Below are 56770 nucleotides of genomic sequence, written 5' to 3'. Positions count from 1 at the left end.
GGAGCGCCGCGCGACGCTCAATCGGTTGCTGTTCCCCGCGCCCACCGCCGAATTCACTGCGCACCGCGAGAAATACGGCGACACCATGGGTCTGTCGGCGAACCAGTTCTTCTACGGCTTGCGCCACGGTGAGGAACACCGGGTGCAACTGGAGAAGGGCGTCACCCTGCTCATCGGGCTGGAGGCCATCTCCGAGCCCGACGAGCGCGGCATGCGCACGGTCATGTGCATTCTCAACGGTCAACTGCGTCCCGTCGCCGTCCGCGACCGCTCCATCGCCAGCGACATCCCGGCGGCGGAAAAGGCGGACAAGGGCAACGCGGGTCACATCGCGGCGCCGTTCGCCGGTGTCGTGACATTGGCTGTGTCGGAAGGCGATTCGATCGCGGCGGGCGACACCATCGGCACCATCGAGGCGATGAAGATGGAGGCCGCGATCACCGCGCCGCGGGCGGGCATCGTCGGCCGGGTCGCGATCGGCTCGGTGCAGCAGGTGGAAGGCGGGGATCTGCTGATCGAGCTGGCTGTGCGCGAGTCCGCGGCCGGATGACCCGGATCGTCGCCGGAACGGCGGGCGGGCGGCGGCTGCGGGTGCCGCCCGCCGGCACCCGACCGACCTCCGACCGGGTCCGGGAGGCGCTGTTCAGCGCGCTCGACGCGCGGATCGACTTCGACGGTATCCGGGTGCTCGACCTGTACGCCGGGTCGGGCGCGCTCGGGCTGGAGGCGTTGTCCCGCGGCGCGGCGCACGCGCTGCTGGTCGAATCCGATCGCAAAGCCGCCGCGATCGTGCGCGGCAATATCGCTGATCTGGGGTTGCCCGGTGCGGAACTGCGCCTCGCAACGGTGGCGAGCGTGCTGGAACTGGGCGGCGCAGGCGAATTCGACGTGGTCCTGTCCGATCCGCCCTACGCGGTCGACACCGACGCGGTGCTCGCCGATCTGCGCGCGCTGGCCGACGGGTGGTTGCGGCCCGGCGCCCTCATCGTGGTGGAGCGGTCAAGCCGGTCACCGGAAATCGAATGGCCTACGGGCTATTCGGCGATGAAGCCGCGCAAGTACGGCGAAACGCGCCTCGAAATGGCGACTTTCGAATAGTCGGTGAGTTCGCGCACCCTCCGTGGTGCGCGACCGGTCCCGCACGATAGCGTCTGATCATGGCAGGAGCACTGTGCCCCGGGTCCTTCGACCCCGTGACCAACGGTCACATCGACGTCTTCACCCGGGCGGCGGCCCAGTTCGACGAGGTCGTCGTCACCGTCATGATCAACAAGAACAAGCAGGGCATGTTCAGCGTCGACGAACGCATGGAGATGCTGCGCGAGGCCACGGCCCACCTGCCCAACGTCCGGGTGGAGTCGTGGTACGGCCTGCTCGTCGACTTCGCCAAGCAGCAGGGTGTCACCGCGATCGTGAAGGGCCTACGCGACGCAACCGACTTCGGCTACGAGCTGCAGATGGCTCAGATGAACAAGAAGCTCTCCGGCGTGGACACCTTCTTCATGCCCACCAACCCCTCCTTCAGCTTCCTGTCCAGCTCACTGGTCAAGGAGGTGGCAGCCTTCGGTGGCGAAGTCACCGACATGCTTCCGCCCTCCGTGCACAAGCGCCTCCTGGACCGTCTCGCCGAGCGTCGCGGATAGCTCTGGACATGAATCAGCCCCGGTCCACATGCGGTGGAACCGGGGCTGATTCGGGTGGGCTGCGGTAGGAAGTTTCAGAAAACCAGGCCGCGCAAGGCGAGGAAGCGCATTCCGCCGACCGCCGCGGTGATGCCGAGGATGGCTGTTGCCTCCGCCGCGCCGCCGATGCTCGGCGCCCACACGTCCAGCGCCGCCAGTCCTGCGGTGGTGATGGCGAGGCCGACCAGTGCCAGGCCGCCGCCTTCCCACTGTGCGGTGAACCAGCCGACTCGGCCGCTGGCGTGGAAGGTGAGCTGGCGGTGCAGTTCGTTGGCGATCACCGTGCTGACGATCGAACCGACCACATTGGCGATCAGCGGGCCGATGCCGTACATCGCGAAGAACAACAGCACGTAGGCGACGTTGCTGGAGCCGCCGACCAGGGCGAAGCGGATCAGTTGGGCGAATGCCCGGTCGCCACGCAGGTAGGCCATCATCTGCTGGCAGCGGGCCGCCGCGGGGGCCATCTTCAGCGCCGGGTATGGCCCGGCCCACGGGACGAAGAAGCTGGGTGCGCTCATCCCCGTGGGTTGCTGTAGATCCAGAACAGTCATGGTCTTTCCGATCGAACATGAGCCTTCGATGGGGACAACAGCGACGGTGATCGCTTCCTTCCCCGCCGACTCTGGATAGATTCCGCTTGTACGATGTGTTCAGTATGTACTGAACAGTCGGAACCTGTCAACAGTCGGCGGACTCGGTAGCCCTTCCCTCTGGCTTCCTCAATCCCGCAGTCCCGGTGGGGCTGCGCTCGGTCTGAAGACCTTGTCGATCTTCCTGATAAAGATAACACCAAGCGGAGACAGATCCTCCACTTGATTTGTGTGGCGTTCGAGACACTGCGACGACACACCGGACGATGACTCGGCACATGCCGTGACGAGGGGCACACTTGGTCTCGGCGGAGAGTTCGCCAAGAGTCGTAGGAGAGTGGGGTTAGTCAGCATGTATCGCGTATTCGAAGCCCTCGACGAGCTGGTCGCCATCGTCGAGGAGGCGCGTGGCATCCCGCCGACCCGCAGCTGCATCGTGCCGCGCGGCGACGTCCTCGAACTGCTCGACGACGTGCGCGACGCACTGCCGGGCGAGCTCGACGACGCCCAGGATGTGCTCGACATCCGGGACAAGATCGTCTCGGACGCCCGCGCGGCCGCCGACGTCACGGTGACCAGTGCCAACGAGCAGGCCAGCCACACCATCGGCGCGGCGCGCGAGGAGGCCGACCGCATCCTCGCCGACGCCAAGGCGCACGCCGACCGGATGGTCGCCGAGGCCAGCGCGCACGCCGATCATCTCGTCAACACCGCCCAGGCCGAGGCGGACCGCGTCGTCGCCGACGGCAATGCCGAATTCGAGGCCGTCACCAGCCGGGCCCGGCTGGAATCCGAGCGGATGATCGAGGCGGGCAAGGCTTCCTACGACCGCTCCGTCGCCGAGGGCGAGGCCGAGCGGGACCGGTTGGTCGCGCAGACCGAGGTGGTGCGGGCCGCGCACGCCGAATCCGCGCGGGTGATCGACGCGGCGCACGCCGAGGCCGACCGGATGCGCGAAGAATGCGACGTCTACGTCGACGCCAAGCTCGCCGATTTCGAGGAAACTCTGACCAGCACCCTGCGCACCGTCGGCCGTGGCCGCCACCAGCTCCGCTCCGGCGCGGGGGCACCCGACTACGCCGCCGACTACCGGCGCTAGGCCGCGGCAAAGGGTGCGGCTGCGGGCCGCATCGAGCAAGGCGGCTGCCGCATTTGGGCCGACGCGAAACCTCGCGTATCGTGGTGTGGTTGCCCATTCCCCCGATTTGTGAAGTGAGTTCGTGATGCCCGCCGGTTCCGGTTCCGCCCCGCGTCAGAGCTCGGCCGCGCGCCGAGAACCCGACGCGGCCTTCGTGCTGGACGTCCGCAGTCTCGGCCGCAGGCCGGGGACGATGCGCGAGGTGCATCGCACGGTCAGCACGGTCACCCGGATCGGGCTCGACCTGGTCGGCGTCCCGGTGGGTGCCGACGTCGTGCTCGACCTGCAGCAGCAGGCGGTGTCCGAAGGTGTGCTGGTCACCGGAACGGTGACCGCGCCGATCGAGGGGGAGTGCTCGCGCTGCCTCGAGCCGTTCACCGACGAAGTGAACGTTCGGATCACCGAGCTGTTCGCCTACCCGGACAGCACCACCGAGCAGACCACCGATGACGACGATTCCTACCGCATGGTCGACGACACCATCGACCTGGAACCGGTGATCATCGACGTCATCGGCATCGAGCTGCCGTTGCAGCCGCTGTGCACTCCCGACTGCGCGGGACTGTGCGCGGAATGTGGCGTGCGGATGGCGATTGCGGGTTCTGATCACTCGCATGAGATACTTGACCCTCGCTGGGCCGGGCTGGCGAAATTTGCCACCGCATCGCCCGGCAGCGGCAGCCCCGACGAGGGTGCGGCCACAGCAGCAGACCAATCAGCCGAACTGGCAAGCAATAGGACAGAGGAGAAGTAGTCGTGGCCGTTCCCAAGCGCCGGATGTCTCGTTCCAACACCAGGTCGCGGCGCAGCCAGTGGAAGGCCACCGCGCCGACCCTGATCACCTGCCCCAACCGCTCCTGCGGTGAGAAGACCCTGCCGCACATCGCGTGCCCGTCCTGCGGCACGTACAAGGGCCGCCAGGTAACAGCAGCTGTCTAACAGTTCAACCTGTCGTATCGACGTGACCGACGAACCCAACTCGTCCGGAGACCACGCGAGCCTGCTCGCGGCGCTCGGCGTCGAGGTGCAGCCGGATCTGCTGCGCCTGGCGCTGACGCACCGGTCATACGCATATGAGAACGGCGGGCTGCCGACCAACGAGCGCCTGGAATTTCTCGGCGATTCCGTCCTCGGACTGAGCATCACCGAACGGCTTTACCACGAGCACCCGGACAAGTCCGAGGGTGAGCTGGCGAAGCTGCGTGCGAGCGTGGTGAACATGCACGCGCTCGCCGAGGTGGCGCGGCAACTCGGCGAGGGCGGTCTCGGCGTGCACCTGCTGCTCGGCAAGGGCGAAGAGCTCACCGGCGGCCGGGACAAGCCGAGCATCCTCGCCGACGGCATGGAGTCGCTGCTCGGTGCGGTGCACCTGGAGCACGGCATCGATGTCGCACGCAGCGTGGTGCTGCGGCTGTTCGCCGACCTGCTCGAGCGCGGACCCCGCATGGGGGCCGGCCTCGACTGGAAGACCAGCCTGCAGGAACTCACCGCCGAACGCGGCCTCGGCGTGCCGAGCTACGAGATCACCTCGACCGGCCCTGACCACGACAAGGAATTCACCGCGACCACGGTGATCGGTGGCCGGGCCTACGGGCAGGGCGTCGGCCGCTCCAAGAAGGAAGCCGAGCAGAAGGCCGCGGGCACCGCCTATCAGGCACTGACCGCCGAATCCTGATCGTGCCCGAACTCCCCGAGGTAGAGGTCGTCCGGCGCGGCGTCGCCGAACACGTGGTCGGTCGCGTCATCGCATCGGTGGCGATCACCCATCCCCGTTCGGTGCGCCGCCACCTCGAAGGCGCCGCCGACCTCGCCGCCCGGCTGACCGGGCTGAAGGTCCAGTCCGCCGAGCGGCGCGGCAAGTACCTCTGGCTCACCTTCGACGAGCCGGACATCGCCCTCGTCGTGCATCTCGGCATGAGCGGCCAGATGCTGGTGCAACCAGCCGACGCTCCGCTGGAAAAGCACGCGCACATCCGCGCCACCCTCGGTGACGGCACCCAGCTGCGCTTCGTCGACCAGCGCACCTTCGGCGGCTGGGCACTCGCGCCGCTCGTCGAAGTCGACGGCACCCGAGTGCCGGAACCGGTCGCGCACATCGCCCGCGACCCGCTGGATCCGCTCTTCGACGCCGAATCCGTCGTGACGGTGGTGCGCGCCAAACAGACCGAGATCAAACGCCTGCTGCTCGATCAGAGCGTCATCTCCGGCATCGGCAACATCTACGCCGACGAATCCCTGTGGCGGGCCAAGATCCACGGCGGCCGCCTCGCCTCAGGACTGTCCCGGCCCGCCGTGCGCGCGTTGCTGGCCGATGTCGGCGCGGTGATGGGGGAGGCGCTGGCCGCGGGCGGTACCTCGTTCGACGCACTGTATGTGAACGTCAACGGCCAATCCGGCTACTTCGAACGGTCCCTCGCCGTCTACGGCCGCGAGAACGAGCCGTGCCCGCGCTGCGGCGCCGCCATCCAGCGGGAAAAGTTCATGAATCGTTCCTCGTTTTCTTGCCCGCGGTGCCAACCGAAGCCTCGCCGTCGTTAGGCGGTGCGAGCTACCTTTCTTATAGGCGGTTCGGGAAGTCGGTCCGGCCGTAGAGGAAGGACACATGCGCAAACTCACGTACTACGTAGCGTCGACCATCGATGGGTACATCGCCACCGATGACGGATCGGTCGATTTCTTCCCGGTCGGCGGCGACCACGGGCCTGCGATCACCGCACAATATCCGGAGACGTTGCCGACGAAGGTGCGCGAGGCGATGGGTATCGACAAGCGCAACCGCTACTTCGACACCGTGCTGATGGGACGCAAGACGCACGACTTCGGGGTGCGGACCGGCACGTCGAGCCCGTACGCGCATCTGAAGCAGTACGTGGTCTCGACGACGTTGCCGGAAAACCCCGACCCCGACGTCGAGCTGATCGCCGCCGACCCGCTGACGAAGGTGCGAGAACTCAAGCGCGAGAACGGCCTCGGCATCTGGCTGTGCGGCGGCGGCGAGCTGGCTCAGGAGTTGCTGCCGGAGATCGACCAGATCTTCCTCAAGCTGTACCCGGTCCTGCTCGGCAGCGGGCGATCGCTGTTCGGAGCCGGTCCCCGGCTGCCGGAGGCGGCCAAGTTCCGAGTGATCACCAGTCGGGTGTTCGAGGACGGAGTGGCCTTCATGAAATACAGCAGGATTCGCTGACCGCTGTGGCGGAAGACGATTCGACCGCATCGGACTCGGCGCTGCCGGGTCCGGTGGAGGTGCTGCGCGAGATCGGCTTCTGGCTGGAACGCTCGCGGGCCGAGACCTATCGGGTCAAGGCGTACCGCCGCGCCGCCGACATCGTCGCCGAACTGTCCGACGAGGAACGCGCGGCGCATCGGGCCGCGAACAGCTGGCGCGATATCGCCGGAATCGGACCGAAGACCGCCGCCGTCATCGAGCAGGCGTACTCCGGTGTGGTGCCGCAGTACCTGCTCGACCTGCGCAATGCCGCGAAACCGATCGGGGCACCGGGCAAACCGTTGCGCACACAGCTGCGCGGCGACCTGCACACCCATTCGGACTGGTCCGACGGTGGGAGCCCGATCGCGGAGATGATGGGTGTCGCGGCCGCCCTCGGGCACGAATATTGCGCGTTGACCGATCATTCGCCACGGCTGACCATCGCCAATGGGCTGTCCGCCGCCCGGCTGCGCAAGCAGCTCGACGTGGTCGCCGAACTCAACGACCGCATGGCGCCGTTCCGCATTCTCACCGGTATCGAGGTCGACATCCTCGACGACGGCACCCTCGATCAACAGGCCGATCTGCTCGCCGAACTGGATATCGTGGTGGCGAGCGTGCATTCGCACCTGCGCGCCGACAGCGCGACGATGACCAAGCGGATGGTCTACGCGGTGGCCAACCCCAATGTCGACGTGCTCGGTCACTGCACCGGGCGGCTCGTCACCGGCGGGCGTGGCACCCGTCCCGAATCGAGTTTCGACGCCGAGATGGTGTTCGAGGCGTGCCGCACCTACGGCACCGCCGTCGAGATCAATTGCCGGCCGGAGCGCCGCGATCCACCGTCGCGCCTCATGCGATTGGCGGTCGAGATGGGCTGCCACTTCGCCATCGACACCGACGCGCACGCCCCGGGCCAACTGGACTGGCAGGGCTACGGTTGCGAGCGTGCCGTCGCGAATGGTGTTGCGGCCGAACGGGTGATCAATACCTGGCCGCTGGCCGACCTGCTGGCGTGGACCAAGTCGTCCGGCGCTTGATGGCCGCCGCGTTAACGGTTGGCGAATAGTTCTGCCGATTCGGGCATTATCGTCGATCGCGGCTGAAAATAGTTGCCGGACAGATCTTGTGGGGGTGGGTAGACCGTTGGGCGACTTTCCGGTCGAAATCGTGCTGGCGCTCATCGGTATCGCGGTGCCGATCGGCGCGTTCCTGTACGAGTTCGTGCTCGTCGGGCGCAAGCGGCTCGGCTACCGCGTGCAGATGGACACGCCGGTCACCGGCGAGGTCGAATCGGTGTTTCCCGGCGTGCTGCCGCAGCTGCGGCCCTCGCTGGACGGCGCGAGCCCGGATCTGAAGGATCTCTCGGTGGTCCTGGTGCGCATCGAGAACAGCGGCGCGACCACCATCGACACCCACGACTACAAGGCGCCCGACCGGATCGGCCTGCACCTGCGGTTCCCGCAACGCATGGTCATCGGCATGGCGGTGACCGAGCTCAGCGATACCGGCTTGGCGGACAGTCTGGATCACGATTCGGCCCTCGCGGTACGCGAGGACATCGGCGGGCATATCGGTGTCATCGATTTGCCCAAGGTGCCGTTGGATCGTGGTGAGCACTACAAGATTCTGGCCATCCTGCAGCGCTCCGAGGGCACGGGGGAGTACCCCGCACCCGTGCTGACCGGCGGCATCAAGGGCGGGCGGGTCCTGGAAACCCGAAGCCGCACCGGCATTCCCCGAATGATGTTGGGGCTGACAGTCTTTCTGGTGTTGGTGATCATCGTCCAGCTCATCGTCACCGCGGTGCAGCCGGAGCCGACCCCGCTGGAATGTGCCTCGGGGAAGCTGACCCTGGTCGGCTCGTCGGCCTTCGCGCCGGTCGTTCGAGAGGCCGCCGAGCAATACGAGAAACGCTGCACCGGAGCGAAATTCGTGTTCGGGTTCGAGGGGACCGAGCGCGGGCTGGACCGGCTGGCCGAGGAAGGCAAGGACAACTCCGGCCTGCTTGCCATCAGCGACGGGCCGAAGGGCAGCGGGTATCCCGCGCTGGTGCATCGTCCGCTGGCGCTGTCGCTGTTCACCATGATCGTGCACAAGGACGTCGGCGTGCGTTCCCTCACCGAAACTCAGATCCGAGACATCTACTACGGCCGGGTACGCAACTGGCGCGAGGTGGGCGGCCCCGATCTGCCGGTGGTGCTGGTGAATCGGATTCCTGGCTCCGGCACCCGGAATACGTTCGAGCGCAGGCTACTCGGCGGTGACCAGCCCGACCGCCCGCACGTGAGTTGCACCGCGATCAAGGGCACCGTGACCTCCGGCGCGGCGCATTGCAATGTCCAAGTGACCAAGGACATGCAGCGGGCCGTCGGCGAAATCCCCGGCGCCATAGGCTATTCCGAGTTTTCCGAGGCGGTACAAGCGGACCTGCCGACCGTCGCGATCAATGGTGTCGCGGCGGGGCGGGACGCGGCGATCGATCGCACCTACCCGTTCTGGGGTGTGGAATACGCCTACAGCCACGGCGAACTGCCCGGTGACTCACTGGCCGCGGCATTCCTGCACTTCCTGGTCGATCAGACAGGCAAGGACGTGCTGCGCGCCCACGGCAACGCGCCGTGCGCCGAGTTGCCCGATCCGGTGCGGTGCCTGCCCGATGCGTGAACGAGTCCACAGCCGCTGAGCGTCACACTCTCGGTCGCTGTTTCGTCCAATGGGTGTACGAGAAACCGAGGAAAGGACGGCAACGTGTCACGGATGAAGCTCGCGAAGGTTTTCCCGGAGGTCTACCAGGCATGGTTCGCGGCCGAGGCGGCGATCAGGCGCGGTCCGCTGAGCCCGGTCGTTCGAGAGCTGGTCAAGATCCGCGTCTCGCAGATCAACGGCTGCGTGTACTGCATCGACCTGCACACCACCGATGCTCGGCTGGCCGGGGAAACTGAAAAGCGCATCTTCCAGCTCGACGCCTGGCGTGAGTCCGCGCTCTACACTGACGCCGAACGCGCCGCCCTCGCCTACGCCGAAGCGGTGACGAAGCTCGGCGACCACGGCGTGAGCGACGAGGTGTGGGCCGATGTGGAAAAGCATTTCGACGAGGGCGCGACGGCCGGGTTGGTCGCGATCACCGCGATGATCAATCTGTGGAACCGGATCGGGGTGCCGCTGCGCATACAGCCGGACATCGACTGACCCCGGTCTGCGCGCCGGAAGGGGTGACGAGGCCGTGGCCGGATTTCGCCGGGCACCCGGTTCCGTCGACGCGTGCTCGCGTCACTCGGTCGGCGGCAGTATCGGACGCGTGAAATAGTCCTCGACCGGCAGCGGGCCCGTGTAGCGGCGGCACGGGCAGCGCACCCACGCCCACACCGACGGCGCGACGGAACGCCGCGTCTCGGCATGGCAATCGCCGGCTTCCGGATCGTGTACCGCGAGGTCGTGGCCGCATCCGCACTGTGCGAGGCTGCGCGACGCCTTGCTGCCGAACGCTCCGCGGTGGCCGTACCGTCCGACTGCCCAGCCGACGCCGAGGATTCCGGCTCCGACGGCCAGGGTGATGGGATCGAACATGGACCCATTGTACGTATACGTATGCGCTGGCGGATGCGGGAAGTCCCCCCGATTTGTCGGTGTCATCGGCGAAGATGGCAGGCATGACGGAACTATCGCTGCGTGAGCTGAACCGAACCCTGCTGGTGCGTCAGATGTTGGCGCAGCGGGTCGCGATGACACCGTTGGAGCTGGTGCGGCATCTGGTCGCGGTGCAAGGACAGGAACCCAATTGGCCCTATGTCGGGCTGTGGGCCCGGCTGACGGATTTCCGGCACGACGATCTGGCTGCTCTGCTGCGTGAGCGAAAGCTGGTGCGCTCCACCATGATCCGTCGTACCGTCCATCTCGCCGACGCGCACGACTTCCGCTGGCTGCGCCCGACGGTGCGCCCGATCGTGCACGCCGCTCTGCAGGCGCCGTACTACCGCGACGAGATCGACGGAATCGACCCGGACGAGCTCGCCGCCGCGGGCCGGGAACTGCTGTCCGGGCGCATCCTGTCGCGTACCGACCTCGGAAAGCTACTCGCCGAGCGCTTTCCGGACCGGCACATCCGCAGGCTCGCCGAGGCGGCCGAGCTCCTTGTCCCGATGGTGCACAGCCCGGTGACCGGGGCGTGGGGGAAGTGGCGCAACCGTTCAGTTACCGTCGCGCTCGCCGACGAATGGATCGGCGCGCCGATGGAGACGACGCCGCACGCGGAAACCTTGATCCTGCGTTACCTGGCCGCGTTCGGGCCCGCCACCGTCGCCGACATGCAGGCGTGGGCCGGTGTCACCCGGCTCGCCGAGGTGGTCGACGAGATGCGTACCCGCTTGCGCGTTTTCACCGACGATCAGCATCGGGTGTTGTTCGATCTGCCGGACGCCCCGCTGGCCGACCCCAATCTGCCGGTGCCGGTGCGCTTCCTGCCAGCCTTCGACAACGCCCTGCTCGGACACAAGGACCGCCGCAGGATCATCAGCGAGGAAGATCGCCAGCGGATTGCCAAAGAGGCGTCGGCGGGCGTCCCGATGTACCTGGTCGACGGTTTCGTGCACGGCCGGTGGACCTTGGACGACAGCACTATTCGGGTCACCCCGTGGCACCCGCTGTCCACCGCCGACGAGGCCGCCGTGCGTGCCGAGGCCGAGCGGCTGCTGAGCTTCGTCGTCTCCGGGCAGGACGGAAAGATCGTGATCGAAGGCTGATCGCCCGTTCAGCCCACTCGACACGATTCGTCGGGACGGCAAACGCCGCTGCTACCTGGTGATCTGAGGTAGCTAAGCAGTTGCGCATACAACTTCTTGGTTTGAGATATCCAGTGAGAGGTACATCACTGTCGGCCCCCCTGATCGAGCAACCAGCGATCAGGCCAACCAAGCCCCATGGACGGCGGTGTTGCCGAGCTTCACCTCCGCCGCGGTGGCCACCAGTTCGGCGCCCTGCGCTCCGAAGCGCTGGGTGATGCGAGAGCTAACGGTTGTGCCCCTGGAAGGAGGGTCATGAGCGAGTTGTCCATGCCGGTTCGGGTGCAGAACGCACCAACCGATCTCCGGTCCATCGACCACATCGGTACCCGATTCCGCATCGCGATGGTTGTGCCACCGTACTTCGATGTGCCGCCGAAGGCCTATGGCGGCGTCGAAGCTGTCGTCGCCGATCTAGTCGACTCGCTGGTGGCCAGAGGCCACGACGTGACCCTGCTCGGCGCGGGCGAGCCGGGTACCAAGGCGAAGTTCATCTCGCTCTGGGACCGCACCTGCCCCGAGCGCCTCGGCACCCCCTTCCCCGAAGTGCTGCACGCGCTGCGGGTGCGCAGGGCGATCGAGAAGCTCGCCGCCACCGACAGCATCGATCTCGTGCACGAGCACACCTTCGCGGGCCCGCTGAACGCACCGGCGTATCGGGGCCTTGACTTGCCGACGGTACTGACCGTGCACGGACCCGTGCAGGACGAATGCTATGAGTACTACCGGGAAATGGGCGACGACGTCTCGCTCGTGGCGATCAGCGACCGGCAGCGCGCGCTGGCCCCCGATTTGAATTGGGCTGGGCGGGTGCATAATGCTCTGCATCCCGAGGAGTGGCCGTTCCGTGCCGACAAGGACGACTACGCGCTGTTCCTCGGCCGCTTCAACGAGTGCAAGGCGCCGCATCTGGCGTTGGAGGCCGCGCACGCCGCAGGCATCCCACTCGTGCTCGCGGGCAAGTGCAGCGAGCCGCCCGAGCTGAAATACTTCGAAGAGCAGGTACGCCCGTTGTTGACGGACCAGGATCACGTGTTCGGACTCGCCGACGCCACCGCCAAGCGGAAGCTGTTGGCGGGTGCGAAGTGTCTGCTTTTCCCGATCCGGTGGGAGGAACCCTTCGGCATGGTGATGATCGAATCCATGGTGTGTGGCACACCGGTGGTCGCGTTGCGTGGCGGCGCGGTATCCGAGGTGATCGTCGACGGAGTGACCGGCCGCGTCTGCGACGATCCGGCCGAGCTCACCGCCGCGATCGCCGAAGTCCAGACGATGGATCCGGCGGCGTGCCGCGCGCACGTCGAGGCGAATTTCGGTGCCGATACGCTCGGGCGCGGCTACGAGCAGGTCTACCGCAAGCTCATGCGGCCGCGGAAACGGACCGGCTACCGATGGCACAAGGAAGAAAGCGTGCCGGTGCCCGTCGCGGCGAGCGGACTCGCGTGACGGCGGATATGACCGCAGCTCTCAGCCCCGCTCCACTGAACTCCGGTGAGCCGACGGGTTTCGGTGGAGCGGGCTCGGTAACGCTCGTAGAAGGCGGCACCTTCTGTTTGTCGAACCGGCTCGGCGATGTCGAACCGGGCCGCCCGCACGGGCTGTTCTTCCGGGACGCTCGCGTGGTTTCCCGCTGGGAGCTGCTGGTGGACGGCCATCTGCCCGAGCCGCTTTCGGTGTTGAGTCCGGAGGCCTTCGCGGCCCGGTTCGTGTTGCGAAGACCGCCGACGGCAGGCCTGGCCGACAGCACCTTGCTCGTGGTGCGGGAGCGGGTCATCGCCGACGGTATGCACGAGGTCCTCACACTGGAGAACATGGGCCGCGAGCCCACCGCCGTCACCCTCGAGTTGCATGTCGACGCCGATTTTGTCGACCTGTTCGCGGTGAAGGAGGGGCGTGCCGGACACAGTCGGGCCGAGGTGACCGTGGCCGAGGGAGAGCTGCTGTTCCACGACCGGGCCGACCGCATGCGCGGGCTCTCGGTCTCCGCGACCGTGGAGCCGTCGGTGTTGCCGGGCACGTTGCTGTGGCGGGTCGTCGTCCCCGTCGGCGCGAGCTGGCAGACCGAAATCACCGCCCAGCCCACTCTCGGCAACCAGCGGTTCCAGGCGCCACTGGCCCCCGGTGAGCACTACGGCGTCAGCGCACCCGGTCGCAAGATCGCCGCTTGGCGGCACACCGCGACCGACATCGCCGCGTCCCACCCGGAACTCACCCAGGTGTTGCGCCGCACCGAAAGCGACCTGGGCGCCTTGCAGATCCACGACGACTCCGAGGAGAGCAGACCGTTCGTGGCCGCGGGCGCGCCGTGGTTCATGACCCTGTTCGGCCGCGACAGCCTGCTGACCGCCTGGATGGCCCTGCCGCTGGAGGTCGACCTGGCCCTCGGCACGCTGCAGCAGCTGGCCGAACTGCAAGGGCAGTCGGTGAATCCGCTGACCGAAGAGGAACCGGGGCGGATCATGCACGAGATGCGCCGTGGTCCCGCGGGCGGCCTGGTGCTCGGCGGCAACATCTATTACGGAACCGTCGACGCCACACCGCTTTTCGTGATGCTGCTGGCTCAATGCCACCGCTGGGGCGCGGATCCGGAAGCGATCAGGGATCTGCTGCCTGCCGCCGACGCGGCACTGAATTGGATCGAAGACTATGGCGACCGCGACGGCGACGGGTTCGTCGAGTACCGGCGCGCCACCGACCGCGGCCTGGTCAACCAGGGCTGGAAGGACAGCTTCGACGGCGTCAACGACCGGCAGGGCCACATTGCCGAGGCGCCCATCGCACTGTGCGAGGTCCAGGGTTATGTGTATTCCGCCCTGCTCGCCCGCGCCGAGCTCGCCGAGGCGTTCGACGATCCCGGCATGGCCGTGGCGCTGCGCGATCAAGCCGCCGAGTTGCGCGGCAAGTTCGCCGAGCAGTTCTGGCTGCCGGAGCAGGGGTGGTACGCCATCGCCCTCGATCGCGGCAAGCGTCGTGTCGACGCGCTGACAAGCAATGCGGCGCACTGTCTTTGGTCCGGGATTGCCACTGACGAGCACGCCGCCGAGCTCGTGCAGCATCTGTCGAGCCCGGCGATGGACAGCGGCTTCGGGCTGCGCACCCTTTCCTCGAAGATGGGCGCCTACAACCCGATGAGCTACCACTGCGGTTCGGTATGGCCGCATGACACGGCCATCGCGGTGGCCGGTCTGCTGCGCTACCGTCACGTGCCGGGCGCGGTCGATCTCGCGAGTCGACTGGCGACCGGATTGCTCGACGCCGCATCGGCTTTCGACGGCAGACTACCGGAGTTGTTCTGCGGCTTCCCGCGTGCGCGGTTCGCGACGCCGGTGCCGTACCCCACATCCTGTTCACCACAGGCATGGGCGAGCGCCGCCCCGCTGCTGCTGGTGCGCTCGTTCCTCGGCCTCGACCCCGACGTGCCCAACCGGACCATCACCGTGTGTCCGGTGGTGCCGCCGCAATGGGGCCGAATCACGTTGTCCGCGTTGCGCCTTGGGCCGATTACCGTCGACCTGGAGGTGGAAGGTGCTCAGGTTACCGCCGCCCGGCTACCGGACGACTGGCAACTGGTCACCCGATGAATATGCGATCTTGGTATGAATAATCCAGAATCGGGTACTCCTCCAGCATAAGCACTTTGGGCATGCTCTTCGGATCGAAAGACAGCTGGAGGTGCACGATGCAGACGTCGCTGGACATGCGGGACCTGTGGAGCTCACAGCACCGCGACTGCACGATCGAGCCCATGGATCTGGACATGGACCTCGCCCAATTCATCCGCAGCACCCACGCGGGTCACGGCCCCGACTGCTGCCAATACCTGGCGGCCTCGGCCTACTGCTTCGGTCACGCCGAAGCCAGTTGACGACACCGGCTTTCCCGGCAGTAGTCTGACCACTACTGCCGAGGAGGTCACCATGATTCGCGCAGTCTGGAACGGTGCAATACTGGCCGAGACGCCGCGTACGGTCCGGGTCGAGGGCAACCACTACTTCCCCCCGGATTCGCTGAACCGCGAGTTCTTCACCGAAAGCCCCACCACGTCGGTATGCCCGTGGAAGGGCGTCGCGCACTACTACACCGTGGTCGTGAACGACGAGAAGAACTCGGACGCAGCCTGGTACTACCCGAGGCCGAGCCCGCTCGCGCGAAAAATCAAGAACCACGTAGCGTTCTGGAACGATGTCCAGATAGAAGGCGAATCCGACGCCCCGCGTTCAGGCCGACTGGCCAACCTGCCGACCTGGCTAGGCGGCAAGCGCTGAACGTCTTGACCATCGAACTTCCATGCCAGCCGCTGACGGTCGCCAAACTCACCAAGCATCTTTCGGAAGTTGAGTCGACGGATTCAGGGACGGCGCCCGGGCTCGGTGGGTGAGAGCCGGGCGGGGTCGATTTAGTGGGCCGTTGGGGTGGAGTTGGAGTGGCGCCTACGACTACCGGGCGCGCTGGACGGGACCTTGGTCAAGGCCGCTGACGAGCCTGTGCCCGCATCATCGATCGGCTGCGCACCGGCGGTGTGCTCATAGTGGGTTCCAGGGACACGCTTGTTTCGGCAGTAGTCTGTGCGGCTGCCAGGATGACGAGCTAGTTGCAGCACAATAATCGCCATTACACGACCGACGTTGCCGTGGCCCGGAGTCAGGGCACTTCGGTCAGTTTCAACCGGACAAAGAAGCCGAAGTTGGGCGCCTTGGTGCACTACGGCTCGCCAGATGACTCATAGCTGAAACGAAACACATTCGTCTGTACTAACGACTTCTTCGATAGGGAGTCAATTTTAGTTTTGAAACAGGGAGTGAAAATGTCTGCTTTGGAAATCCGGACGAATTTCGAGAGGTTGGCTGAACGTGTGGACGAGGCCGGTGGACTCTTATCGGTTCGGATGGGCGAGCTGCGCGACCTCGTACAGGCGGGTCGTCTCGCCCCCGGCCCTATTGGCCAGGTCAAGCACAATCTCGACCGCGTTGGGCTGGCTGCACCCGGTTTGTCGCACTCGCACAACGATTGGGCCCTGGTGTACCGCCGCAGCTCGTCGATAGGAAACGTCATCGCTGCGGCTAAGGGAGACACCGAGCACGCGGTGGACGATCTGCGTGCGGCGATCAAGGAGGTGGCGGCGTCAGACGCGGAACTTGCCACCGACAAGAATGAGGAGCTCGAGGAGCTCCGCGCAACGGTTGACCAAATCAAGGCCCTGGTTGCACCTGTCTGAGGCGCAGAATCTCGGATATCTGTCAGCAGCGCTGATCGAACGGGACATCATTGGGGCGCTACTCGCGCTTTCTCACCGCAGTGTCCCATTGGTGAACGACGGCTGCGCTTGCCGTTTGACGAGTGGCACATGGTGGTGGTGAGGGTCGGGACGACCTCTCCGTGGTGTGCCACCCGCGGCTCGATTCCGGATGAGTTGCTAAGGGCGGGTCTGGATGGCGGGTGCTGCGGGGGTGTTGCCGCCGGACAAGCTGGACAAGGTGTTGGCCATGGTTGTTGCGGAGCCTGTGCCGGTTGCGGGGGGCGCGTCGGTGGCCGTGGCGGCGGGGTCGAGGGGGAGGGCGGGTTCGGCTGTCGCCTGGGCGGTCGCGGTCAACGGGGCGAGCGTGATCGCGCTTGCCAGCACGGTGTTCGTCACTATCCGCTTCATGGATTTCGTTCCTCCATTGGTCACACTGGGGTACCGGTGCTGCCATGGCGGCAGTTGGGTCGGGCGATGAGAGTGCGGACAGGCTTACCGTGCGGTCCCGCACGACTGGCCGTCGCTCTCTTCGGTAATTCGTAGCCGCGCGCCGTTCGGATGGCTGACCGAGTGGGTGTCGTGATGCCGGAAGATCGATCACCGTCGCGGGGCGCGGTCGTACGATTGGGACGTGACTATCGCGCGGTTGAGTTTGATCACGCTGCATTGCGCGGACCAGGAGGCATTGGCGGCGTTCTGGGCTGAGTTGCTCGGGGGTGAAATCGTGCACCGCACTGAGGAAGTCGCGGTGGTCCAGACCGAACGTGGTGCGCTGTGTGCCCTTCGGGTTCCGGGGTATGAGCCACCGACCTGGCCGGGCGGTGCGACGCCTAATCACATGCATCTCGATCTGGTGGTGGACGATCTGGATGCGGGTGAGGCGGAGGCCATTCGGGTGGGTGCGCGACGGGCCGAGGTGCAGCCGGGGCCGGATCGGTGGCGGGTATTGCTCGATCCTGCTGGGCATCCGTTCTGTCTGACGACGCACCTTCCATTGCTGCCCTTGGGGCCTCGGCCGGAGGAACGCGACGAGGACCGGTGACGTGATGTCACCGGCCCTCGTGGGTGCAGAACGTCAGCCGCGGAACGGGTAGCGGCGGTCGAGGTCGAGGTTCAGTTCGACGACGTTGACTCGGGGTTCACCGAGGAAGCCCAGCGTGCGGCCGCTGGTGTTGGCGTCGATCAGCGCACGCACCTGGTCCTCGGAGATGTTGCGGACCTTGGCGATTCGCGCGACTTGAAGGGCGGCGTAAGCCGGGGAGATGTGCGGATCCAGCCCGCTGCCGCTCGCGGTGACGGCGTCCGATGGCACCGGTGTGTCGACCGAGGCGTCGCCGAAGATCGGGACGATCCGGCCGACGGAGTAGTCTTCGCCAGCTTTGGCGCACTCGACCCGCACACCCTTGTAGGTGGACAGGAACGGCGTCGCCGGGCACGCCTCGTTGACGCTGACGACCTGCGTCGGGTGCGAGACCTCACCGTCGGCGTCGCGCGGGCCGATCACCGAAAGTACCGCTCCCACACCATTTTCAGTGCAGAACGGACGGCTGCCGTCGACCCCCTCACGGTCGCCGACCTCCTTGCTGCGGGTGCAGACAGTGGTGAGCAGGCTCGGTGTGTCCGGCGCGTCGACGATGCTCTCCGGACCCAGGTTGGACGCCGAGGTGGACATCGGGTCGTAGCCGTTCGTGCCCGCCATGGACGGGCGGCTCTGGAAGTACTGCACCAGCGCCTTGCCGTCGGGATCGGTGAACGACTGGCCGATCAGCCGGGAGCCGACGACCGTGCCGTCGACCTCGATCAGCGACCCGTTCGACCTGTCGTGCAGCCCCGGCAGCTGCGCCACCGCGAAAACCGCGACGGGATAGACGATTCCGGTGATCACGGTGAGCACGAGCAGCGCACGCAACGCGGCCAGGTGCTGCCGGATCCAGGTTGAAAAGCGCATATCAGGACATCCCGGGGAGGAGTTGGACGACTAGGTCGATGAGCTTGATGCCGATGAACGGCGCGATGATGCCGCCGAGGCCGTAGACCGTCAGGTTGCGGCTCAACAACTTCGACGCGTTGGACGGCCGGTAGTTCACGCCGCGCAGGGCGAGCGGGATCAGCGCGACGATGACGATTGCGTTGAAGATCACCGCGGAAAGGATCGCCGACTGCGGGCTGGCCAGCCGCATGATGTTGAGCAGGTCGAGGCCGGGAAACACCGCGACGAACAACGCGGGAATGATCGCGAAGTACTTGGCGATGTCGTTGGCGATCGAAAACGTGGTCAGCGCACCGCGGGTGATCAACAGCTGCTTGCCGATCTCCACGATCTCGATGAGCTTGGTCGGATCGGAATCCAGATCGACCATATTGCCCGCTTCTTTGGCCGCCGAGGTGCCGGTGTTCATGGCGACACCGACGTCGGCCTGGGCAAGCGCCGGAGCGTCATTGGTGCCGTCGCCGGTCATCGCGACCAGCCTGCCGCCGTCCTGCTCCTGCTTGATCAGCGCCAGCTTGTCCTCCGGCGTCGCCTCGGCGAGGAAGTCGTCGACCCCGGCCTCATCGGCAATCGCCTTGGCGGTCAACGGATTGTCGCCGGTGATCATCACGGTGCGGATGCCCATCCGGCGCATCTCGTCGAACCGCTCGCGCATGCCCTGCTTGACGACGTCCTTGAGGTGGATGACGCCGAGCACCCTGGCGGTGCCGTCGTTGACCTCGCCGACCACCAGCGGCGTGCCACCGGAGGCGGAGACGCCGTCGACGATCACGCCGACCGCGTCGGGCACGATGCCGCCCTGCATACGCACCCAATCGGTGACCGCGCTGGCCGCGCCCTTGCGCAGCTGGTGCCCGTCGGCCAGGTCGACGCCCGACATCCGGGTCTGCGCGGTGAATTCCACCCAGGTCGCGCCGGTGAGCTCACCCGGCGTGCGCTCGCGCTTGTTGAACTCCTGCTTGGCGTAGACCACGATGGAGCGGCCTTCCGGCGTCTCGTCGGCAAGGCTGGACAGCTGCGCCGCATCGGCCAACTCGTCGTCCGAAATACCCGGCACCGGAACGAATTCCGAGGCCTGCCGATTGCCGAGGGTGATGGTGCCGGTCTTGTCGAGCAGCAGCGTATTCACATCGCCCGCGGCCTCGACCGCGCGACCGGACATGGCAAGCACATTGCGCTGCACCAGCCGGTCCATGCCCGCGATGCCGATGGCCGACAGCAGCGCGCCGATGGTGGTCGGGATGAGACATACCAGCAGCGAGACCATCACGATGCCGGTGACGCCGTTGCCGTCGAGTGCCGAACTGTCCGGCACCCCTGGGTTGTTCGACTTCGCGAAGATGGCCATCGGCTGCAGCGTGACCACCGCGAAGACGAAGATGATGGTCAACGCGGCGAGCAGGATGTTCAGCGCGATCTCGTTCGGCGTTTTCTGCCTGCTCGCGCCCTCGACCAGGGCGATCATCTTGTCGATGAAGCTCTGGCCGGGCTCCTGAGTGATCTTGACGACGATCCGGTCGGACAGCACGGTGGTGCCGCCGGTGACCGCCGAGCGGTCCCCGCCGGATTCCCGGATCACCGGCGCGGACTCGCCGGTGATCGCCGACTCGTCCACGGAGGCAATGCCTTCCACCACATCACCATCGCCGGGAATGACCTGACCGGCCTCGACCACCACGTGATCGCCCCGTTGCAGATCCGGCGCACCCACCCGTTCCTCGACTACCCGGCCGCCGGGTGTCCACTCGACCAGTCGCCGAGCCACCGTGTCGGTCTTGGCTTTCCGCAGCGTGTCGGCCTGCGCCTTGCCGCGGCCTTCGGCCACCGCTTCGGCGAGATTGGCGAAGATCACGGTGAGCCACAGCCACACCACGATCGCCCAGGCGAAGAACGAGGGCTTGGTGAGGGCGAGCACGGTGGACCAGACGGCACCGAGTTCGACGATCAGCATCACCGGGTTGCGCCACAGATCGCGCGGGTCGAGCTTGCGCACCGCGTCCGGCAGCGACGTCAGCAGCATCTTGGGATCGAGGGCACCTTTTCGGACACCCTTGTGTTCACTCTTTTGCTCCGCAGGCGCGGGTAGTTCAGTTGCGGTACTGGTCATTTCAGTGGATTCCTTCGGCGAGCGGCCCGAGCGCGAGTGCGGGCAGGAAGGTGAGCGCGACCAGGATCACCGTCACGCCGACGACCATGCCGACGAACTGTGGCCGGTGCGTCGGCAGCGTGCCGATCGACTCGGGAGTGGTGCCCTGCTGAGCCAGCGAACCGGCGAGCGCGAGCACGAAGATGATCGGCAGGAACCGGCCGAACACCATGGCCAAACCCAGTGCGGTGTTGTACCACTCGGTATTGCCGGTCAAGCCAGCGAACGCGGAGCCGTTGTTGTTCGCCGCGGAGGTGAAGGCGTACAACACTTCCGAGAGTCCGTGTGGCCCGGTGTTCAGCATTCCGGCGCGCTGACCAGGCATCGCCATCGCGATCGCGGTGCCAACCAGCACGATCAGCGGACTGATCAGGAAATATGAAGCGGCGAGCTTGATTTCGCGCGGCGTGATCTTCTTGCCGAGGTACTCCGGTGTGCGGCCGACCATCAGGCCCGCCACGAAGACGGTGATCACCGCGAGGATGAGCATGCCGTACAGGCCGGAGCCGGTGCCGCCGGGCGCGACCTCGCCGAGCTGCATGTTGAACATCGTCATCATGCCGCCGAGGCTGGTGTAGGAGTCGTGGAACGAGTCGACGGCGCCGGTCGAGGTGAGGGTGGTCGCGGTCGCGAAGGTCGCCGAATCCGAGACGCCGAACCGGGTTTCGACACCCTCCAGCGAGGCGCCGATCGCGGTCGGCACCGTGCCGTGGTGCTGTAGCTGGAAGAGATTCTGCAAGCTCAGGCTGATCAGGGCGATCGTGCCCATCACCGCGACGATCGCGTAGCCCTGCTTGCGGCTGCCGACCATTCGGCCGAACGTGCGGGGCAGCGAGAAGCTGATCACCAGGAGCAGGAAGATCTCGATCCCATTGGTCCAGGTGGCGGGGTTCTCGAACGGGTGCGCGGAGTTGGCGTTGTAGAAGCCACCGCCGTTGGTGCCGAGCTCCTTGATGACCTCCTGGCTGGCCACCGGGCCGCCGGGGATGGTCTGCTCGGTGCCGTTCAGCGTCTGCGCGACCTGATCGTGCAGGTGGAAGTTCTGGATCGCGCCACCGGCGACCAGCACGATCGCGAAGACGAACGCGATCGGCAGCAGGATGCGAATGGTGCCGCGCACCAGGTCCACCCAGAAATTGCCGAGATCGCCGGTGTGCCTGCGTGCGAAACCCCGCACCAGCGCGATCGCCACGGCGATACCCACGGCCGACGACACGAAGTTCTGCACGGCGAGACCGGCCATCTGCACCAGGTGCCCCTGGGTCGACTCACCGGAGTAGTTCTGCCAGTTCGTGTTCGTCACGAAGCTGACCGCGGTGTTCCAGGCCAGTGCGGGGGTCATCTCGGTGGCCGGGTCGTTCAGGTGCAGCGGCAGCTTGCCCTGGATCAGTTGCAAGAAGAAGAGGAACAGGATGCTGACCGCCGAGAAGGCCAGCACACTGCGGGCATACACACCCCAGGTCTGCTCGACCTCGGGCTGCGCGCCGATGGCCCGGTAGATGAGCCGCTCGGCCCGTGAGTGCTTCTTGCTGCTGTATACCCGGTACATGTAGTCGCCGAGCGGAACATGGACCAGGGCGAGCGCGATGATCAGGGCGGCCGCGAAGGCTATCCCTGCCGTTGTCGTGTTCACCTAGAACCTTTCGGGGAAAAGCAGCGCCGCGACCATGAAGACCGCGACGAGGATGGCGAGAACCAGACCGATCAGGTTCGCGATCACAGCTTTTCCACCCCCCGCTGGATCAGACCGAGCAGGGCGAAGATCCCCACGGTCAGAACCGTGAACACCACGACAGACATGTATAACCAACCTCCATCACAGCGCTCGTGTTGTGGAGCGCGCCAGGGCGAGTCAAGTCTTCGATGCAGCCGCTGCCGAGCTTCCTTACGACTCCTTTGCGCGACAAACGCTTGCCTTTGCGCTTCGTTTACACCCCGGCGCGGGATAGCTGAAAGGATGCCGTCAAGGTGGACGGCGATACCGTCAACACACCGTAAAGATCCGCCCGAGTTCCATATGCAGGGGTAGTAGTTGAGGGCCGGCCAGGCGGACCCACGCCAGCGCAACCGGTGTTTCGCTTCGGTTAGAGAGGATCGTCATGTCGGCTGTCACCGTCGCCCTCATCGTGGGGTTCGTGTGCTGCGCGCTGTTCATTCGGGCGCTGGGCGAACACCGCGCCGAGGGGCGTGCGCAGGGCTTGGTCGAAGACGGCGACCGTGCCCGGCGCGGCGCCGATCCCGGTGCGCTCGATGCCTGAGCATCGAGGGCAGCGCGCCGATACGGCCGATGGCTACACCGCTGCCGACCCGCGACACGCAATGATGGACAGGTGAAACGCGGCCAACTGCGCATCTACCTCGGCGCCGCGCCGGGAGTCGGTAAGACCTACGCCATGCTCGGCGAGGCACACCGGCGGCTCGAGCGCGGCCGCGACGTGGTGGCTGCGGTGGTCGAAACACACGGCCGGGAAAAGACCGCCGAATTGCTGAAGGGCATCGAGCGGATACCGCCCAAGATGCTCGAGTACCGCGGCACCACGCTGCCCGAACTCGACCTGGAGGCGGTGCTGCGACGCGCGCCCGCGGTGGCCTTGGTCGATGAGCTCGCGCACACCAATGTGCCCGGCAGCAAACACGAAAAGCGTTGGCAGGACGTCGAAGAGCTGCTCGCCGCGGGGATCGACGTGGTCTCCACGGTCAATGTGCAGCACCTGGAAAGCCTCAACGACGTCGTCGAGCAGATCACCGGCATTCAGCAGCAGGAAACCGTGCCGGACGCGGTGGTGCGCAGCGCGGATCAGGTCGAGCTCGTCGACATCACGCCGGAAGCGTTGCGCCGCAGGCTCTCCCACGGCAACGTCTACGCCGCGGACAAGGTGGACGCGGCGCTGCGCAACTACTTCCGCCCCGGAAACCTCACCGCGCTGCGCGAATTGGCGCTGCTGTGGCTCGCCGACCAGGTCGACGCCGCGCTCGCGAAGTATCGCGCCGACCACAAGATCACCGATCTGTGGGAGGCGCGCGAGCGGGTGGTGGTCGCGGTGACCGGCGGCCCGGAATCGGAGACCGTGGTGCGCCGGGCCAGTCGCATCGCGACCAAGGCGAGTGCGGAACTCGTGCTCGTGCACGTCGTGCGTGGCGACGGATTGGCCGGTGTCTCCACCGAGCGACTGGCCAGGCTCCGTGAACTGGCCGCCAGCCTGGACGCCTCGCTGCACACCATCACCGGTGACAATGTGCCGAGCACGCTGCTGGAATTCGCCCGTGAGGTGAACGCGACCCAGCTGGTGCTCGGCACCTCGCGCCGCTCCCGGTGGGCGCGCATGGTCGACGAGGGCATCGGCTCCACCGTGGTGCAGCAGTCGGGCAAGATCGACGTGCATATGGTCACGCACGAGGAGGCCCATCGTGGGCTGCGGCGGGGCTCGCTCATGCCGCGCCAGCCGATCCGGGCCTGGCTCGCCGCGGTGCTCGTGCCCATGGCGGTATGCGGATTCAGCGCCGCGTTCCTGGACGGCTACCTCCAGCTCGGCGGTCTCAGCGCGGTGTTCTTCATCGGCGTCGTGGCCGTCGCCCTGCTCGGTGGCGTTGTCCCCGCGGCCTTTTCGGCGCTGCTGTCCGGCCTGCTGCTGAACTGGTTCTTCGCCGAGCCGCGCTACAGCCTGACCATCGCGGAGCCGGACAGCTTCGTCACGGTGGTGGTGTTGCTGTTCGTCGCCGTCGCGGTGGCGGCGCTGGTGGATGTGGCCGCGAAGCAGACGCGCCAGGCCCGCCGGGCCTCCCAGGAGGCCGAGTTGCTGACCCTGTTCGCCGGTGCTGTGCTGCACGGCGCGGATCTGCCCAATCTGCTCGAACAGGTCCGGGAAACCTACGGCCTGCGCGCGGTCAGCATGGTCTGCGGCGACCAGGTGATCGCCGCGGTGGGCACCGACGCGCCGCAGCGCGCCGCCGACGCCGAAACCGCCATTCAGGCAGGCGACGCGTCGAGCTGGCTGCTGCTGGCCGGACGGCCGCTCGCCTCGGCCGACCGGCCGGTGCTCAACGCCGTCGCCAACCAGGCGGCCGGACTCGTCCGCCAATCCCGGCTCGCCGAAGAGGCCAGCGCCGCCGCGGCCCTGCTCGAGGCCGACCGGTTGCGCAGGGCGCTGCTGTCCGCGGTGAGCCACGATCTGCGCACCCCGCTGGCCGGAGCCAAGGCCGCGGTGTCCAGCCTGCGCAGCGACGACATCGAGTTCTCCGCCGAGGACACCGCCGAATTGCTGGAAACCATCGAGGAATCGGTGGACCAGTTGACCGCGCTGGTCGGCAACCTGCTCGACTCGTCCCGGCTGGCCGTCGGCGTGGTGAAGCCACAGCTGCGTCGGGTGTACATGGACGAGGTGGTGCATCGGGCCCTGGTGAGCGTCGGCATGGGCGCGCGTGGGCTGCGGCGCGCCGCGATGGATCGGGTGAAGGTGGAGGTCGGCGACGTCTCGGTGCGCGCGGACGCCGGTCTGCTGGAACGGGTGCTAGCGAACCTGATCGATAACGCACTGCGACACGCGCCGCGCGACACGCCGGTGCGGGTCACCGCCGAACGCGAAGGCGATCGCGTATCAATCGCAGTGGTGGATGTCGGTCCCGGTGTGCCGCCGGGGTCCGAGGAACAACTATTCGAGCCGTTCCAGCGGCTCGGCGACCGGGACAACACCACCGGGGTCGGGCTCGGCCTGTCGGTGGTGCGCGGTTTTGTGGAGGCGATGGGCGGCTCGGTGCACGCCGAACCGACACCGGGCGCAGGATTGACGATGATCGTGGACCTGCCTGCCGACGAAACGGAAGCGAGCAGCTGATGATGGGTACATCGACAGTGGGAGCAACGGAGCCCCGGACCACACAGGAAGCCGTGATGACCGACAAGAAGCAGGATGCCCCGGCGATCAAGGTGCTGGTGGTCGACGACGAACCGCAGATCGTGCGCGCACTGCGGATCAACCTTTCGGTCCGCGGCTACGAGGTGATCACCGCGGCGACCGGTGGCGCCGCGCTGCGTGCGGCCGCCGACAAACACCCCGACGTGGTGATCCTCGATCTCGGCCTGCCCGACATCGACGGCATCGAGGTGCTGGCCGGATTGCGCGGCTGGACCTCGGCGCCGGTGATCGTGCTCTCCGCCCGCACCGACTCGACCGACAAGGTCGAGGCGCTGGACGCGGGCGCCGACGACTACGTCACCAAGCCGTTCGGGATGGACGAACTGCTGGCCCGGCTGCGCGCCGCGGTCCGGCGCGGCGCCGCCGACACCGACGCGTCCGATCCGGTGGTGGTGACCTCGTCGTTCACTGTCGACCTCGCCGCCAAGAAGGTGACCAAGAACGACGAGACCGTGCATCTCACGCCGACCGAATGGGGCATGCTCGAGATGCTGGTGCGCAACAAGGGCAAGCTGGTCGGCCGCAAGGAATTGCTGCGCGAGGTGTGGGGCCCGTCGTACGCGACCGAAACCCATTACCTGCGCGTGTATTTGGCGCAGTTGCGGCGCAAGTTGGAAGACGATCCTTCGCACCCGAAGCACCTGCTGACCGAGGCGGGGATGGGCTACCGTTTCCAGGAGTAGGCCCACCTGCGGCCAGGCGCGGTCGATGTCGGACTCGCCCCGGCTGCGCCCGCGAGTGGTCTACCTCGCGCCGCCCGCCGGAATGGCCGACCGCCCTCGCCGCGTTGCCAAGCGTGAGCTGATTCCGACGACAATGGCAGGATCGCATCATGGCTGAACAGATCTCCCCACCCGCTACACCGGAACCGACCGAACTATGGGTCGAGCGCACCGGGACGCGGGCTTACACCGGCCGCAGCTCCCGCGGCGCCGAGGTGTTGATCGCTTCGCAAGGCGTGCCCGGTGCCTTCACCCCCGGCGAGTTGCTGAAGATCGCGCTGGCCGGCTGCTCAGGGTTGAGCGCGGACTTCTCGCTGGCGCGCAAGCTCGGTGATTCCTTCGACGCGACCATCCGCGTCTCGGGTGACGCCGATCGGGAGAACGAGTTGTACCCGCAGCTGGAAGAGACGTTCCAGCTCGACCTCAGCGAGCTGGACGAGCAGGCGCGCGAGCGGTTGCTGGTCACCGTGCAGCGCGCCATCGACAAGGCGTGCACGGTGGGCCGGACGTTGCAGGCGGGGACGAAGGTGACCTTGTCCTTCGATATCGAGGCCTGATGGGTGAATCCGGCGATATCGCCCGGCTGAGCGCGTGGGTGCACGGCCGCGTCCAGGGTGTGGGATTTCGCTGGTGGACGCGGTCGCGTGCGTTGGAACTCGGGTTGACCGGGCATGCGACGAACGCGCGCGACGGGCGGGTGCACGTCATCGCGGAGGGCCCGCGCGACGACTGCGAGCGGTTGCTCGAACTGCTACGTTCCGGGGATACACCTGGTCGGGTGACCTTGGTTGTGGAAAGCTGGGAGCCCGCGCGGGGTGATATGACCGGATTCGAGGAGCGGTAGTGGTGGGTCGGGCTGGAACGAGGACTCGGCGTTGAGCACGCACAATCCCGAGGACGAGCGGCCGGAGAACAAGCCGAACGAGTCGGCGGGGGCGGCGGGCGGCCCCGAGGCACCTGACGCGACCACAGAGTTGCCTGCTCCCGAGCCGGGCGATACGGCCGCATCCAGCACGGACGCTCCGAATCTCGCTGGCCTCGGGGCCGCACCCGCGCAACCCCCGGAATCCACTGCACCGCAACAGCTCCCGCCCCGACAGGGCAGTGTGCAGCGGCAAGAGCCTGGCATCACGCAGCCGCGCCCGCCCACCGTGGCCGAGGCGCGGGCCAGGGACAAGGCGCGCAAGCGTGCCGAGGAAGCGCGACAGGCCGCCGTCGCGGCTGGTGAGGCCAAGAAGCGCACCCGCAAGCGGGTGATGATCGGCGGCGTCGCGATCGTCGGCGTCGCCGCGCTGGTCGGCGGCGGTTACCTCGCCTACCGGGCGATCAGCGCACCCGACAAGGTCACCGCATCGTGTGTGAAGGTCGAGAACGGTCAGGAGGTCGTGGTCGAGGACCGCTACTGCGGCGACGGCCGCCCCGGCTTCGTCGGCGACGGCGGCATCGGGCCCGGTCTGATCATCCTCGGCGGCGGGCCGCAATACCGCTACTACTACGGCGGCACCCCCACCATCGGCAAGCCGCCGACGGGTGGCACCACCGTGAAACCCAAGAGTGCCGAGATAAAGACGAAGAGCGGCACCACCATTCAACGTGGCGGACTCGGCAGCAAGAGCACCGGCGGAGGGTCGTAGTGCGACGCGTGCGCAGTACGCCCCGGCCGGGCTGGCAGCAGATCACCGAGAACCAGGGCCTGGTCTACGGCTCGCCCGGCCGCGATGCCAGCGGTCAGCCGCGGCCGTACTGGGACGAATCGGTGTACTACGAGTTCGAGATGGCCGAGATCCTCGCGCTGGAAGCCGATGTCGAGCTGCTGCATTCGATGTGCCTCAATGCCGTCGAGCACGTCGTGCTCACCGAGCGGTTCAAGGATTTCGGTCTGCCCGAATGGAGTTGGGCGCCGATCACCGAATCCTGGCGGCGCAGTGACCCGCACGTGTACGGGCGGTTCGACCTGCGCTACGACGCGCGCCGACCGGCGAAACTGCTGGAGTACAACGCCGATACGCCGACATCGCTGCTGGAGGCGGCGATTGTGCAGTGGCACTGGTTGACCGCGCTGTACCCGGACGGCGACCAATGGAATTCGTTGCACGAGAAGCTGGTCGAGCGCTGGACCGAGCTGCGCGACATATTGCCGACCGCCCAGCTGCACTTCAGCTGGTCGGGTGCCGACGCCACCGGTGAGGACAATGTCACCACCGCGTATATGCAGGAGACCGCGGCCGAAGCGGGGTTCGACACCATCGCGCTGCCGATCGAAGAGGTCGGATTCGACACCGAGCTCGAACGTTTCGTAGATCTGGCCGAGGCGCCGATCGAGGCGATCTTCAAGCTCTACCCGTGGGAGTGGGCGCTGGACGACGACTTCGGCAAGCGGGTGGTGGCCAGCCTGCCGCAGACCATGTGGATCGAACCGCTGTGGAAGACGCTGCTCAGCAACAAGGCGATCCTCGCGGTGTTGTGGGAGATGTACCCCGGACACCCGAACCTGTTGCCCGCCTACCTGGATCAGCCCAACGAGCTCACCGAATACATCCGCAAGCCGAAGCTCGGCCGGGAAGGCGCCAACATGACCATCGTCGGCGCCGGTCTGGAGACCGCCACCGGCGGCGTTTACGGCGAAGAGGGCTACGTCTACCAATTGCTGGATCCGCTACCGGAATTCGACGACATGCGCCCCGTGCTCGGCGCCTGGATCGTCGGCGACACCGCCGCGGGCCTCGGCATCCGGGAGACCGCCGGACTGATCACCGACGACGGCTCCGCTTTCGTTCCGCACCGCATCGCCACCTAGTAGTCGAATCCACCTCACCCGCAAAACCTTCCGGAAGGATCCATGATGACCGCAGTCGCCCTCGAATCGGGGTACTGGAGCTCGCTCGGCGAGGGCGTTGGAGCGATCATCCTCTACGCCCTCATCGGTCTGGTGCTGATGCTCGTCGGCTTCTACGCCATCGACCTGACCACGCCGGGCAGGCTGCGCGCGCTGGTCGTCGAGGGTAAGCCCAACGCCATTATCGTCACCGCCGCGGGCATGATCAGCATGGCGTTCATCGTCGTTCTCGCCATCCTGGCGGTCGGCAGCGGCGGCAAACTCTCCGAGGGCCTCATCGCCGCCCTCGTCTTCGGCCTGGTCGGCATCATCGCCCAAGTCATCTCGGTCCGCGTCATCGAAAAGGCCCTCGGCATCGACATCGGCGCCGCCCTGCACTCCGACACCTACACCACCGAAGTTCTGGTGGTAGCCGCCGCGCACTTCGCCCTCGGCCTGGTCGTCGCCTTCGCCATTCTCTGAGCGTGCGGCGCCCGTTGCGTGCGCCGTTCGAGTTGTGGCCTGGGAGAGCGGGTTTCGGTTCGGTAATGTCGGGGCGTGGGTTTGTTGGAGTTCGATCGGTTGTGCGCCGAGATCTTGCCCCGGACGCGCCTGCTCACCTCGATGGTGGCGGGCGCCGACCCGATGACGCCGGTGCCGTCCTGTCCCGGCTGGAATCTCGGGCAGTTGCTGCACCACGTGGGTGGGGTGCACCGGTGGACGGAGACGATCGTCGGGACGCGTGCCCGCATGCCGGTGTCGGACGACATCGTCAACGATCTGTCCGGCTATCGCAAGGACATGGACGAGGTCGGGCGCTGGCTCGACGACGGTGCGCTTCGCCTGACGGAAACGCTTCGCGAAGCGGGGCCGGACATCGAGGTGTGGACGCCGGGGCCGGGCGACACAGCGACGTTCTGGGCGCGGCACGCGCTGCACGAGACCGTCATGCATGGCAGTGACGCCGCCGAGGCACTCGACACCGAATTCGACATGTCGCGTGACGTTGCCGTGGACGGTTTCGAGACATGGCTGGGATGCGCTTCGGTGCCGGAGGCATATGAGACCCGGCCCGGTCAGCCCGAACTGCTCGGGCCGGGCCGATCTTTGGCTTTCCAGACCACCGACGGCAGCGGACACTGGCTCGTCGACCTGACCGGGCCCGCGGCGACCTGGCGGCACGGGACGGGACCGGCAGCCGTTGCGGTCCGCGGCTCGATCGCGGACCTGCTGCTGTTCGTCTACCGCCGTCCACCGCGCGGCGCCGTCGACATCACCGGCGATCGTGCGCTGCTGGAACTTTGGCGCGACCGGGCGGGCTTCTGGCTCAACGCCTGACCGCGCCCTGGCCCTCGATGCCCGCGTTGAGCCAGACTGGGCGGATGAACAATATTGGGGAGGATTTGTCGCGGCGGGATCGGGTCGAGCGGTTCCTGGATGAGTGTGGGGCGGCGGCGATAGCGCATCCGGGCGGTACGTTGCTGGCTCATCTCGTCCGGGTCGGCGACGTGTTGGCCGAATGGGATGCCGACGAGGACATTCAGTTCGCTGGGCTGTGTCATGCGATGTACGGCACGGACGGGTTCGGCCGTGCCCTGGTCGAGCTGTCCGATCGGCAGACGGTGGCGACGCTCATCGGCGAGCGTGCCGAAGCACTGGTCTACCTGTATGGCAGCTGCGACCGGGCGACGGTGTATCCGCGGCTCGACACATCGCCGGTGATATTCCGTGATCGGTTCACCGGACTCGAATACGAACCGGTCGATACCGACCTGCGGGCGTTCCTGGAGATCACCGCCGCCAACGAACTCGATGTGCTCGCGCACAATGCCGAGCTCGCCGACAAGCATGGCGCGGCGCTCTACCAGCTGTTTGCCCGGTCCAGCAGTCGCCTGTCGCCCCGAGCTTGGCAGGCCTGCCGAACCCAACTCGCCTCGGCCACTTCGTAGTTCTAGTGACCGCGGGCGATCCAGTCGGCGAGGGAAGGCTTTTCGGCGCCGATGGAGGTGGTGTCGCCGTGACCGGTGTGCACCGTGGTTTCGTCGGGGAGGGTCAGTAGGCGGTCCCGGATCGAGGCGATGATGGTGTCGAAGTCGGAATAGGAGCGGCCGGTGGCGCCGGGGCCACCGGAGAACAGCGTGTCGCCGGTGCACAGGGCGGCTGCCTCCGGGAGGTGCAGGGAGACCGAGCCGGGGGAGTGGCCCGGCGTGTGCAGGATGTCGATGTCTATGTCGGCCACGGTGATTCGGGCGGTGTCGGCCAGGGAGTGGTAGGCGACGTCGGGATGGGTCATCCGCCACAGCGGGTCGTCGCCGGGGTGCAACAAGATGGGGGCGTCGAGCCGCGTGCTCAATTCCGGTGCGACGGTGACATGGTCGTTGTGGCCATGCGTGCACAGGATGGCGACGACGTTGCGGGTGCCGACGGCCTCGGCGATCGCGTCCGCATTGTGCGCGGCGTCGACGACGAGGACGTCGTGGTCGTCGCCGATGAGCCAGACGTTGTTGTCGACGTCCCAGGTGCCGCCGTCGAGGGAGAAGGTGCCGGAGGTGACGACGCGCTCGATCACCAGACCACCACCGAGCGGAGCACGTCGCCGGTATGCATCGCGCTGAACGACGCCTCCACCTGGTCGAGTGAAATGCGTTCGGTGACAAAGCGTTCCAGCGGCAATCGGCCCTGGAGATGCAGATCGATCAGGGTCGGGAAGTCGCGTTCGGGCAGACAGTCGCCGTACCAGGAGGACTTCAGTGCACCGCCGCGGGAGAACAGGTCGATCAGCGGCATGTCGATCGTCATGTCCGGCGTCGGCACGCCGACCAGGACCACGGTGCCCGCCAGGTCACGCGCGTAGAACGCCTGCTTCCAGGTTTCCGGGCGGCCGACCGCCTCGATCACCACATCGGCGCCGAAACCGTCGGTGTATTCCTGGATCTTCTCGACCACGTCCTCGCTGCTCGCGTCGACGGTATGGGTCGCGCCGAAGTCTTTGGCCCAGTTCAACTTTCGCGCGTCGCGATCCACCGCGATGATGGTCTTCGCCCCGGCCAGCCGCGCGCCGGCGATGGCGGCGTCGCCGACCCCGCCGCAGCCGATCACCGCGACGGTGTCGCCGCGCGACACATTGCCGGTATTCATCGCCGCACCGATGCCCGCCATCACGCCGCAGCCGAGCAACCCGGCCACCGCGGGGTCGGCCGCGGGATCGACTTTGGTGCACTGTCCCTCGTGCACCAGCGTCTTGTCGACGAAGGCGCCGATCCCGAGCGCCGGGCTCAGTTCGGTGCCGTCGGTGAGGGTCATCTTCTTGCTCGCGTTGTTGCTCGCGAAGCAGTACCAGGGGCGGCCACGCTTGCAGGCTCGGCATTCGCCGCACACGGCGCGCCAGTTCAGGACCACGAAATCACCGGCCTCGACGTGCGTGACCGCGGCGCCGACGGTTTCCACGATGCCCGCGGCCTCGTGCCCGAGCAGGAACGGGAACTCGTCGTTGATGCCACCCTCGCGGTAGTGCAGGTCGGTGTGGCAGACGCCGCAGGCCTGCACCCGGACGACCACATCGTGGGGGCCCGGATCGGGGATCACCACGTCGACGATCTCGACCGGCGCGCCTTTGCTACGGGCGATGACACCGCGCACGGTTTCCGACACCTATGCCTCCTGGGAGATTTCGTCGACGCGGGCCCTTGGCGCCCGCGAGCTGAGCACCGTCCATACTGCCGCGCTCGCGAGCCCGACACCACCGCCGGGGCAAGGGTTGACATTCCACAGTGGAGTGTTCATGCTGTACCTATATTCCACTGTGGAGGGTGGAACCGTGGAAAAGGAACTTCACATGGACATCACGACCGGTACCCGCGCCTCGAACGCCGAACGCGACAAGGTGGTGCGTCTACTCGCCAGGCATTTGGAGGACGGACGAATCGACCTCGCCGAATACGACCAGCGCACCGCCCAGGTCTACGCGACCACCACCAGGGACGATCTGCAGCTGGTGCTGTCGGATCTGCCCAAGCTGTCGAAAGAGCCTGCCGGAACGTCGGATTCGGGTGCCCGCATTCCGATCTGGCAGAAGATCGAAGGCAGCAGCTGGCTCGGCGTGAGCGCGCTCGTCTTGCTGATCTGGGGGGCGATCTCGCTGAGCGTCGGCGAATTCACCTACCCCTGGCCGATCTGGGTGATCGGACCCTGGGGTGCGGTCCTGGTGTTCCGGATGCTGACCGGGTTCGAATCCGGTCGGTACTCGCGGCACACGAGCTGAGTGCGTTTACGGCCAGGGCGGGGGAGCGCTGTGCGATGCCGCATGTCGGCCGGTGCCCGCGGAATTCGGCGGCGGGGCGGACCGATGACGGCGCGCGGGCGGTGGATCCTCGTACGCAACGGGCTGTTCTGGCCATGGGGCGGGGTATTCGTCACGCTGCCAGGCGGGTTGCTCGCGTCGCACGGGTGGTGTCTGGTCCTGGACCGGCCATGGTTGCTCGCGGCGGTATGGCATGAATTCGTCAGGCCGTGACCGGGGTGGTCCGCTGCGGCGTGAATCATGCTGCGGCTGTTCGGTTTCCCTGCGGTAGGACGGTGCGGGTGCGAAATCGTCCTGGCGGGGCTGGTCCCATGCCGGACGCGTATAACGGGACGGTCTGGGTTCCGGGCGCGCAGGCGGGGAACCGAGTTCCTCGTCGCGGGCGATCCAGCGGGGCTCGGATTCCTCGTAGAGCGGTTGAGGCGGTGTGGGATCGTCATCCCACTTCGAATGCGCCGCCGCCCGATTCACGCGTGCGGGCCAGGCGGGTTCGGCGTCCTCTTGCCGAAACCTGGCGGGAGCGACGGGCTCTCGCCGCGAGCGAGCGGGGATGGAGTGCTCCCGCCTAGCCGGGACAGCCGCCGAATCTTCGTCGAGGGGCGGTGTGGGATTCCGGCCCGCGCGGCGGGAGCGGCTGGGCGGCAACTCGTCTCGGTGTGCCCGCTTAGGAGTCGGCTCGTCGCGCCGGGGTGGTCGACGGGGGAGGCCGGGTCGTAGCAGGGGAAGTTCTCGGGTCTCCTGGGTGGCGCTGACGCCCTTCTCCCGATAGGTGGCCGGGATGTCGTGCGCACGCAGCCAGGCGCCGGGGTCGTGTCTGCCGTGCCGATCCAGTTGCGGGACAACCTCTTCGAGGAGATCGAGCAGGTCACCGTCGGCATCGCCGAGAGCCGTTCGGATCGCGGGGAAGGTGTCGGGATCGAAGATCCACATCCATTCGTACGCCGGGTAGGTGCCGCCTCGGTCTTGGCCGTGGAAGACGAGGTCGCCGGAGCGGGCGATCTTGGCGCGCATCGACCAGCCCTCGGATTCGACCAGGAATTCCCGGATTCCGGCCCGGGCGGGGTGCCCCGCCCGGTCGGCCACGTCCTCTTCTTCGTCGTAATCGTCGTAGTCGGTCAGCTTGATCTCGAACCAGGCCGCACCCAGACCGGCGGCCAACAGTGCGCCCGCGATGGCGACCTCGACCCACTTGTCGGCGAGTAGCGCGCTCTTGCTGTTCTCACACGCATACAGAAACAGCAGGCTGCCGAGCACCATGGCCGCGATGCGGGCAAGCCGGAACGCCGTATTGGTCCCGGCTGGGGCTGGCATCCTGTGGCGCTCCAAACATTCCCGCTGGCGAATCAGACTGGATCGTATGCGGCGACGTCGCCTTGCGGCAGGGCGTGCCGCGAGTCGGTCGGTCTATTGGTGTAAAGGTTCCGCTGAGGTCGAGCAAGAGGCCCACGTTCGTTACCTCCGGGACATGCGCATCCGGGCCGGGCGCGCTATCGTCCTGCATGCGGTGGGCGCGTCGTCGCACCACCGGATCGGGTGGGGTAGAGACTAGGGACGACGCGTCCGGCAAACCTCGGGCACATCGAAATACGCGAGATCGCGGGTCGACTCGATAACCTACGTGTATCGCCGAAGCACCGTTCGGTCACCTGGGCGTCCGGGGTACGCGGCGCTCGACGGATACCATCACTGGTCGCCCTCGCTGCTGTGATCAGGGAGAGAACACGGCGGCGTGAGCGTTCGGCCCGGAGGCGGTAGCTTGCGTGGCCACGGAGGGACGGCGAAGGCCGCCAATCAAACACGGAAAGGTCGTCGGAACTTGCATCTCAAGAGCCTGACGTTGAAGGGCTTCAAGTCCTTCGCGTCCGCGACGACGCTGCGGTTGGAGCCGGGTATCACCTGTGTGGTCGGTCCGAACGGGTCCGGCAAATCCAACGTCGTCGACGCGCTCACCTGGGTCATGGGTGAACAGGGTGCGAAGGCGCTGCGCGGCGGCAAGATGCAGGACGTGATCTTCGCGGGCACCGCGGGCCGGGCCCCGCTCGGCCGCGCCGAGGTCACCCTCACCATCGACAACTCCGACGGCGCGCTGCCGATCGATTACGCCGAGGTGTCGATCACCCGGCGGATGTTCCGCGACGGCGCGGGCGAGTACGAGATCAACGGCAGCTCCTGCCGACTGATGGATGTGCAGGAACTGCTCAGCGACTCCGGCATCGGGCGCGAGATGCACGTCATCGTCGGGCAGGGCCAGCTCTCGGCCATTCTGGAATCGCGCCCCGAGGACCGGCGCGCGTTCATCGAAGAGGCGGCGGGCGTGCTCAAGCACCGCAAGCGCAAAGAGAAGGCGGTGCGCAAGCTGGAGGCCATGCAGGCCAACCTGGCCCGCCTCACCGACCTCACCACCGAACTGCGCCGGCAGCTCAAACCGCTCGGCAGGCAGGCCGAGGTGGCCCGCCGGGCGCAGACCGTGCAGGCCGACCTGCGCGACGCCCGCCTGCGGCTGGCCGCCGACGACCTGGTGACCCGCCGCGGCGAGCTGGAGAGCCAGCAGAGCAAGGAAGCCTACGCCCGCGAGCAGCACATCACTGTGCAAAGCGAACTCGACGCCGCCAATGCCGCACTGGCGCAGCAGGAATTCCAGCTGTCGAGGCTGACGCCGAGTGCCGAGGCCGCCGCGCAGATCTGGTTCCAGCTCTCCGCGCTGACCGAGCGGGTCAACGCGACCATCCGGATCGCCGAGGACCGCGCCCGGCACCTGGACACCGAAACCCCGGTCGGCACCGGCCGCGACCCGGATCAGCTGGAGGCCGAAGCCGAGCGGGTGGAGGCCGAGGAGGCCGAGCTGCGCGAGGCGGTCGAGATCGCGACCGAAACGCTCGAAGCGGCGCGCGACGCGCTGGCCGAACGCGAACATTCCGCCAAGGCCGCCGAGCAGGCGCACCTGGCCGCCGTGCGGGCGATCGCGGACCGCCGCGAGGGCGTGGCGCGCCTGGCAGGCAAGGTCGACACGCTGCGGACCAGGGCACAGTCGGTGGACGCCGAGATCGCCCGGCTGACGACGGCGATCGCCGACGCGCGGCAACGCGGCGAGGCGGCGCAGGCCGAATTCGACACGGTACAAGCCGAACTCAGCGAGCTGGATGCCGGTGAGGCGGGGCTGGACGCGCAGCACGAGCACGCGGTGCAGGCGCTCGCGCTGGCCGATCAGCGGGTGACCGAACTGCGCGAACAGGATCGGGAGGCGAGCAAGCGGGTCGCGTCGCTGACCGCGCGCATCGAGGCGCTCGGCATGGGCCTGGCCCGCCGGGACGGCGCAGCCTGGCTGGTCGAGCATCGGTCGCAGGGCCTGCTCGGTCCGTTGTCGGGGTTGCTGCGCGTGCACGGTGGGTTCGAGGCCGCGGTCGCCGCCGCGCTCGGCCCGCTCGCTGACGCCGTCGCCGCCGATACCGGTGAATCCGCACACGATGCCATCCGCGCGTTGAAAGACGCCGACGGTGGCCGTGCCGCACTGGTCTTTGGTGCCGATGGCGGCAACAACCCGCAGCGCGGTGCGCTGCCAGGGGCGGCGCGCTGGCTGTCCGATGTGGTGGACTGCCCGGAAAGCGTGCGTGCCGCGATTACCGCGCTGACCGCCGGTATCGCGGTGGTCGACGACTTGGCGACCGCCAGGCAGGTGGTGGCGGCCCGGCCGGACGTGCGGGTGGTCACTCGCGATGGCGACCTCACCGGAACCGGTTGGCTGCTCGGCGGATCCGATCGGGCGCCGAGCCAGCTGGAGATCCAGGCCGATATCGACGCGGCCAAAGCCGACCTCGTCGCGGCGCAGCGGCGGGCCGAGGAACTGGAGGCGGCGCTGTCCGGTGCGCTCGCCGAACAGGCCGATCGCAAGGACGCGGTGGACCAGGCGCTGCTCGCGCTGCACGAATCCGACCAATCGCTGGTCGCCATCTACGACCGGCTCGGCCGACTCGGCCACGCGGCCCGCACCGCGCAGGCCGACAACGAGCGCCTGATCGCCCAGCGCGCCGAAACCGAGGCGAGCCGCGAGGAATCGCTCGCCTCGCTCGCCGACCTCGAAGACCGGCTGCGCAATGCCGAGCTGGAAACCGAGGTCGACTCCGACGCCCACTCGGCGGGCACCGAGATCGCGGGCCGCGAACGCGAAGAGGCCGCCGCCGCGCTGGCCGAGGCCCGCTCGATGGAAGTGGAGGCGCGCCTTTCGGTGCGCACCGCCGAGGAACGCGCGGAATCGGTGCGCGGCAAGGCGGATTCGCTGCGCCGGGCCGCGCGGGCGGAGCGGGAGACCAGGGCCAGGGCCGAACGCGCCCAGGCCTCGCGCAAGAAGGCGGCCGAAGTCGCCGCGGCGGTCGCCGAATCGGGTGCCAAGGTCGCGGCGGAGCTGGAAAAGGTGGTGGCCGAGGCTGGCGCCCGGCGCGACGACCTGGTCCGTCGGCGTGGCGAAGCGGCCGCGCAGGTCGAGCAGGTCAAGGAGCGGGTTCGCGCGCTGTCCACCCAGCTGGCCCAGCTCACCGACGCGGTGCACCGCGACGAAGTGGCGAAAGCCCAAGCGGCACTGCGCATCGAGCAGCTCGAAACGACCATCTCCGAACAGTTCGGCATCGCGCTCGGCGATCTGATCGCCGAGTACGGTCCCGACGTGCCGCTGCCGCCGTCGGATCTGGAGTGGCAGGAGTACGAGCAGGCCAAGGAACGCGGCGAGCAGGTCACCCCGCCAGCGCCGATGCCCTACGACCGGCCGACCCAGGAACGTCGCGCCAAGCGCGCCGAGAAAGACCTCGCCACCCTCGGCAAGGTGAATCCGCTTGCGCTGGAGGAGTTCGCGGCGCTCGAGGAGCGCTACAACTTCCTGGCCACCCAGCTCGAAGACGTCAAGAACGCGCGCAAGGACCTGCTCGACGTCGTCGCCGAGGTGGATGCGCGGATCCTGCAGGTGTTCACCGAGGCGTGGGAGGACGTCGAGCGCGAGTTCGTCGGCGTGTTCGCGAAACTGTTCCCCGGCGGTGAGGGCAGGCTGCTGCTCACCGACCCGTCCGACATGCTCAGCACCGGCATTGAGGTGGAGGCGCGGCCGCCGGGCAAGAAGGTCAAGCGGCTCTCGCTGCTGTCCGGTGGCGAGAAGTCGCTCACCGCGGTGGCGTTGCTGGTGGCCATCTTCCGCGCCCGCCCGTCACCGTTCTACGTGATGGACGAGGTCGAAGCCGCCCTCGACGACACCAACCTGCGCCGCCTGATCGGCCTGTTCGAGCAGTTGCGCGAGAAGAGCCAGCTGATCGTCATCACCCACCAGAAGCCGACCATGGAGATCGCCGACGCCCTCTACGGCGTCAGCATGCGCGGCGACGGCATCACCCAGGTCATCTCCCAACGCCTCCGCGGCCAAAACCTCGCCCCCGTCGGCGCCGCCAGCTGACCCGGCGCGCGCCGAGCGGGACATCACTGAGGTTAAAAACGCGGGTGGACTCTCCGTGAGGTCCCGCTGGCAGTCAGGCGGAGCGTGCCTGGGGTGCCAGCTGACGGGAAGGTGCCGAACCCACCCGATCGTTGTCCAGGAGGGATTTGATCTGGGCTGCACCGGTTTCGGTTAGCCAGGTGTCGAATGTGCGCAGGGTCGGGTGGATTTCGCGGAGGGCCGGGATGTCGGCGCGCCAGCCGCCGGTCTCGCGCACCAAATGCCAGGTGCGCACAATCGACTCGCCGAGGTGGGCCACTTCGGATTCGGTGAGTTCCTGGTAGCGAACCGGGTGGCCGGTGGCGTGGGTGATGGCCTCGGCCGCGGCGAGGGGGGTGATCGCGTCACCCGCGAGTTCGAGAGTGTGGCCGTGGAAGTGGTCGGGGTCGGCGAAGGCCAGGGCGGCGATGTCGGCGATGTCGGCGACGGCGATCATCTGCAATGGTTTGTCGGCGACGAAGAGATGCCGGTGGACGCCGTCGACGATGCCGTCGAACGGATAGCCGCGCATGAGGTAGTTCTCCATGAAGCGGACTGGACGTAGCAGCGTGTAGCGCGCGCCGCTGGCCGCGATGGCCGCTTCGATGCGGTTCTTGCCCGCGGTGCCCCATGAGGTGTCGTCGCTGAAGGAGGCGATGCCGGTGAACACGATCTGTTCGACACCCGCCCGGCGTGCCGCGGCGACCAACGCCTCACCGCGCTGGCCTTCCCGTTCGACGTCCCAGCCGTCCGGTCCGTAGGCGGCGGGTGGCACCACGAAAAGTGCTGTGGCACCGGCGAGGGCGGGCGATAGAGATTCGGGACTGTCGAAGTCGCCGATGGCGAGTTCGGCACCGGCGGCGGCCAGCTCGCGGGCGGCGGGTGCGTGCGGGTCGCGCACCAGTGCGCGCACCGCCGTGCCGTCGGCCAACAGCCTGCGAGCGGTGGCACCGCCTTGCTTGCCGGTGGCTCCGGTGACCAGGACGAGGTTGTGCTGAGGGGACATGCGTGCCTTCTCTGTCGATAGAATCGGGTCGAACAGCCCGTATTTCGGAACATACGGGTGTATTGACCCGCTTGGCCAGGTCGGGCTAAGGAAGGCCGTAACGAAATGACAGCTTCAGTCGACGCCGCACCGGGCACCGCTGCGCGGGCCGACGCCAGGCGCAACCGCGCGCTGGTGCTGGCCGCGGCGCAGCGCGCATTCGCCGAGCGGGGGCCGACGGTGTCGCTGGCCGAAGTGGCGCGCCGGGCCGGGGTCGGCGCGGGCACCGTCTACCGGCACTTTCCGACGAAATCCGATCTGCTGGAAGCGGTTTTGCAGCAGCGCATCGATCGGCTGGCGAAGCTGGCGGCCGACTACCTCGGCTCGCCGGATCCGGGCGTGGCCTTCTTCGAGTTCTGCACCGAGGTCGTCGCCTCGACGCCGGGCAATCAGGCGCTGTGCGATCTGGTGCAATCCGATGACGGCTGGCCGCGTGCCCTGCTGATGAGCGCCGGAGCCCGATTCCATCGAGCGCTGGAGGCATTACTGCTGGCCGCGCAACGTCATGGCGCGGTGCGGGACGATATCGCGGTGCCTGATGTGCTGGCCATTTTCACCGGTTGCGTTGCCATCCAACGGCTTCAGCAGACCACCGGGCGCATCGATCGCACTGCCGCGATCGTCCTCGATGCCATGCGACCCCCGTCGGACGTAACGAATCATCCGACGGAGCCCAACGCCCGTAACGAATCAACGAGCCGTAACGAAACCCCACAGCACCGCTGCCCGATCTGCGATACCGCCCTACGCCACACCGGAACCGGCCGCCGCCCCCGCTACTGCTCGTCCGCATGCCGCCAAAAGGCACACCGTCAACGCACCGCCGCACGGCGACCATGACCAACGGGGCATGGTGGCGGCATCGGCCGAGAAGGCCTGCCACTATGTCCCGTTGCTCATCACAGTGATTTGAATCGCATTGGGAGAGGGTCGGGTTGGGTGGCGTAAAAGGGACATGGGCGGCGGCGGGATGGCCGGATTGGGTAGGGGTAGCGCGGCGGGGGCAGCCGGAGGGTGGCTCGGGCTGCCGTCCGGGGGCGAGGGTTTACAAGAGGTCGCTGACGTCGTCGGGGACGTCTACGGCGTATTTGCGCAGGATGTCCATCGAGATCACTTCCAGGGCATTTTCGTGCGTTGCCGCCAGTACTACGGGTGCGGCGACACCGTCCTCGTGTGCGTGCAGCCAGCGCACGGCCACCACGCACCAACGGTCTCCCGGCTGTAAGCCGGGGAAGTTGTTCTCCGGCCGCGGCGTACTCAGATCGTTGCCGATGGACGCCTGATGCTCCAGGAACTCGGCCGTGACGACGGTGCACACGGTGTGGCTACCGAGATCCTCCGGCCCGGTGCTGCAGCAGCCGTCCCGGTAGAAGCCGGTGAGAGGATCGGTGCCGCACTCTTCCAGCGGCCCCCCAAGCACGTTTCGATCGGTCACGTCGCCGATCCTATTGGCACGTCGCGAGAAGTTCCGCAGGACAAGAAATCTCGGGGGTTGTGTCTCGGCGCCGGGACGGCGTGGTAAAGCAGGTCATCGCGTTCTGCAAGGATGGGGCGCGTGAGTTCCGAAGCCTGGATCCTGATCGCCGTGGCCGCCGCCCTGCTGCTCGTGGTGCTTGTTGTCGGATTTGTCCGGTACAAGCGCTCTCGGGTCTCGCTGACGCCGCCGCAGAGCGCCGACAAAGCACTGACCGACAAGTCGGGTGGTTACGCGGCCTCGGGTGGCTTCAACTTCAGCCGCGGCGGCACCGCGACCAAGCCCGAGCCGCAACCGGTCGAGCGGACCGACACCGACGGTCAGCCGCACGTCGGCGACGACGCGGCCATCCCGCGCGACGCGCCGAAGCGGGGCATCACGAATGTCCAGCTGCCCGAGGCCGACATCGCCGCGGCGCCGGACACCGAGGCGCCTGCCGCTGAATCCCGAGACGCGGCGGTCCGTGCCGCATCCGGCGCGGCTGCCGCTGACGTGGAGACCGCGCCGGAGGAAACAGGCGCCGCGGACACGGCCGAGTCGGGTACGGTTCCCGCTGGCACCGACACGGCCGCGACTCCGTCGGACACCGCCCCGGCCGACTCCGCCCCTGCCCCCGCCGAAATCGTCGAACCCGCGGCTCCCGACACCGCCGCCGGTGCCGAAGCCCCGGCCGCCGTCGAGGAGATCGACCCCACCGCGGGCCGTCTGATCCGTCTGCGCGGCCGCCTGGCCCGCTCGCAGAACGCTGTCGGCAAGAGCTTGCTCGGCCTGCTCGGCGGCGGTGACCTGGACGACGAGTCGTGGGAGGAGGTCGAGGACACCCTGGTGCTTGCCGACCTCGGCACCGCCAGCACCGCCGCCGTGGTGGCGCGCCTGCGCGAGGAAATGGCCTCCCGCAGCGTCCGCACCACCGACGCGGCCCGCGCCGTTCTGCGTGACGTGCTGATCGAGGCGCTGCGCCCGGAACTCGACCGTTCGATCCGGGCCCTGCCGCACCCCGATCACCCGGCGATCCTGCTCGTCGTCGGCGTCAACGGCACCGGAAAGACCACCACCACCGGCAAACTCGCCCGCGTGCTCGTCGCTGACGGCCGCCGAGTGCTGCTCGGCGCGGCCGACACCTTCCGGGCCGCCGCCGCCGACCAGCTGCAGACCTGGGGCGAGCGGGTCGGCGCCGACACCATCCGCGGCAAGGAATCCGCCGACCCGGCCGCCGTCGCGTTCGACGCTGTAACCGCGGGCATCGAACGTGGTGTCGACGCCGTGCTCATCGATACCGCGGGCCGCCTGCACACCAAAACCGGCCTGATGGACGAGCTGGGCAAGGTCAAGCGGGTCGTGGAGAAGAAGGCCGCCGTCGACGAGGTGCTGCTGGTGCTCGACGCCACCGTCGGCCAGAACGGCCTGATGCAGGCCCGGGTTTTCGCCGAGGTCGTTGACATCAGTGGCGTGGTGCTCACCAAGCTCGACGGCACCGCGAAGGGCGGCATCGTCTTCCAGGTCCAGCACGAACTCGGCGTCCCGGTGAAGCTCGTCGGCCTCGGCGAGGGCGCCGACGACCTGGCCCCCTTCGAACCCGGCGCCTTCGTAGACGCCCTCCTCGGCTGAGCCACGGTCCGCGCCGGATGTTTGCTGCTTCTACTCGGCGGTAACCAAATTTCCCTTTTGTCCGAAACGCGTCTCACAGCGGCCGGCAAACTCGCGGTGTAAATCACGAAACCTGGTCGCAACACAACTGGCCCATCCGTTCACGCAGGTGAAACACCACAGCTCTGTGGATGAAACACCGAATGAGGACCCTTCTGTGCAGGTCCATTTGCCGGAGTCGGCAGGGCCCGAGATGAGGAGGACTTCAAGGTGGCATTTCCCCTTACCGGCGCACCGGACACCGGTGACACCGCATGGATGCTGGCGAGTTCAGCGCTCGTGTTGTTGATGACGCCAGGTCTGGCATTTTTCTACGGCGGCATGGTCCGCTCGAAGAACGTGCTGAACATGATCATGATGAGCATCAGCGCCATGGGACTGGTCGGTGTGCTGTGGTCGCTGTATGGATACTCGATGGCATTCGGCGACAACAAGTTCAACGTGATCGGCGATCCCGCGCAGTTCTTCGGCCTGAAGGGGCTGATCGGCGGTAACGCGGTCGCCGAGGTCAAGGACGCCAGTGGCGCCGTCACCACGGCGGCCACCGACATCCCGCTCATGGGCACGATTCCGATGAGCGTGTTCGTCGCGTTCCAGCTGATGTTCGCCATCATCACGGTCGCCCTCATCTCGGGCGCGGTCGCCGACCGCCTGAAGTTCGGTTCCTGGCTGCTGTTCGCCGGCATCTGGGTCACCGTCGTCTACTTCCCGGTCGCGCACTGGGTCTTCGACTTCGACGCCAAGGACGCCGACGGCAACGTCATCCACGAAGGCGGCTGGATCGCCAACAAGCTCCTCGCGGTCGACTTCGCCGGTGGTACCGCCGTGCACATCAATGCCGGTGCGGCCGCGCTCGCGCTGGTGCTCGTCCTCGGCAAGCGCCGCGGCTGGCCGACGACTCCGTTCCGTCCGCACAACCTGCCGTTCGTCATGCTCGGCGCCGGTCTGCTGTGGTTCGGCTGGTTCGGTTTCAACGCGGGCTCCGCGCTCACCTCCGGTGGTCTGGCGGGCTCCACCTTCGTCATCACCGCCATCGCGACCGCGGCCGCCATGCTGGCCTGGCTGCTGGTGGAGAAGTTCCGTGACGGCAAGCCCACCTCGCTGGGCGCGGCGTCCGGCATCGTGGCGGGACTTGTCGCCATCACGCCGTCCTGTTCCTCGGTGAACGTGCTCGGCGCGCTCGCCATCGGCGTCGTGGCCGGCGCGCTCTGCGCCCTCGCGGTGGGTCTGAAGTTCAAATTCGGCTTCGACGACTCGCTCGACGTGGTCGGTGTGCACCTGGTCGGCGGCATCGTCGGCACCCTGATGGTGGGCCTGGTCGCCGCGCCGGAGGCGGGCGCCGCCAAGACCGGTCTGTTCTACGGTGGCGGCCTCGATCAGCTGTGGCGTCAGGCCGTCGGTGCCGGTGCGGTACTTGCCTTCTCCTTCATCGCCAGCCTGATCATTGCCTATATCGTGAAGTTCACCATTGGGCTGCGCGCGAGCGACGAAGCCGAGTCGGTGGGCTTGGACGAGTCCGAGCACGCGGAAACCGCCTACGATTTCGCCGCTGTGGGCAACACGGCACGTTCGGCCGTCAAGGAGGCATGACGAACATGAAACTGATCACCGCAATCGTCAAACCGTTCACGCTCGAGGATGTCAAGACCGGACTCGAGCAGGCGGGCGTGCTCGGCATGACCGTCAGCGAGGTGCAGGGTTACGGCCGCCAGAAGGGTCACACCGAGGTTTATCGCGGTGCCGAGTACTCCGTGGATTTTGTGCCCAAGGTTCGGGTCGAGGTGGTCGTCGACGACGCGTCGGTGGACAAGGTCGTCGAGGTGATCGTCGAGGCCTCGCGCACCGGCAAGATCGGTGACGGCAAGGTCTGGGTGACCCCGGTCGACACGATCATCAGGGTGCGGACCGGCGAACGCGGTACCGACGCGCTGTAACGAATATCTGATCGAGCGGCGGCCTCGCCTCCCACCGGAGCACCGGTCGGGGCGGGGCCGCACTGCATGGATGGGCGGTGGGTTTGTGGATAGTCAGCACGACGGTGACCGGACGGTGACCGGAGAAGCCAACGGCGGCAAGGTATCCAATGGCGCGGCCGATCTGGTCCGCGCTCGAACCCAACTGCTCGACGGCGGTGTGCCGCGCAATCCTCGGCTCGATGCCGAGTCGCTGCGGCAAGCCCTGGTCGACCTCTACGAGTTGTGGCTCACCAGCAAGGGCACCGAACTCGGCATCACCAGCGACAGCGGTTTGGCCGTGGTCGCGGTCGGCGGACTCGGCCGCGGCGAAATGCTGCCGTACTCCGATCTGGACCTGGTGCTGCTGCACGACGACGTCGACCCGGCCCGGGTCGCCGAGGTCGCCGACCAGCTCTGGTATCCGCTGTGGGACGCCCACATCAAGCTCGACCACAGCGTGCGGACCGTGCCGCAGGCGCTGCGGGTGGCATCCGACGATCTGATCGCCGCGCTCGGCATGCTCGAGGCCAGGCACATCGTCGGCGATCAGGATCTGAGCAATCTGCTGATCGGCGGGGTGCGCCGGGAGTGGCGGACCGGAATCCGTTCCCGGTTCGACGAACTGATCGCCCAGACCGAGGCGCGCTGGCAGCGCAGTGGCGAGATCGCGCACCGCGCCGAACCCGACCTGAAGAACGGACGCGGCGGCCTGCGCGACATTCAACTGCTCGATGCGCTCGCCATCGCTCAATTGACCGATGCCATGCCAGGACTCGGTCCCGAGGTGCCCGGTGGTGGTCTGAAACACGCTCACCGTCGTTTGCTGGATGTTCGCACTGAGCTACATCGAGTCGCGGGCCGGGCCCGTGACCAGCTGCGCGCGCAGGATGCCGACGAGATCGGCGCGGCGCTGCGGATCGGCGACCGGTTCGATCTCGCACGCACGCTGAGCGATTCGGCGCGGACGGTGAGTTACTCCGTCGATGTCGGATTGCGCACGGCCGCCAACGCGCTGCCGCGTCGCGGTCTGGCCCGCCTGCGCCGCATGCCGGTGCGTCGGCCGATCGACGAAGGAGTGGTCGAGCACGCAGGCGAGGTGGTGCTGGCCAGGGACGCGCGGCCGCAGCGCGATCCGGGGCTCATTCTGCGAGTCGCGGCCGCCTCGGCGCAGACCGGACTGCCGATGTCGGCGACCACGCTGAACCGGTTGTCCGAAGACGCGCCCGAGCTACGCGAGCCGTGGCCCAAGGACGCCCTCAACGACCTGCTGGTGCTGCTCGGCGCGGGCCGCGGCGCCATCGATGCGATCGAGGCACTCGATCGAACGGGCTTGTGGGGCAGGCTACTTCCGGAATGGGGTGCCGTTCGTGACCTGCCGCCGCGGGATGCCCTGCACACCTGGACCGTCGATCGGCACCTGATGGAGACGGTGTCCTACGCGAGCGCGATAAGTACGCGGGTGGCCCGGCCGGACCTGCTCGCGCTCGGCGCGCTGCTGCACGACATCGGCAAGGGCCGCGCGGGCGACCACAGCGTCGTCGGGGCCGAACTGGCGACGCACATCGGCCGTCGGCTCGGCCTCTGGCCATCGGACGTGCGCACCCTAAGCGCACTGGTCCGCCACCACTTGCTGCTCCCGGACACGGCGACCCGCCGCGATCTGTCCGACCCCGCCACCGTGCAGTTCGTGGTCGACGCGCTGGACGGCGACCCGGAACTGCTGGAATTGCTGCACACCCTGGCCGAAGCGGACTCGCTGGCCACCGGACCCGGTGTCTGGGGCGACTGGAAGGCCTCGCTCATCGGCGATCTCGTCCGCCGCTGCCGCCTGGTCATGGCGGGTGGCGAGCTGCCGACGCCGGAACCGATCGCGCCGGAACTGGTCGCCAAGGCCAAGGCGGGCGGTGTGCACGTCGAATTGAAGCCGGGGGAGAGCAAGTACACCTACACGGTCACCGTGATCGCCCCGGACAGCACGGGGCTGCTCTCCGATGCCGCCGGGGTGCTCGCCCTGCACTCGCTGCGGGTGCTTTCGGCCGCACTCGGCGTCGAAGGTGATTCCGCCATCGACACTTTCGTGGTTTCCCCCAAGTTCGGTGACCCGCCGGATGCCGGGCTGTTGCGTCAGGAACTCATCCGCGCCATCGCTGGCGACCTGGATGTTCCGGCGGTGCTCGCGAAGCGCGAGCGGGAAGCGGGCGGTGTCGGACCGGGTCAGTACGCGCAGGCCCAGCCGAGGGTGCTGTGGTCCGGTACCTCGGTGCCGGGGCAGGTGCTGCTGGAACTGCGTGCCGAGGACCGGATCGGCGTGCTGAGCCGGCTCGCCGCCGCGCTCGAGGGCTGCGGTGCCGACGTGCGCTGGGCAAAGGTGGTGACCATGGGTTCCGCGGTGGTCGACACCTTCTGCCTCGATCTCGGCGCCGAGGACGGCCCGGACCGCAGGACGGCCATCGAAAAGGCGATTCTGGCCGTCGTGCCGCGGCCAGCGCCGAAGAAACCCGAGGACGGCATGCCGGGGCCGGAGATCCTCGATTCCTGACCAGCGGCACCAGTAACCAATCTGTTGCACGTGATTTGCTGGAACTCTTATGTTGTCGGTCACTCCCGCCCTAGTATCAGAGCGTCTGGCTATCGCTAGCATGAGGGGAGTACGTCGGTGGCAATTGAAGTTGTTTCGGCGTCGATGATGACGAGCGACGAGACCACGCACATGGCGCGGTGCGTCGGCGGGGATCGCTGGGTGGTTTCCTGGCTACCGGGTCGCACATTGACCGGACAACAGGCCGTGACCGCCATGACCATCGCCTCGACGGTCGCCAGCTCGCGGATCCCCACCACCACGGAATGGGCCATCCTCGATGACCTGGCGTTGGAGCTGGGATTGACCGCCCGCGAGGCGGTCTACATGGTGGCCAAGGAGAACCACGATTACCGCAAGACGGCCAAACCGCGCCGCCGTTCACTCGAGTAAACAGACACGCGCGATCTCGAAGGACACACCGGCCCGCGCCTACGCTGGGCCGGATTTGCGGTGCTCCCATGGCGCTGCACGGTCATGCCGCGGCAGCGCCTTCGGGGCCGTCGCTCGCGTCGCGGGCCGATCCCATTACCCTGGGAGGCAATTGACGTCCCCCGAGATCAGGAGCGCGATCGGTGTTCGAATCCCTGTCCGACCGGCTTACCGGTGCCCTCAAGGATCTGCGCGGTAAGGGGCGTCTGTCACCGGCCGACATCGACGCCACCTGTCGGGAGATCCGGCTAGCCCTGCTCGAAGCCGACGTCGCGCTGCCGGTGGTGCGCGGTTTCATCGCCCGGATCAAGGAGCGCGCCAAGGGCGCCGAGGTCTCCGCGGCGCTGAACCCCGCACAGCAGGTCGTCAAGATCGTCAACGAGGAGCTCGTCGGCATCCTCGGCGGCGAGACGCGCAGGCTGACGCTGGCCAAGAACCCGCCGACCGTGGTCATGCTCGCCGGTCTGCAGGGTGCCGGTAAGACCACCCTCGCGGGCAAGCTCGCGAAATGGCTGAAGGGACAAGGACATCAGCCGTTGCTGGTGGCCTGTGACCTGCAGCGGCCCGGTGCCGTAACCCAGCTGCAAGTGGTCGGTGAGCGGGCGGGTGTGCCCGTGTTCGCGCCGCACGGCGGCACCTCCATCGGCGGCGGCGACAACGCGCTCGGCGTCACCGCGGCCGACCCGGTCGAGGTCGCCCGCGGCGGCATCGCCGAGGCCCGCGCCAAGCAGTACGACGTGGTCATCGTCGACACCGCCGGTCGCCTCGGCATCGACGAAGAGCTGATGCGCCAGGCCGCGGGCATTCGCGACGCCGTGCAGCCGGACGAGACGCTGTTCGTGCTCGACGCCATGATCGGTCAGGACGCCGTCACCACCGCGGAAGCCTTCCGCGACGGCGTCGGCTTCACCGGTGTCGTGCTCACCAAGCTCGACGGTGACGCCCGCGGTGGTGCGGCGCTGTCGGTGCGCGAAGTGACCGGCGCGCCGATCATGTTCGCGTCCACCGGTGAGAAGCTCGAGGACTTCGACGTCTTCCACCCGGACCGAATGGCTAGCCGCATCCTCGGCATGGGCGACGTGCTCAGCCTGATCGAGCACGCCGAACAGATTTACGACCAGGAACAGGCCGAGGAAGCCGCCCGCAAGATCGGCAGCGGCGAGATGACGCTCGAGGACTTTCTCGATCAGATGCTCGCCATCCGCAAGATGGGCCCGATCGGCAACCTGCTCGGCATGCTGCCCGGCGCGGGTCAGATGAAGGACGCGCTGGCCGCGGTCGACGACAAGCAGCTCGACCGGGTGCAGGCGATCATCCGCGGCATGACTCCTGCCGAACGAGACAACCCGAAGATCATCAACGCCTCCCGCCGGCTGCGCATCGCCAACGGCTCCGGCGTCCAGGTCTCCGAGGTCAATCAACTCGTCGACCGCTTCTTCGAAGCCAAGAAGATGATGGCGATGATGGGCCGCCAGATGGGCATGCCCGGTGCCCGCCGCGGCAACAACAAAAAAGGCAAGAAGGGCAAGAAGGGCGGTCGCGGCCCTACCCCGCCCAAGGTGCGCGGCGGCCTCCCCGGCATGCCCGCCGGAATGCCCGGTCTGCCCGCGGGCATGCCGGACATCTCCAACATGCCCGCCGGTCTCGACCAGCTCCCGCCGGGTCTCGAAGGCTTCGACCTGTCGAAGCTGAAGTTCCCCAAGAAGTAGACCCCGCGCAGAAGGTGTTGCGCCGCGCACGAGTTGGCTAGCGATTTCGTGCGTGGCGTGCAAACCGGTGCGCGGGGTGGAGCTGGCGGCTGCGGGTGCGTGACTGTCATGGGGCGTGGACAGTAAGTTGGGAGGCAAGCCGACGAGTCCGGGAGGTTTGCTGTGCATCTGCGAGGTGTGGTTCTCCCCGATGCGGAAGTCCGGGATCTCTGGGTGCGGGACGGGCTGGTGTCGTTCGAGCCGGTGCCGGGCGCCGAAACGCTGTGCCGCACAGGGTGGATCGTGCCGGGACTGGTCGACGCGCACTGTCACGTCGGGATCCGGTACGGCGGGGGAGACGAGGATCGCGAGGGGGCCATCGCGCAGGCCGAGACCGAACGCGATGCGGGTGCGCTGCTGTTGCGCGATGCGGGCTCACCCATCGACACCCGCTTCATCGATGACCACGAGGAACTGCCGCGGATCATCCGCGCGGGCCGCCATATCGCCCGTCCCCGCCGCTATATTCGCGAACTCGGCATCGAACTCGACGACGAACGCGATCTCCCGGAGATCGTCGCCGAGCAGGCCCGCTTCGGCGACGGCTGGGTGAAAATCGTCGGCGACTGGATCGACCGCTCCGTCGGCGACCTGCGCCCACTCTGGAGCGACGCGATCCTCAAGGAGGCCATCGACGCCGCCCACGCCAACGGCGCCAGGGTCACCGCGCACGTGTTCGGCGAGGACGCGCTACCCGGCCTGCTCGACGCGGGCATCGACTGCATCGAACACGGCACCGGCCTCACCGACGACACCATCGAGATGATGGTCGAACACGGTACCGCCCTGGTGCCGACTCTGGTCAACATCGACACCTTCCCCGAAATCGCCGACAGCGCAGGCAAATTCCCCACCTATGCCGCCCACATGCGGGACCTGCACCGCCGCGTCCGCAACACCGTGGCCAACGCGCACGACGCGGGCATTCCCATCTTCGCGGGTACCGACGCGGGCGGCTCCATCCGCCACGGCCGCATCGCCGACGAGATCACCGCCCTCGGCGGCGCGGGTCTGTCCAAGCACGACGCCCTTGGTGCCGCCTCTTGGAATGCCCGGACCTGGCTCGGCCGCCCCGGCATCGAGCACGGGGCGTCCGCTGATTTCGTTGTGTACCAAGAAGACCCACGCACAAACCCGGAGACGCTTACCGCGCCCTACGCCGTGATCCTGCGCGGGCGTCTATACGCCGATCACGGCCCCATCACCGGCCACCGTTAGTTCCGCGACTTCAACTTCCAGCGGATCAATCGCGCCAGTGCCGGATTTCGTGCGCCCACGCCTGTAGTCCGGCCGCGAATCCGGCCCGCTGCTCGGGGGTGAGTGTTGCCATCGCGGCCAGTAGCGGTTCGGCCCGGCGGGCGACGAAGGTCTCCATGTGCTCGCGCCACTGCGGTTGCAGCGCAACAAGAGTGCGCCGCCGGTTGGCCGGATCGGGCTGCCTGCTCACCCATCCGGCCCGGTCGAGGTCGCCGACGAGCTCGCTGACCGTCGACAACGCCAGCCCCATCCGACCGGCCAGCTCGCCGACGCTCAACGACTCCGCCGGCACGAGTTGAACGCATACCGCGCCATGCCGCGAGGTCAGGTTGTGCTCGGTGAAGGACGCGCTGTGCTCGGCAGGCATGTCGGCGCGGGCCTTGTCGAAGAAGTTCGCGATCAGCGGCATGAAGCCGATGACCTCGGTGATCTCCGCGCGGCTCGGAAGTCTCGGTGCGCTGGGCTTGTCGGGCATGCACACATCTTATATATTCGGATTCACAAACAGTTTGGATGTACGAACATAGGGGTTGCGGTGTCCACCTATCTCGACGCAGTCAACGACGCACTCGAACGCCTCGACGATCTGGGGTACGAACGCAATCTCGGCGGTGGCGACCTGGCCAATCACGGACCCATGGGCGCCGAAGCACTGGCCGTCCTCGGTCACGGCGACGCGGTGCCCGGCTGGATCGAGACGTACCGCAACGCCGCGCCACACCATGAGCCACCCGTGCCCTACCAGCGGCTCGATGGCTCCGACGAGGCGGACTGGCGGGCCGCGCTCGGCGATATCGGCCGCGCCGGTGACTTCGAGGAACTCTTCCTCCGCGAGATGGCCGAGGAAGGCTGGCGAGCCGTGCTGGTTCGCTGGTGGCCACGGCTGCTGCCGGGACCGATGACCGGACTGACACACGGCCTGATCCGCACCGCGCACGCCGTGCGCGGCTTGGCCGCCACCGCGCAACCAACGCCGTCGCAGCTGCGCGAGCTGGCCCGCGGACTCGGCTACTGGGCCGCCCGGTTCATCGACGCCCCCGGTCCCGGCCGGTTGACCGGCCGGTCGAACGTGGCAGCGGCACTGACGGCCATCCCTCGGCTCACCGAGCCGCCGAACAGCCCGCAAGAGGGGCTGGCGCGCATGCGTAACCCGCATTCGATGCCGGGCTACGCCGATGCCCTCGGGATACTGGCCCCCGATCACATCGACCGGCTGCTCTCGGACATGACCGCGAACTACGCGGGCGTGTGCGTCGCACACTCGGCCCACGGCTTCCCCATTCCCCTGTTGCACGGCGTCACCGCACCCGCGGCCGCCCGCCTGGTGCTGCCACAGCTGCCGCGACAACTGCACGAGCCCACCGTGGCCGCGCTGTGGCAGGCCCAGGTGACCCTGCTGATGATGATCACCACCGGCAACGACGGCGAGGAATCGGCCTTGACTCGGGCGCAACGAGCCGAGGTACCGGCATGGGACGAGTTGATCGGCCGCGCCGTCGAACACGGCGACGAGCACGTCATCAAATTCACCGAAGCCTGCCTGCGCGAACACGCCCTGCGCCCCGACCCGCGCTACGCCTGGGCAGTCGACATCGCCCAGCAGCAGATCGAGCGTCCCGATGCCGAGGGCGGCTCGGCGCTCACCGTGCGCTTCGGCCGCTCCGGAAGCTGAACGCCCGGCCACTGGCCCTTCCCGCCAACAGTTCCTCCTGATCTGGCTGTCGCGCCCGCGTAGGGTCGGGCGATATGACCATTCGTCTCGGTTATCAGATGCCCAACTTCACCTACGGACAGCCGGTGCGGGAGTTGTTCCCGACGGTGGTGGCGCAGGCAAGGGAGGCCGAAGCGGCAGGGTTCGACACGGTGTTCGTGATGGACCACTTCTATCAGCTGCCGGGCCTCGGGACGCCGGACGACCCGATGCTGGAGGCATACACCGCGCTGGCCGGTATCGCGGCGTCCACCGAGCGAATTCAGTTGTCCGCGTTGGTGACCGGCAACACCTACCGGAATCCGGCACTGCTCGCCAAGACGGTCACCACGCTCGACGTGGTCAGCGGCGGGCGCGCGATCCTCGGCATCGGGGCGGGCTGGTTCGAGCTCGAGCACAAGTCCTACGGATTCGAATTCGGCACCTTCACCGACCGCTTCGAGCGTCTCGACGAGGCATTGCGGATCATCCAGCCGATGCTGCGCGGCGAGCACGCCACCTTCGACGGCAAGTGGTACCACACCGACAACGCCATGAACGAGCCGCGCCTGCGCGATGATCTGCCGATCATGCTCGGCGGTGCGGGCGAGAAGAAAACCTTCGCCTTGGCCGCCCGCTACGCCGACCACCTCAATATCATCTGCAACGCCTCGGAGCTGCCGCGCAAGATCGCGGCCCTGCATCAGCGCTGCGCCGAGATCGACCGCGACCCCGCGACATTGGAGGTCAGCTACCTGTGCTTCCTGATGGTCGACGAGGACGGTGACCGGGCCCGCAAACAGCAGCGGGACTTCCTGCGCGGCCTCGATATCGACTTGGCCGCCCTCTCCGCCGCCGAACGCGAACAGAGCATCGCCGACCGGCAGTTCGTCGGCACCCCCGACGAGGTCGCCGAGCAACTCCAGACCAGGGTGCTCGACCACGGTGTGCAGGGCATCATCGTCAACATGGTCACCAACGGTCATGAGCCGGGCGCGGTCGAACTCGCCGGGCGCACCCTCACTCCATTGGTCCGCTAGCTCGAAAAAGCGGCGACTACACCGATGAATTCCGTTGGCGCGGCACGTCTTCAGTAGGAGACGTAGTTTCCGACGGGAGGAGCAGCGATGCGCGAGCTGGTGGTAACCGAGAACATCACGCTGGACGGGGTGATCGAAGCGGCGGAGTGGTTCAGCGTGGCCAACGCCGAGGGAGTGGACCAGTCCGACCTCGTCGCGACCTTGAGCTCGCACATGGCGACCTCTGACGCGGTGTTGCTCGGGCGGATCTCCTTCGAGGAGATGCGCGGATATTGGCCGAAGCAGACCGACGACACGTCCGGGGTCACCGCTCACCTGAACAAGGCGACGAAATACGTCGTGTCCAGCACCATCGAGGACCCGGCGTGGGAGAACACGGTCATCCTGCGCGGCATCGACGAGCTCCGCGTCATCAAGGACCAGCCGGGCAAGGACATCGTGGCGACCGGCAGCATCCAGCTGGTCCACGCGCTCATCGCCGCCGACCTGGTCGATGAGTACCGCCTGTTCGTCTATCCGGTCGTCCAGGGCACCGGCAGGCGCCTGTTCGAAGGCGCCACCGAGATCCCGGTCCTGCAACTAGTCGAAACCCGGCCTTTCAGCTCCGGAGTGGTGCTGTTGCGCTACCGACGGTAGGGGTCCGGAGATGCTTCGGCGACGACTGATATCGCAAGCACATGGGTAACTTGCCGGGAACGGGCGAGCCCGCCCGACCACTAACCGCCAGCCGCCAACGTCACTGTCACCCCCACCTGAGCCTGGCCTGAATACGCGGAGAGGCAGGCTAGCGAGGCGGATCAGCGATGCGATTTCTGGCCTCAGTGTGCCGTCTGGCAGAATGGACCACCGTCCTTCCGGACAAGTGTCAGCCCGTCTCCGGTTACGTACCGCGCGGCGGTCACACACTCCAAGCGCTAAACCGGGCTCGCAGACCATGCGGGTCGCTGAATTGCGCCGTGACCAACCTACGAAAGAGGCAGAACAAGCATGGCTGTTCGCATCAAGCTCACCCGCCTGGGCAAGATCCGCAACCCGCAGTACCGCATCGTCGTCGCCGACGCCCGCACCCGCCGGGACGGCCGGTCCATCGAGTCCATCGGCCTGTACCACCCGAAGGAAGAGCCGTCGCTCATCGAGATCGATTCCGAGCGCGCTCAGTACTGGCTGAGTGTCGGCGCGCAGCCGACCGAGCCCGTGCAGCGACTGCTGGAGATCACCGGTGACTGGCAGAAGTTCAAGGGCCTGCCGGGCGCCGAAGGCACCCTGAAGACCAAGGCGGAGAAGGCGTCCAAGCTGGACCTGTTCAACGCCGCGCTGGCCGCTGCCGACAGCGCGCCCACCGCCGAGGCCGTCACCCCGAAGAAGAAGGCCGCCAAGAAGGACGAGGCCAAGAAGGACGAGGCCGCCGAGGCGCCCGCCGCTGCCGAGGCTGCTGAGTAATGAGCGCTGTCGTCGCCGATGCCGTGGAACATTTGGTTCGCGGCATCGTCGCCAATCCCGATGACGTGCGCGTCGAGCTGATCACCGGCCGCCGCGGCCGCACCGTCGAGGTGCACGTGCATCCCGAAGACCTGGGCAAGGTGATCGGTCGCGGTGGTCGTACCGCGACCGCGCTGCGCACCCTCGTCGCCGGCATCGGCGGCCGTGGCATCCGGGTCGACGTGGTCGACACCGACCAGTAGATGGAACTAGTCGTAGGACGGGTCGCCAAGTCGCACGGCGTGCGCGGCGAACTGGTCGTCGAGATACGCACCGACGAGCCGGAAGCCCGGTTCGCGCCGGGCAGCACGCTGCGCGGGCGGCTGGCGCGATCCAAGGAAGTCCGCGACTTCACCGTGGAGTCGGCCCGAGAGCACTCGGGCCGGCTTCTGGTGTTTCTCGCGGGCGTCGCCGACCGCGACGCGGCCGACGCGTTGCGCGGCACGCTGTTCGTGGTGGACAGCGAGGACCTGCCGCCGTCCGACGACCCGGACGAGTACTACGACCACGAACTCGAGGGGCTGACCGTTCAGCTCACCGACGCAACCGTGGTCGGCACCGTGCGTGAGGTGCTGCATTCGGCTGCGGGAGAACTGCTTTCGGTGCAGGCCGCCGAGGACGGCCGGGAGATCCTGATCCCGTTCGTCACCGCCATCGTGCCCACGGTCTCGCTCGCCGATCGGCTCGTCGTCATCGACCCGCCCGAAGGGCTCCTCGATCCGGAATGAGGTAGCCGTGCAGCTCGATGTCGTCACGATCTTTCCGGAGTATCTCGAGCCCCTGCGAACGGCGTTGCTGGGCAAGGCCATCGACAAGGGCCTGATCTCGCTCGCCGTGCACGACCTGCGTAACTGGACCCACGACGTGCACAAGTCCGTCGATGATGCGCCGTACGGCGGCGGACCGGGCATGGTCATGAAGCCGACGGTGTGGGGCGACGCGCTCGACGAGGTCTGCCCCGACGACGCGCTGCTCGTCGTCCCGACGCCTGCGGGCGTCCCGTTCACCCAGGAAACCGCGCACCGCTGGGCCACCGAGAAACATCTCGTCTTCGCGTGCGGCCGCTACGAAGGCATCGACCAACGGGTCTTCGACGACGCCGGGCGTCGGGTCCGCGTCGAAGAGGTCAGCATCGGCGACTACGTGCTGATCGGCGGCGAGGCGGCCGTCCTGGTGATGACCGAAGCCGTCGTCCGCCTGCTTCCCGGTGTTCTCGGCAATCAGCAGTCCCACCAAGAGGATTCGTTCTCCGACGGCTTGCTGGAAGGCCCCAGCTACACCCGCCCCGTCGTCTGGCGTGACCTTGAAGTTCCCCCGGTCCTCCGCTCCGGCGACCACGCCAAAGTGGCGGCCTGGCGCCGCGAACAATCCCTCGCTCGTACCCGTGCCCGCCGCCCAGACCTGCTGCCCGACCCCGCCACGGACTGACCGCGACGGGGCTAGGGGAGTAGT

The 56770-nt window shown here is 67.4% G+C and carries 59 protein-coding genes (2 of these 59 cut by a window edge); 46 read left to right on the top strand and 13 right to left on the bottom strand.

Annotation, left to right across the window (positions count from 1 at the left end):
- The 3 genes in view from KV110_RS30445 to coaD are tightly spaced (at most 59 nt apart) and all read left to right on the top strand, a layout consistent with a single transcriptional unit that may run on beyond the window.
- Positions 1-550, top strand: partial view of a pyruvate carboxylase gene (locus KV110_RS30445; RefSeq protein ID WP_218470624.1) — the 3' portion only. The gene continues 2855 nt to the left of window position 1, outside the view; 550 of the gene's 3405 nt are visible here — the last part of the coding sequence; its start codon lies beyond the left edge, outside the window; its stop codon occupies positions 548-550.
- Positions 547-1098 carry a 16S rRNA (guanine(966)-N(2))-methyltransferase RsmD gene (gene rsmD / locus KV110_RS30440; RefSeq protein ID WP_218470623.1) on the top strand — a complete coding sequence of 184 codons (552 nt, stop codon included), beginning with the start codon at positions 547-549 and terminating at the stop codon, positions 1096-1098. The genes KV110_RS30445 and rsmD overlap by 4 nt, the downstream gene beginning before the upstream one ends.
- A gap of 59 nt (positions 1099-1157) precedes the next feature.
- Positions 1158-1643, top strand: coding sequence for a pantetheine-phosphate adenylyltransferase (gene coaD, locus KV110_RS30435; RefSeq protein WP_218470622.1), 486 nt, complete (start codon positions 1158-1160; stop codon positions 1641-1643).
- 74 nt (positions 1644-1717) lie between these two features.
- Here coaD and KV110_RS30430 read toward each other — a convergent pair whose 3' ends face one another.
- A complete protein-coding gene (locus KV110_RS30430) occupies positions 1718-2236 on the bottom strand; it encodes a GtrA family protein (RefSeq protein WP_218470621.1) in 519 nt (172 codons plus the stop codon).
- A 391-nt stretch (positions 2237-2627) separates the two neighbouring features.
- On the opposite strand from KV110_RS30430, the gene KV110_RS30425 reads away from it, so the two are divergent.
- From KV110_RS30425 to KV110_RS30385, 9 genes are all read left to right on the top strand, one after another.
- Positions 2628-3374, top strand: coding sequence for a DivIVA domain-containing protein (locus KV110_RS30425; protein WP_218470620.1), 747 nt, complete (start codon positions 2628-2630; stop codon positions 3372-3374).
- A 124-nt stretch (positions 3375-3498) separates the two neighbouring features.
- Positions 3499-4167, top strand: coding sequence for a YceD family protein (locus KV110_RS30420; RefSeq protein ID WP_218470619.1), 669 nt, complete (start codon positions 3499-3501; stop codon positions 4165-4167).
- A gap of 2 nt (positions 4168-4169) precedes the next feature.
- Positions 4170-4352, top strand: coding sequence for a 50S ribosomal protein L32 (gene rpmF, locus KV110_RS30415; protein ID WP_218470618.1), 183 nt, complete (start codon positions 4170-4172; stop codon positions 4350-4352).
- 22 nt (positions 4353-4374) lie between these two features.
- Positions 4375-5088: a ribonuclease III gene (gene rnc, locus KV110_RS30410; RefSeq protein WP_218470617.1), complete on the top strand. Its 714-nt coding sequence runs from the start codon at positions 4375-4377 to the stop codon at positions 5086-5088.
- 2 nt (positions 5089-5090) lie between these two features.
- Positions 5091-5951, top strand: coding sequence for a bifunctional DNA-formamidopyrimidine glycosylase/DNA-(apurinic or apyrimidinic site) lyase (gene mutM, locus KV110_RS30405; RefSeq protein ID WP_218470616.1), 861 nt, complete (start codon positions 5091-5093; stop codon positions 5949-5951).
- 64 nt (positions 5952-6015) lie between these two features.
- A complete protein-coding gene (locus KV110_RS30400; RefSeq protein ID WP_218470615.1) occupies positions 6016-6597 on the top strand; it encodes a dihydrofolate reductase family protein in 582 nt (193 codons plus the stop codon).
- A 5-nt stretch (positions 6598-6602) separates the two neighbouring features.
- Entirely contained in the window at positions 6603-7661 is a 1059-nt protein-coding gene (locus KV110_RS30395) for a PHP domain-containing protein (RefSeq protein ID WP_218470614.1), read from the top strand.
- A gap of 94 nt (positions 7662-7755) precedes the next feature.
- Complete coding sequence (locus KV110_RS30390; protein WP_246634083.1) at positions 7756-9288, top strand: PstS family phosphate ABC transporter substrate-binding protein; 1533 nt, start codon at positions 7756-7758, stop codon at positions 9286-9288.
- A gap of 93 nt (positions 9289-9381) precedes the next feature.
- Entirely contained in the window at positions 9382-9813 is a 432-nt protein-coding gene (locus KV110_RS30385) for a carboxymuconolactone decarboxylase family protein (protein ID WP_218470613.1), read from the top strand.
- Positions 9814-9894: 81 nt separating this feature from the next.
- Here KV110_RS30385 and KV110_RS30380 read toward each other — a convergent pair whose 3' ends face one another.
- Positions 9895-10191, bottom strand: coding sequence for a hypothetical protein (locus KV110_RS30380; RefSeq protein WP_246634082.1), 297 nt, complete (start codon positions 10189-10191; stop codon positions 9895-9897).
- A gap of 83 nt (positions 10192-10274) precedes the next feature.
- Between KV110_RS30380 and KV110_RS30375 the strand changes: the two genes are divergently transcribed.
- The 6 genes from KV110_RS30375 (at position 10275) to KV110_RS30350 (ending at position 16617) form a co-directional block, all read left to right on the top strand.
- Entirely contained in the window at positions 10275-11363 is a 1089-nt protein-coding gene (locus KV110_RS30375) for a winged helix DNA-binding domain-containing protein (RefSeq protein ID WP_218470611.1), read from the top strand.
- A gap of 384 nt (positions 11364-11747) precedes the next feature.
- Positions 11748-12848 carry a glycosyltransferase family 4 protein gene (locus KV110_RS30370; RefSeq protein ID WP_218479097.1) on the top strand — a complete coding sequence of 367 codons (1101 nt, stop codon included), beginning with the start codon at positions 11748-11750 and terminating at the stop codon, positions 12846-12848.
- Between the two features lie 8 nt (positions 12849-12856).
- Positions 12857-14983: an amylo-alpha-1,6-glucosidase gene (locus KV110_RS30365; protein ID WP_218470610.1), complete on the top strand. Its 2127-nt coding sequence runs from the start codon at positions 12857-12859 to the stop codon at positions 14981-14983.
- A 98-nt stretch (positions 14984-15081) separates the two neighbouring features.
- A complete protein-coding gene (locus KV110_RS30360) occupies positions 15082-15267 on the top strand; it encodes a hypothetical protein (protein WP_218479548.1) in 186 nt (61 codons plus the stop codon).
- A gap of 52 nt (positions 15268-15319) precedes the next feature.
- Complete coding sequence (locus tag KV110_RS30355) at positions 15320-15667, top strand: DUF427 domain-containing protein (RefSeq protein WP_218470609.1); 348 nt, start codon at positions 15320-15322, stop codon at positions 15665-15667.
- A gap of 539 nt (positions 15668-16206) precedes the next feature.
- Positions 16207-16617, top strand: coding sequence for a hypothetical protein (locus KV110_RS30350; RefSeq protein WP_218470608.1), 411 nt, complete (start codon positions 16207-16209; stop codon positions 16615-16617).
- 198 nt (positions 16618-16815) lie between these two features.
- Here the strand turns inward: KV110_RS30350 and KV110_RS30345 are convergent, their stop codons facing one another.
- A complete protein-coding gene (locus KV110_RS30345; RefSeq protein ID WP_218470607.1) occupies positions 16816-17046 on the bottom strand; it encodes a hypothetical protein in 231 nt (76 codons plus the stop codon).
- Positions 17047-17269: 223 nt separating this feature from the next.
- On the opposite strand from KV110_RS30345, the gene KV110_RS30340 reads away from it, so the two are divergent.
- Positions 17270-17680 (top strand): VOC family protein, encoded by a 411-nt coding sequence (locus KV110_RS30340; RefSeq protein WP_218470606.1) that lies wholly within the window; start codon positions 17270-17272, stop codon positions 17678-17680.
- A gap of 33 nt (positions 17681-17713) precedes the next feature.
- Here the strand turns inward: KV110_RS30340 and KV110_RS30335 are convergent, their stop codons facing one another.
- Genes KV110_RS30335 through kdpA form a run of 3 tightly spaced genes read right to left on the bottom strand, consistent with a single transcriptional unit; the run spans position 17714 to position 22407 of the window.
- The gene (locus tag KV110_RS30335; RefSeq protein WP_218470605.1) at positions 17714-18586 is read right to left on the bottom strand and encodes a potassium-transporting ATPase subunit C; all 873 of its coding nucleotides are present in this window, start codon (positions 18584-18586) and stop codon (positions 17714-17716) included.
- A 1-nt stretch (position 18587) separates the two neighbouring features.
- Positions 18588-20735, bottom strand: a complete 2148-nt coding sequence (gene kdpB / locus KV110_RS30330; protein ID WP_218470604.1) for a potassium-transporting ATPase subunit KdpB — start codon at positions 20733-20735, stop codon at positions 18588-18590.
- A 1-nt stretch (position 20736) separates the two neighbouring features.
- Entirely contained in the window at positions 20737-22407 is a 1671-nt protein-coding gene (gene kdpA, locus KV110_RS30325) for a potassium-transporting ATPase subunit KdpA (protein ID WP_218470603.1), read from the bottom strand.
- 466 nt (positions 22408-22873) lie between these two features.
- Between kdpA and KV110_RS30320 the strand changes: the two genes are divergently transcribed.
- The 10 genes from KV110_RS30320 to KV110_RS30275 all read left to right on the top strand — a co-directional run bounded on the left by KV110_RS30320 (position 22874) and on the right by KV110_RS30275 (position 31173).
- Entirely contained in the window at positions 22874-23032 is a 159-nt protein-coding gene (locus KV110_RS30320; protein ID WP_218470602.1) for a hypothetical protein, read from the top strand.
- Positions 23033-23104: 72 nt separating this feature from the next.
- Entirely contained in the window at positions 23105-25606 is a 2502-nt protein-coding gene (locus tag KV110_RS30315; RefSeq protein WP_218470601.1) for a sensor histidine kinase, read from the top strand.
- 56 nt (positions 25607-25662) lie between these two features.
- Positions 25663-26370, top strand: a complete 708-nt coding sequence (locus KV110_RS30310) for a response regulator (protein ID WP_218470600.1) — start codon at positions 25663-25665, stop codon at positions 26368-26370.
- Between the two features lie 149 nt (positions 26371-26519).
- Complete coding sequence (locus KV110_RS30305) at positions 26520-26966, top strand: OsmC family protein (protein ID WP_218470599.1); 447 nt, start codon at positions 26520-26522, stop codon at positions 26964-26966.
- A complete protein-coding gene (locus tag KV110_RS30300; protein ID WP_218470598.1) occupies positions 26966-27253 on the top strand; it encodes an acylphosphatase in 288 nt (95 codons plus the stop codon). The genes KV110_RS30305 and KV110_RS30300 overlap by 1 nt, the downstream gene beginning before the upstream one ends.
- A 31-nt stretch (positions 27254-27284) precedes the next feature.
- Entirely contained in the window at positions 27285-28043 is a 759-nt protein-coding gene (locus tag KV110_RS30295; protein WP_246634081.1) for a hypothetical protein, read from the top strand.
- The gene (locus KV110_RS30290) at positions 28043-29206 is read left to right on the top strand and encodes a glutathionylspermidine synthase family protein (RefSeq protein ID WP_218470597.1); all 1164 of its coding nucleotides are present in this window, start codon (positions 28043-28045) and stop codon (positions 29204-29206) included. The genes KV110_RS30295 and KV110_RS30290 overlap by 1 nt, the downstream gene beginning before the upstream one ends.
- A gap of 45 nt (positions 29207-29251) precedes the next feature.
- Complete coding sequence (locus tag KV110_RS30285; RefSeq protein WP_218470596.1) at positions 29252-29707, top strand: DUF350 domain-containing protein; 456 nt, start codon at positions 29252-29254, stop codon at positions 29705-29707.
- Between the two features lie 75 nt (positions 29708-29782).
- On the top strand, positions 29783-30562 hold the full coding sequence (locus KV110_RS30280; protein WP_218470595.1) for a maleylpyruvate isomerase family mycothiol-dependent enzyme: 780 nt from the start codon (positions 29783-29785) through the stop codon (positions 30560-30562).
- A gap of 44 nt (positions 30563-30606) precedes the next feature.
- Positions 30607-31173 (top strand): DUF6817 domain-containing protein, encoded by a 567-nt coding sequence (locus KV110_RS30275; RefSeq protein ID WP_218470594.1) that lies wholly within the window; start codon positions 30607-30609, stop codon positions 31171-31173.
- A 2-nt stretch (positions 31174-31175) separates the two neighbouring features.
- On the opposite strand, the gene KV110_RS30270 is transcribed toward KV110_RS30275, so the two are convergent.
- Both KV110_RS30270 and KV110_RS30265 read right to left on the bottom strand, forming a co-directional pair.
- On the bottom strand, positions 31176-31793 hold the full coding sequence (locus tag KV110_RS30270; protein ID WP_218470593.1) for an MBL fold metallo-hydrolase: 618 nt from the start codon (positions 31791-31793) through the stop codon (positions 31176-31178).
- Positions 31790-32875 carry an S-(hydroxymethyl)mycothiol dehydrogenase gene (locus KV110_RS30265; RefSeq protein ID WP_218470592.1) on the bottom strand — a complete coding sequence of 362 codons (1086 nt, stop codon included), beginning with the start codon at positions 32873-32875 and terminating at the stop codon, positions 31790-31792. The genes KV110_RS30270 and KV110_RS30265 overlap by 4 nt, the downstream gene beginning before the upstream one ends.
- A 184-nt stretch (positions 32876-33059) precedes the next feature.
- Between KV110_RS30265 and KV110_RS30260 the strand changes: the two genes are divergently transcribed.
- Positions 33060-33485, top strand: coding sequence for a DUF1707 SHOCT-like domain-containing protein (locus KV110_RS30260; protein ID WP_218470591.1), 426 nt, complete (start codon positions 33060-33062; stop codon positions 33483-33485).
- A 6-nt stretch (positions 33486-33491) separates the two neighbouring features.
- On the opposite strand, the gene KV110_RS30255 is transcribed toward KV110_RS30260, so the two are convergent.
- Complete coding sequence (locus KV110_RS30255; protein ID WP_218470590.1) at positions 33492-34835, bottom strand: hypothetical protein; 1344 nt, start codon at positions 34833-34835, stop codon at positions 33492-33494.
- A 505-nt stretch (positions 34836-35340) separates the two neighbouring features.
- Between KV110_RS30255 and smc the strand changes: the two genes are divergently transcribed.
- Entirely contained in the window at positions 35341-38955 is a 3615-nt protein-coding gene (gene smc, locus KV110_RS30250) for a chromosome segregation protein SMC (protein WP_218470589.1), read from the top strand.
- A gap of 73 nt (positions 38956-39028) precedes the next feature.
- Here smc and KV110_RS30245 read toward each other — a convergent pair whose 3' ends face one another.
- Complete coding sequence (locus KV110_RS30245; RefSeq protein WP_218470588.1) at positions 39029-39979, bottom strand: NmrA family NAD(P)-binding protein; 951 nt, start codon at positions 39977-39979, stop codon at positions 39029-39031.
- Between the two features lie 105 nt (positions 39980-40084).
- On the opposite strand from KV110_RS30245, the gene KV110_RS30240 reads away from it, so the two are divergent.
- Positions 40085-40858: a TetR/AcrR family transcriptional regulator gene (locus KV110_RS30240; protein WP_218470587.1), complete on the top strand. Its 774-nt coding sequence runs from the start codon at positions 40085-40087 to the stop codon at positions 40856-40858.
- A 205-nt stretch (positions 40859-41063) separates the two neighbouring features.
- On the opposite strand, the gene KV110_RS30235 is transcribed toward KV110_RS30240, so the two are convergent.
- The gene (locus tag KV110_RS30235; RefSeq protein ID WP_019048221.1) at positions 41064-41453 is read right to left on the bottom strand and encodes a DUF2237 family protein; all 390 of its coding nucleotides are present in this window, start codon (positions 41451-41453) and stop codon (positions 41064-41066) included.
- 120 nt (positions 41454-41573) lie between these two features.
- Between KV110_RS30235 and ftsY the strand changes: the two genes are divergently transcribed.
- The 7 genes from ftsY (at position 41574) to KV110_RS30200 (ending at position 51070) form a co-directional block, all read left to right on the top strand.
- On the top strand, positions 41574-43100 hold the full coding sequence (gene ftsY / locus KV110_RS30230; protein ID WP_218470586.1) for a signal recognition particle-docking protein FtsY: 1527 nt from the start codon (positions 41574-41576) through the stop codon (positions 43098-43100).
- Positions 43101-43349: 249 nt separating this feature from the next.
- Positions 43350-44729 carry an ammonium transporter gene (locus KV110_RS30225; RefSeq protein ID WP_246634080.1) on the top strand — a complete coding sequence of 460 codons (1380 nt, stop codon included), beginning with the start codon at positions 43350-43352 and terminating at the stop codon, positions 44727-44729.
- A 5-nt stretch (positions 44730-44734) separates the two neighbouring features.
- The gene (locus tag KV110_RS30220; protein ID WP_040737447.1) at positions 44735-45073 is read left to right on the top strand and encodes a P-II family nitrogen regulator; all 339 of its coding nucleotides are present in this window, start codon (positions 44735-44737) and stop codon (positions 45071-45073) included.
- A gap of 70 nt (positions 45074-45143) precedes the next feature.
- Complete coding sequence (locus KV110_RS30215; RefSeq protein ID WP_393538078.1) at positions 45144-47633, top strand: [protein-PII] uridylyltransferase; 2490 nt, start codon at positions 45144-45146, stop codon at positions 47631-47633.
- A gap of 117 nt (positions 47634-47750) precedes the next feature.
- Entirely contained in the window at positions 47751-48065 is a 315-nt protein-coding gene (locus tag KV110_RS30210) for a hypothetical protein (RefSeq protein ID WP_246634079.1), read from the top strand.
- Positions 48066-48247: 182 nt separating this feature from the next.
- The gene (gene ffh / locus KV110_RS30205) at positions 48248-49813 is read left to right on the top strand and encodes a signal recognition particle protein (protein ID WP_218470585.1); all 1566 of its coding nucleotides are present in this window, start codon (positions 48248-48250) and stop codon (positions 49811-49813) included.
- 162 nt (positions 49814-49975) lie between these two features.
- Positions 49976-51070: an amidohydrolase family protein gene (locus tag KV110_RS30200; RefSeq protein ID WP_218470584.1), complete on the top strand. Its 1095-nt coding sequence runs from the start codon at positions 49976-49978 to the stop codon at positions 51068-51070.
- A gap of 25 nt (positions 51071-51095) precedes the next feature.
- On the opposite strand, the gene KV110_RS30195 is transcribed toward KV110_RS30200, so the two are convergent.
- Positions 51096-51584 carry a MarR family winged helix-turn-helix transcriptional regulator gene (locus tag KV110_RS30195; RefSeq protein WP_218470583.1) on the bottom strand — a complete coding sequence of 163 codons (489 nt, stop codon included), beginning with the start codon at positions 51582-51584 and terminating at the stop codon, positions 51096-51098.
- A gap of 60 nt (positions 51585-51644) precedes the next feature.
- Here KV110_RS30195 and KV110_RS30190 point away from each other — a divergent pair, with 60 nt between their 5' ends.
- From KV110_RS30190 to trmD, 7 genes are all read left to right on the top strand, one after another.
- Positions 51645-52781, top strand: coding sequence for a questin oxidase family protein (locus KV110_RS30190; RefSeq protein WP_218470582.1), 1137 nt, complete (start codon positions 51645-51647; stop codon positions 52779-52781).
- A gap of 74 nt (positions 52782-52855) precedes the next feature.
- A complete protein-coding gene (locus KV110_RS30185; protein WP_218470581.1) occupies positions 52856-53839 on the top strand; it encodes an LLM class F420-dependent oxidoreductase in 984 nt (327 codons plus the stop codon).
- An 87-nt stretch (positions 53840-53926) separates the two neighbouring features.
- Positions 53927-54475, top strand: a complete 549-nt coding sequence (locus KV110_RS30180; RefSeq protein ID WP_218470580.1) for a dihydrofolate reductase family protein — start codon at positions 53927-53929, stop codon at positions 54473-54475.
- A gap of 351 nt (positions 54476-54826) precedes the next feature.
- On the top strand, positions 54827-55279 hold the full coding sequence (gene rpsP / locus KV110_RS30175) for a 30S ribosomal protein S16 (RefSeq protein WP_218470579.1): 453 nt from the start codon (positions 54827-54829) through the stop codon (positions 55277-55279).
- Positions 55279-55521 (top strand): RNA-binding protein, encoded by a 243-nt coding sequence (locus KV110_RS30170; protein WP_067782143.1) that lies wholly within the window; start codon positions 55279-55281, stop codon positions 55519-55521. Before rpsP ends, KV110_RS30170 begins: the two co-directional genes overlap by 1 nt.
- Positions 55522-56046 (top strand): ribosome maturation factor RimM, encoded by a 525-nt coding sequence (gene rimM / locus KV110_RS30165; protein WP_218470578.1) that lies wholly within the window; start codon positions 55522-55524, stop codon positions 56044-56046. It abuts the gene before it with no gap.
- Positions 56047-56053: 7 nt separating this feature from the next.
- Positions 56054-56746: a tRNA (guanosine(37)-N1)-methyltransferase TrmD gene (gene trmD / locus KV110_RS30160; protein WP_218470577.1), complete on the top strand. Its 693-nt coding sequence runs from the start codon at positions 56054-56056 to the stop codon at positions 56744-56746.
- Between the two features lie 11 nt (positions 56747-56757).
- Here trmD and KV110_RS30155 read toward each other — a convergent pair whose 3' ends face one another.
- On the bottom strand, positions 56758-56770 hold the 3' portion of the coding sequence (locus KV110_RS30155; protein ID WP_218470576.1) for a helix-turn-helix transcriptional regulator. 839 nt of this gene lie beyond the right edge of the window; only the last 13 of its 852 coding nucleotides appear in the window; the start codon falls outside the window, past its right edge — the gene reads right to left on this strand; its stop codon occupies positions 56758-56760.

The sequence above is a fragment of the Nocardia iowensis genome (assembly GCF_019222765.1).
In the GTDB taxonomy this organism is placed as follows: Bacteria; Actinomycetota; Actinomycetes; order Mycobacteriales; family Mycobacteriaceae; genus Nocardia; species Nocardia iowensis.
Note: the sequence above shows the minus strand (reverse complement) of the source record. Positions and strands in the feature narration are given on the sequence as shown.

Excerpts from the sequence above, each read along its gene's own strand:
- KV110_RS30400 (WP_218470615.1), top strand. The coding sequence starts at position 6,016 with ATGCGCAAACTCACGTACTACGTAGCGTCGACCATCGATGGGTACATC.
- KV110_RS30345 (WP_218470607.1), bottom strand. The coding sequence starts at position 17,046 with ATGAAGCGGATAGTGACGAACACCGTGCTGGCAAGCGCGATCACGCTC.
- rsmD (WP_218470623.1), top strand. The coding sequence starts at position 547 with ATGACCCGGATCGTCGCCGGAACGGCGGGCGGGCGGCGGCTGCGGGTG.
- KV110_RS30215 (WP_393538078.1), top strand. The coding sequence starts at position 45,144 with ATGGGCGGTGGGTTTGTGGATAGTCAGCACGACGGTGACCGGACGGTG.
- KV110_RS30430 (WP_218470621.1), bottom strand. The coding sequence starts at position 2,236 with ATGACTGTTCTGGATCTACAGCAACCCACGGGGATGAGCGCACCCAGC.
- rpsP (WP_218470579.1), top strand. The coding sequence starts at position 54,827 with ATGGCTGTTCGCATCAAGCTCACCCGCCTGGGCAAGATCCGCAACCCG.
- KV110_RS30350 (WP_218470608.1), top strand. The coding sequence starts at position 16,207 with ATGTCTGCTTTGGAAATCCGGACGAATTTCGAGAGGTTGGCTGAACGT.
- KV110_RS30185 (WP_218470581.1), top strand. The coding sequence starts at position 52,856 with ATGACCATTCGTCTCGGTTATCAGATGCCCAACTTCACCTACGGACAG.
- KV110_RS30285 (WP_218470596.1), top strand. The coding sequence starts at position 29,252 with ATGACCGCAGTCGCCCTCGAATCGGGGTACTGGAGCTCGCTCGGCGAG.
- KV110_RS30375 (WP_218470611.1), top strand. The coding sequence starts at position 10,275 with ATGACGGAACTATCGCTGCGTGAGCTGAACCGAACCCTGCTGGTGCGT.
- KV110_RS30275 (WP_218470594.1), top strand. The coding sequence starts at position 30,607 with ATGAACAATATTGGGGAGGATTTGTCGCGGCGGGATCGGGTCGAGCGG.
- KV110_RS30370 (WP_218479097.1), top strand. The coding sequence starts at position 11,748 with ATGGTTGTGCCACCGTACTTCGATGTGCCGCCGAAGGCCTATGGCGGC.
- KV110_RS30180 (WP_218470580.1), top strand. The coding sequence starts at position 53,927 with ATGCGCGAGCTGGTGGTAACCGAGAACATCACGCTGGACGGGGTGATC.
- KV110_RS30305 (WP_218470599.1), top strand. The coding sequence starts at position 26,520 with ATGGCTGAACAGATCTCCCCACCCGCTACACCGGAACCGACCGAACTA.
- KV110_RS30355 (WP_218470609.1), top strand. The coding sequence starts at position 15,320 with ATGATTCGCGCAGTCTGGAACGGTGCAATACTGGCCGAGACGCCGCGT.
- coaD (WP_218470622.1), top strand. The coding sequence starts at position 1,158 with ATGGCAGGAGCACTGTGCCCCGGGTCCTTCGACCCCGTGACCAACGGT.
- KV110_RS30170 (WP_067782143.1), top strand. The coding sequence starts at position 55,279 with ATGAGCGCTGTCGTCGCCGATGCCGTGGAACATTTGGTTCGCGGCATC.
- KV110_RS30260 (WP_218470591.1), top strand. The coding sequence starts at position 33,060 with ATGGACATCACGACCGGTACCCGCGCCTCGAACGCCGAACGCGACAAG.
- KV110_RS30380 (WP_246634082.1), bottom strand. The coding sequence starts at position 10,191 with ATGTTCGATCCCATCACCCTGGCCGTCGGAGCCGGAATCCTCGGCGTC.
- KV110_RS30425 (WP_218470620.1), top strand. The coding sequence starts at position 2,628 with ATGTATCGCGTATTCGAAGCCCTCGACGAGCTGGTCGCCATCGTCGAG.
- KV110_RS30240 (WP_218470587.1), top strand. The coding sequence starts at position 40,085 with ATGACAGCTTCAGTCGACGCCGCACCGGGCACCGCTGCGCGGGCCGAC.
- rimM (WP_218470578.1), top strand. The coding sequence starts at position 55,522 with ATGGAACTAGTCGTAGGACGGGTCGCCAAGTCGCACGGCGTGCGCGGC.
- KV110_RS30245 (WP_218470588.1), bottom strand. The coding sequence starts at position 39,979 with ATGTCCCCTCAGCACAACCTCGTCCTGGTCACCGGAGCCACCGGCAAG.
- KV110_RS30420 (WP_218470619.1), top strand. The coding sequence starts at position 3,499 with ATGCCCGCCGGTTCCGGTTCCGCCCCGCGTCAGAGCTCGGCCGCGCGC.
- KV110_RS30385 (WP_218470613.1), top strand. The coding sequence starts at position 9,382 with ATGAAGCTCGCGAAGGTTTTCCCGGAGGTCTACCAGGCATGGTTCGCG.
- kdpB (WP_218470604.1), bottom strand. The coding sequence starts at position 20,735 with ATGACCAGTACCGCAACTGAACTACCCGCGCCTGCGGAGCAAAAGAGT.
- KV110_RS30360 (WP_218479548.1), top strand. The coding sequence starts at position 15,082 with ATGCAGACGTCGCTGGACATGCGGGACCTGTGGAGCTCACAGCACCGC.
- KV110_RS30320 (WP_218470602.1), top strand. The coding sequence starts at position 22,874 with ATGTCGGCTGTCACCGTCGCCCTCATCGTGGGGTTCGTGTGCTGCGCG.
- KV110_RS30310 (WP_218470600.1), top strand. The coding sequence starts at position 25,663 with ATGACCGACAAGAAGCAGGATGCCCCGGCGATCAAGGTGCTGGTGGTC.
- KV110_RS30195 (WP_218470583.1), bottom strand. The coding sequence starts at position 51,584 with ATGCCCGACAAGCCCAGCGCACCGAGACTTCCGAGCCGCGCGGAGATC.
- KV110_RS30335 (WP_218470605.1), bottom strand. The coding sequence starts at position 18,586 with ATGCGCTTTTCAACCTGGATCCGGCAGCACCTGGCCGCGTTGCGTGCG.
- KV110_RS30220 (WP_040737447.1), top strand. The coding sequence starts at position 44,735 with ATGAAACTGATCACCGCAATCGTCAAACCGTTCACGCTCGAGGATGTC.
- KV110_RS30255 (WP_218470590.1), bottom strand. The coding sequence starts at position 34,835 with ATGCCAGCCCCAGCCGGGACCAATACGGCGTTCCGGCTTGCCCGCATC.
- KV110_RS30300 (WP_218470598.1), top strand. The coding sequence starts at position 26,966 with ATGGGTGAATCCGGCGATATCGCCCGGCTGAGCGCGTGGGTGCACGGC.
- KV110_RS30365 (WP_218470610.1), top strand. The coding sequence starts at position 12,857 with ATGACCGCAGCTCTCAGCCCCGCTCCACTGAACTCCGGTGAGCCGACG.